Origin of the sequence: Paracoccus niistensis (assembly GCF_042432925.1) — a bacterium.
GTDB lineage: Bacteria > Pseudomonadota > Alphaproteobacteria > Rhodobacterales > Rhodobacteraceae > Paracoccus > Paracoccus niistensis.
This window is the reverse complement of record NZ_JBHLWE010000002.1, coordinates 108,909-164,962: the sequence shown is the minus strand read 5'-3', so window position 1 is coordinate 164,962 and position 56,054 is coordinate 108,909. Positions and strand designations below refer to the sequence as shown.

At 68.1% G+C, this 56,054-nt stretch carries 52 protein-coding genes and 1 pseudogene (1 of these 53 only partly in view); 39 read left to right on the top strand and 14 right to left on the bottom strand.

All coding sequences use genetic code 11. The features are described 5' to 3' along the window. The first annotated feature begins 143 nt into the window (after window positions 1-143). The 7 genes from ACFFII_RS00895 to lexA all read left to right on the top strand — a co-directional run bounded on the left by ACFFII_RS00895 (window position 144) and on the right by lexA (window position 5,830). The gene (locus ACFFII_RS00895) at window positions 144-728 is read left to right on the top strand and encodes an anthranilate synthase component II (RefSeq protein WP_377696995.1); all 585 of its coding nucleotides are present in this window, start codon (window positions 144-146) and stop codon (window positions 726-728) included. Continuing rightward, a complete protein-coding gene (gene trpD / locus ACFFII_RS00890) occupies window positions 725-1,753 on the top strand; it encodes an anthranilate phosphoribosyltransferase (protein ID WP_377696994.1) in 1,029 nt (342 codons plus the stop codon). Before ACFFII_RS00895 ends, trpD begins: the two co-directional genes overlap by 4 nt. Before the next feature lie 48 nt (window positions 1,754-1,801). Continuing rightward, on the top strand, window positions 1,802-2,455 hold the full coding sequence (locus ACFFII_RS00885; RefSeq protein ID WP_377696993.1) for a uracil-DNA glycosylase: 654 nt from the start codon (window positions 1,802-1,804) through the stop codon (window positions 2,453-2,455). Between the two features lie 122 nt (window positions 2,456-2,577). After that, entirely contained in the window at window positions 2,578-3,366 is a 789-nt protein-coding gene (gene trpC / locus ACFFII_RS00880; protein ID WP_377696992.1) for an indole-3-glycerol phosphate synthase TrpC, read from the top strand. After that, window positions 3,363-3,836: a cyclic pyranopterin monophosphate synthase MoaC gene (gene moaC / locus ACFFII_RS00875; RefSeq protein WP_377696991.1), complete on the top strand. Its 474-nt coding sequence runs from the start codon at window positions 3,363-3,365 to the stop codon at window positions 3,834-3,836. The genes trpC and moaC overlap by 4 nt, the downstream gene beginning before the upstream one ends. Then, window positions 3,833-5,020 carry a molybdopterin molybdotransferase MoeA gene (locus ACFFII_RS00870; protein WP_377696990.1) on the top strand — a complete coding sequence of 396 codons (1,188 nt, stop codon included), beginning with the start codon at window positions 3,833-3,835 and terminating at the stop codon, window positions 5,018-5,020. Before moaC ends, ACFFII_RS00870 begins: the two co-directional genes overlap by 4 nt. Window positions 5,021-5,119: 99 nt before the next feature. Then, on the top strand, window positions 5,120-5,830 hold the full coding sequence (gene lexA / locus ACFFII_RS00865; protein ID WP_377696989.1) for a transcriptional repressor LexA: 711 nt from the start codon (window positions 5,120-5,122) through the stop codon (window positions 5,828-5,830). A gap of 154 nt (window positions 5,831-5,984) precedes the next feature. On the opposite strand, the gene ACFFII_RS00860 is transcribed toward lexA, so the two are convergent. Then, window positions 5,985-6,296, bottom strand: coding sequence for a hypothetical protein (locus tag ACFFII_RS00860; protein WP_377696988.1), 312 nt, complete (start codon window positions 6,294-6,296; stop codon window positions 5,985-5,987). 531 nt (window positions 6,297-6,827) lie between these two features. Between ACFFII_RS00860 and ACFFII_RS00855 the strand changes: the two are divergent. After that, window positions 6,828-7,438: pseudogene (locus ACFFII_RS00855) on the top strand (IS5 family transposase); the annotation flags it as partial. Window positions 7,439-7,494: 56 nt separating this feature from the next. Here ACFFII_RS00855 and recG read toward each other — a convergent pair. Continuing rightward, complete coding sequence (gene recG, locus ACFFII_RS00850) at window positions 7,495-9,810, bottom strand: ATP-dependent DNA helicase RecG (RefSeq protein ID WP_377696987.1); 2,316 nt, start codon at window positions 9,808-9,810, stop codon at window positions 7,495-7,497. Beyond that, window positions 9,786-12,023 carry an NAD-dependent DNA ligase LigA gene (gene ligA / locus ACFFII_RS00845; RefSeq protein ID WP_377696986.1) on the bottom strand — a complete coding sequence of 746 codons (2,238 nt, stop codon included), beginning with the start codon at window positions 12,021-12,023 and terminating at the stop codon, window positions 9,786-9,788. Before ligA ends, recG begins: the two co-directional genes overlap by 25 nt. Before the next feature lie 163 nt (window positions 12,024-12,186). Here ligA and ACFFII_RS00840 point away from each other — a divergent pair, with 163 nt between their 5' ends. The 5 genes from ACFFII_RS00840 (at window position 12,187) to ACFFII_RS00820 (ending at window position 16,646) form a co-directional block, all read left to right on the top strand. Then, a complete protein-coding gene (locus tag ACFFII_RS00840; RefSeq protein WP_377696985.1) occupies window positions 12,187-13,185 on the top strand; it encodes a serine hydrolase domain-containing protein in 999 nt (332 codons plus the stop codon). 32 nt (window positions 13,186-13,217) lie between these two features. Beyond that, window positions 13,218-15,032 (top strand): ABC-F family ATP-binding cassette domain-containing protein, encoded by a 1,815-nt coding sequence (locus ACFFII_RS00835; protein ID WP_377696984.1) that lies wholly within the window; start codon window positions 13,218-13,220, stop codon window positions 15,030-15,032. Window positions 15,033-15,291: 259 nt separating this feature from the next. Beyond that, window positions 15,292-15,678, top strand: coding sequence for a 50S ribosomal protein L21 (gene rplU, locus ACFFII_RS00830; RefSeq protein WP_377696983.1), 387 nt, complete (start codon window positions 15,292-15,294; stop codon window positions 15,676-15,678). 3 nt (window positions 15,679-15,681) lie between these two features. After that, on the top strand, window positions 15,682-15,951 hold the full coding sequence (gene rpmA / locus ACFFII_RS00825) for a 50S ribosomal protein L27 (RefSeq protein ID WP_377696982.1): 270 nt from the start codon (window positions 15,682-15,684) through the stop codon (window positions 15,949-15,951). 104 nt (window positions 15,952-16,055) lie between these two features. Next, entirely contained in the window at window positions 16,056-16,646 is a 591-nt protein-coding gene (locus ACFFII_RS00820; RefSeq protein WP_377696981.1) for a GNAT family N-acetyltransferase, read from the top strand. 3 nt (window positions 16,647-16,649) lie between these two features. On the opposite strand, the gene ACFFII_RS00815 is transcribed toward ACFFII_RS00820, so the two are convergent. Then, window positions 16,650-17,144, bottom strand: coding sequence for a hypothetical protein (locus tag ACFFII_RS00815; protein ID WP_377696980.1), 495 nt, complete (start codon window positions 17,142-17,144; stop codon window positions 16,650-16,652). A gap of 132 nt (window positions 17,145-17,276) precedes the next feature. On the opposite strand from ACFFII_RS00815, the gene ACFFII_RS00810 reads away from it, so the two are divergent. Next, window positions 17,277-17,687 (top strand): SufE family protein, encoded by a 411-nt coding sequence (locus ACFFII_RS00810; RefSeq protein WP_377696979.1) that lies wholly within the window; start codon window positions 17,277-17,279, stop codon window positions 17,685-17,687. A 4-nt stretch (window positions 17,688-17,691) separates the two neighbouring features. Here the strand turns inward: ACFFII_RS00810 and ACFFII_RS00805 are convergent, their stop codons facing one another. Together ACFFII_RS00805 and mnmA are read right to left on the bottom strand one after the other, a co-directional pair. Then, on the bottom strand, window positions 17,692-18,240 hold the full coding sequence (locus ACFFII_RS00805; RefSeq protein WP_377696978.1) for a glutathione peroxidase: 549 nt from the start codon (window positions 18,238-18,240) through the stop codon (window positions 17,692-17,694). Next, window positions 18,237-19,397 carry a tRNA 2-thiouridine(34) synthase MnmA gene (gene mnmA, locus ACFFII_RS00800; protein WP_377697021.1) on the bottom strand — a complete coding sequence of 387 codons (1,161 nt, stop codon included), beginning with the start codon at window positions 19,395-19,397 and terminating at the stop codon, window positions 18,237-18,239. Before mnmA ends, ACFFII_RS00805 begins: the two co-directional genes overlap by 4 nt. Before the next feature lie 150 nt (window positions 19,398-19,547). Here mnmA and sciP point away from each other — a divergent pair, with 150 nt between their 5' ends. The 4 genes from sciP (at window position 19,548) to ACFFII_RS00780 (ending at window position 22,704) form a co-directional block, all read left to right on the top strand. Continuing rightward, window positions 19,548-19,859 (top strand): CtrA inhibitor SciP, encoded by a 312-nt coding sequence (sciP, locus tag ACFFII_RS00795; protein WP_377696977.1) that lies wholly within the window; start codon window positions 19,548-19,550, stop codon window positions 19,857-19,859. Window positions 19,860-19,918: 59 nt separating this feature from the next. After that, window positions 19,919-20,632 (top strand): response regulator transcription factor CtrA, encoded by a 714-nt coding sequence (gene ctrA, locus ACFFII_RS00790; protein ID WP_377696976.1) that lies wholly within the window; start codon window positions 19,919-19,921, stop codon window positions 20,630-20,632. Between the two features lie 182 nt (window positions 20,633-20,814). After that, the gene (locus ACFFII_RS00785; RefSeq protein ID WP_377696975.1) at window positions 20,815-21,771 is read left to right on the top strand and encodes a nucleoside hydrolase; all 957 of its coding nucleotides are present in this window, start codon (window positions 20,815-20,817) and stop codon (window positions 21,769-21,771) included. A 324-nt stretch (window positions 21,772-22,095) separates the two neighbouring features. Beyond that, window positions 22,096-22,704, top strand: coding sequence for a YitT family protein (locus ACFFII_RS00780; protein ID WP_377696974.1), 609 nt, complete (start codon window positions 22,096-22,098; stop codon window positions 22,702-22,704). A gap of 4 nt (window positions 22,705-22,708) precedes the next feature. On the opposite strand, the gene ACFFII_RS00775 is transcribed toward ACFFII_RS00780, so the two are convergent. Both ACFFII_RS00775 and ACFFII_RS00770 read right to left on the bottom strand, forming a co-directional pair. After that, window positions 22,709-23,062: an arsenate reductase family protein gene (locus tag ACFFII_RS00775; RefSeq protein ID WP_377696973.1), complete on the bottom strand. Its 354-nt coding sequence runs from the start codon at window positions 23,060-23,062 to the stop codon at window positions 22,709-22,711. Between the two features lie 89 nt (window positions 23,063-23,151). Continuing rightward, window positions 23,152-24,522, bottom strand: a complete 1,371-nt coding sequence (locus tag ACFFII_RS00770) for a DUF3422 family protein (protein ID WP_377696972.1) — start codon at window positions 24,520-24,522, stop codon at window positions 23,152-23,154. Window positions 24,523-24,652: 130 nt separating this feature from the next. Here ACFFII_RS00770 and ACFFII_RS00765 point away from each other — a divergent pair, with 130 nt between their 5' ends. Further along, window positions 24,653-25,162, top strand: coding sequence for a L,D-transpeptidase family protein (locus tag ACFFII_RS00765; RefSeq protein WP_377696971.1), 510 nt, complete (start codon window positions 24,653-24,655; stop codon window positions 25,160-25,162). A 71-nt stretch (window positions 25,163-25,233) separates the two neighbouring features. Here the strand turns inward: ACFFII_RS00765 and ACFFII_RS00760 are convergent, their stop codons facing one another. From ACFFII_RS00760 to ACFFII_RS00750, 3 genes are all read right to left on the bottom strand, one after another. After that, entirely contained in the window at window positions 25,234-26,691 is a 1,458-nt protein-coding gene (locus ACFFII_RS00760; RefSeq protein WP_377697020.1) for an NAD(P)(+) transhydrogenase (Re/Si-specific) subunit beta, read from the bottom strand. A gap of 72 nt (window positions 26,692-26,763) precedes the next feature. Beyond that, on the bottom strand, window positions 26,764-28,338 hold the full coding sequence (locus ACFFII_RS00755; protein WP_377696970.1) for a Re/Si-specific NAD(P)(+) transhydrogenase subunit alpha: 1,575 nt from the start codon (window positions 28,336-28,338) through the stop codon (window positions 26,764-26,766). Between the two features lie 180 nt (window positions 28,339-28,518). Then, window positions 28,519-29,124: a hypothetical protein gene (locus ACFFII_RS00750; RefSeq protein ID WP_377696969.1), complete on the bottom strand. Its 606-nt coding sequence runs from the start codon at window positions 29,122-29,124 to the stop codon at window positions 28,519-28,521. Between the two features lie 163 nt (window positions 29,125-29,287). On the opposite strand from ACFFII_RS00750, the gene pepN reads away from it, so the two are divergent. From pepN to trpB, 14 genes are all read left to right on the top strand, one after another. Continuing rightward, window positions 29,288-31,849, top strand: coding sequence for an aminopeptidase N (gene pepN / locus ACFFII_RS00745; RefSeq protein WP_377696968.1), 2,562 nt, complete (start codon window positions 29,288-29,290; stop codon window positions 31,847-31,849). Between the two features lie 42 nt (window positions 31,850-31,891). Then, window positions 31,892-32,839 (top strand): lysophospholipid acyltransferase family protein, encoded by a 948-nt coding sequence (locus ACFFII_RS00740; protein WP_377696967.1) that lies wholly within the window; start codon window positions 31,892-31,894, stop codon window positions 32,837-32,839. Between the two features lie 191 nt (window positions 32,840-33,030). Beyond that, complete coding sequence (lipB, locus tag ACFFII_RS00735; RefSeq protein WP_377696966.1) at window positions 33,031-33,747, top strand: lipoyl(octanoyl) transferase LipB; 717 nt, start codon at window positions 33,031-33,033, stop codon at window positions 33,745-33,747. A 95-nt stretch (window positions 33,748-33,842) separates the two neighbouring features. Next, window positions 33,843-34,364: a c-type cytochrome gene (locus tag ACFFII_RS00730; protein WP_377696965.1), complete on the top strand. Its 522-nt coding sequence runs from the start codon at window positions 33,843-33,845 to the stop codon at window positions 34,362-34,364. A 188-nt stretch (window positions 34,365-34,552) separates the two neighbouring features. Continuing rightward, entirely contained in the window at window positions 34,553-36,232 is a 1,680-nt protein-coding gene (locus ACFFII_RS00725) for a cytochrome c oxidase subunit I (RefSeq protein ID WP_377696964.1), read from the top strand. A gap of 75 nt (window positions 36,233-36,307) precedes the next feature. Then, window positions 36,308-36,820 (top strand): DUF2244 domain-containing protein, encoded by a 513-nt coding sequence (locus ACFFII_RS00720; RefSeq protein WP_377696963.1) that lies wholly within the window; start codon window positions 36,308-36,310, stop codon window positions 36,818-36,820. Between the two features lie 67 nt (window positions 36,821-36,887). Continuing rightward, window positions 36,888-38,171, top strand: a complete 1,284-nt coding sequence (locus ACFFII_RS00715; protein ID WP_090755839.1) for a TCR/Tet family MFS transporter — start codon at window positions 36,888-36,890, stop codon at window positions 38,169-38,171. A gap of 28 nt (window positions 38,172-38,199) precedes the next feature. Then, window positions 38,200-39,099, top strand: coding sequence for an alpha/beta hydrolase fold domain-containing protein (locus ACFFII_RS00710; protein WP_377696961.1), 900 nt, complete (start codon window positions 38,200-38,202; stop codon window positions 39,097-39,099). Window positions 39,100-39,243: 144 nt separating this feature from the next. Further along, window positions 39,244-40,959, top strand: coding sequence for a 30S ribosomal protein S1 (gene rpsA, locus ACFFII_RS00705; RefSeq protein ID WP_090756116.1), 1,716 nt, complete (start codon window positions 39,244-39,246; stop codon window positions 40,957-40,959). Window positions 40,960-41,127: 168 nt separating this feature from the next. Continuing rightward, entirely contained in the window at window positions 41,128-41,424 is a 297-nt protein-coding gene (gene ihfB / locus ACFFII_RS00700) for an integration host factor subunit beta (RefSeq protein ID WP_377696960.1), read from the top strand. A 100-nt stretch (window positions 41,425-41,524) separates the two neighbouring features. Further along, window positions 41,525-41,965, top strand: coding sequence for a LapA family protein (locus ACFFII_RS00695; protein WP_377696959.1), 441 nt, complete (start codon window positions 41,525-41,527; stop codon window positions 41,963-41,965). Window positions 41,966-41,968: 3 nt separating this feature from the next. Continuing rightward, window positions 41,969-42,604: a phosphoribosylanthranilate isomerase gene (locus ACFFII_RS00690; protein WP_377696958.1), complete on the top strand. Its 636-nt coding sequence runs from the start codon at window positions 41,969-41,971 to the stop codon at window positions 42,602-42,604. After that, window positions 42,601-43,053, top strand: coding sequence for a GNAT family N-acetyltransferase (locus tag ACFFII_RS00685; protein ID WP_377696957.1), 453 nt, complete (start codon window positions 42,601-42,603; stop codon window positions 43,051-43,053). The genes ACFFII_RS00690 and ACFFII_RS00685 overlap by 4 nt, the downstream gene beginning before the upstream one ends. 15 nt (window positions 43,054-43,068) lie before the next feature. Beyond that, complete coding sequence (trpB, locus tag ACFFII_RS00680; RefSeq protein WP_090755822.1) at window positions 43,069-44,295, top strand: tryptophan synthase subunit beta; 1,227 nt, start codon at window positions 43,069-43,071, stop codon at window positions 44,293-44,295. A 242-nt stretch (window positions 44,296-44,537) separates the two neighbouring features. Here trpB and ACFFII_RS00675 read toward each other — a convergent pair whose 3' ends face one another. Together ACFFII_RS00675 and pth are read right to left on the bottom strand one after the other, a co-directional pair. After that, window positions 44,538-44,912: a DUF2237 family protein gene (locus ACFFII_RS00675; protein ID WP_377696956.1), complete on the bottom strand. Its 375-nt coding sequence runs from the start codon at window positions 44,910-44,912 to the stop codon at window positions 44,538-44,540. A 68-nt stretch (window positions 44,913-44,980) separates the two neighbouring features. Next, window positions 44,981-45,661, bottom strand: coding sequence for an aminoacyl-tRNA hydrolase (gene pth, locus ACFFII_RS00670; protein ID WP_377696955.1), 681 nt, complete (start codon window positions 45,659-45,661; stop codon window positions 44,981-44,983). A 138-nt stretch (window positions 45,662-45,799) separates the two neighbouring features. Here pth and ACFFII_RS00665 point away from each other — a divergent pair, with 138 nt between their 5' ends. Beyond that, complete coding sequence (locus ACFFII_RS00665) at window positions 45,800-46,429, top strand: ATP-dependent Clp protease proteolytic subunit (RefSeq protein ID WP_377696954.1); 630 nt, start codon at window positions 45,800-45,802, stop codon at window positions 46,427-46,429. A 159-nt stretch (window positions 46,430-46,588) separates the two neighbouring features. Continuing rightward, the gene (gene clpX / locus ACFFII_RS00660; protein ID WP_090755811.1) at window positions 46,589-47,854 is read left to right on the top strand and encodes an ATP-dependent Clp protease ATP-binding subunit ClpX; all 1,266 of its coding nucleotides are present in this window, start codon (window positions 46,589-46,591) and stop codon (window positions 47,852-47,854) included. 312 nt (window positions 47,855-48,166) lie between these two features. On the opposite strand, the gene ACFFII_RS00655 is transcribed toward clpX, so the two are convergent. Further along, window positions 48,167-48,931, bottom strand: a complete 765-nt coding sequence (locus ACFFII_RS00655; protein ID WP_377696953.1) for a Crp/Fnr family transcriptional regulator — start codon at window positions 48,929-48,931, stop codon at window positions 48,167-48,169. Between the two features lie 596 nt (window positions 48,932-49,527). Between ACFFII_RS00655 and glf the strand changes: the two genes are divergently transcribed. The 4 genes in view from glf to ACFFII_RS00635 are tightly spaced (at most 3 nt apart) and all read left to right on the top strand, a layout consistent with a single transcriptional unit that may run on beyond the window. Further along, complete coding sequence (glf, locus tag ACFFII_RS00650; protein WP_377696952.1) at window positions 49,528-51,762, top strand: UDP-galactopyranose mutase; 2,235 nt, start codon at window positions 49,528-49,530, stop codon at window positions 51,760-51,762. A gap of 3 nt (window positions 51,763-51,765) precedes the next feature. After that, window positions 51,766-53,847, top strand: a complete 2,082-nt coding sequence (locus tag ACFFII_RS00645; protein WP_377696951.1) for a glycosyltransferase — start codon at window positions 51,766-51,768, stop codon at window positions 53,845-53,847. 1 nt (window position 53,848) lies between these two features. Beyond that, window positions 53,849-54,958: a zinc-dependent alcohol dehydrogenase gene (locus tag ACFFII_RS00640; RefSeq protein WP_377696949.1), complete on the top strand. Its 1,110-nt coding sequence runs from the start codon at window positions 53,849-53,851 to the stop codon at window positions 54,956-54,958. Beyond that, on the top strand, window positions 54,955-56,054 hold the beginning of the coding sequence (locus ACFFII_RS00635) for a glycosyltransferase (RefSeq protein ID WP_377696948.1). It continues 1,267 nt past the right edge of the window; 1,100 of the gene's 2,367 nt are visible here — the first part of the coding sequence; the start codon lies at window positions 54,955-54,957; its stop codon lies off the right edge, out of view. The genes ACFFII_RS00640 and ACFFII_RS00635 overlap by 4 nt, the downstream gene beginning before the upstream one ends.

Here is a 56,054-nt window from a genome sequence, read left to right as displayed (position 1 = left end):
CTACCGCCGCCGGCGGGCCAGCCCCTTCCGGCGGCGCCCGGCGATCCCGTTCCTGCCCCCTTTCCTGCGAGGCGCCGATGACCCCCACGGCTATTGTCCGGCCCCATCTTCCGCCGTCCCCGGGCATCCGGCCCTCGATCCTGATGATCGACAATTACGACAGCTTCACCTGGAACCTCGTCCATTACCTGGGCGAGGCCGGGGCCGAGGTCGAGGTCATCCGCAACGACGCCTTGACGGTGGACGAGGCGCTGGCCCGCCGCCCGGCCGGCATCCTCGTGTCGCCCGGCCCCTGCGCGCCCGCGCAGGCCGGGATCATCGTGCCCCTGATCCGCGCCGCGGCCGAGACGGGCGTGCCGCTGATGGGCGTGTGCCTTGGCCACCAGGCGATCGGCGAGGCCTTCGGCGGCCGCGTTGTCCGCGCAACCCGCATCGTCCACGGCAAGACCGACGAGATCGCGCATGACGGCACCGGCGTCTTCGCAGGCCTGCCCTCGCCCCTGCGCGCCACGCGCTATCACTCGCTGACGGTTGAACCCGAGAGCCTGCCCGACTGCCTGCGTGTCACGGCGACCGCGGCCGACGGGACAATCATGGGACTGGCGCATCGCAGCCTGCCCATCGAGGGCGTGCAGTTCCACCCCGAAAGCATCCGGTCCGAGCACGGGCACGAGATGATCGGCAACTTCCTGCGCCGCTGCTCGAACGCGGCGGGGGTGGCCGCATGAGCGCCGTCACCGACATCCGCCCTCTGATCGGCGTCGCCGCCAGCCGCCCCCTGACCGGCGAGGAGGCCGAGGCGGCATTCGGCGCGCTGTTTGACGGCAAGGCCACGCCGGCGCAGATCGGCGGGCTTCTGATGGCCATGCGCGTGCGCGGCGAGACGGTGGACGAGATCGCCGCCGCCGTCCGCGCCATGCGCGCCCGCATGAACCGCATCACCGCGCCCGAAGGCGCCATCGACATCGTCGGCACCGGGGGCGACGGCAAGGGGACGCTGAACATCTCGACCGCGACGGCCTTTGTCGTGGCGGGCGCGGGCGTGCCGGTCGCCAAGCACGGCAACCGCAACCTGTCGTCGAAATCGGGCTCGGCCGACGCGCTGACGCACCTGGGGCTGGACGTGATGGGCGGACCGGCGCTGGCGCAGCGCTCGCTGGACGACTGCGGCATCTGCTTCATGATGGCGCCGACCTACCACCCGGCGATGCGCCATGTCGGCCCCGCGCGGCATGAACTGGGAACGCGCACGATCTTCAACCTGCTGGGACCGATGACGAACCCGGCGGGCGTCAGGGCACAACTGACCGGCGCCTATTCCGCCGACTGGCTGCGTCCCATGGCGGAAACGCTGCGGGAACTCGGGTCCACCTCGGCCTGGCTGGTCCACGGCGGCGACGGCACGGACGAGTTGTCCATCGTCGAGCCCAGCCGCGTGGCGCAGCTGAAGGACGGCGAGGTGACCGAGTTCGAGGTCTCGCCCGAGGACGCGGGCCTGCCGGTCCACCCTTTCGACGAGATCGTGGGCGGCGAGCCTGCCCAGAACGCCGCCGCCCTGCGCGCGCTGCTGGACGGAGCGGCGGGGGCCTATCGCGACGCCGTCCTGCTGAACGCGGCGGGCGCGCTGGTGGTGGCGGGTCGCGCCGCCGACCTGCGCGAGGGTGTCGAGATCGCGCGCGAGTCGATCGACTCGGGCAAGGCCAGGGAACGCCTGGCGCGCCTGGCCGCCATCACCGGCGCACCCCCGGCGTAAGCGCATGTTCTCTTCTGTCCCCCAGTATCCCCGCCGGAGGCTCCGGCCGTGACGGACCCGGTCCCTCCGCAAGCCTGGGCGCATCTGCCCTTCTTCGCCGAGGCCTGGCCCGCCATCCGCGAGCGTCTGCGGGACCGCGACTGGCTGCCCGGCCCTCAGCGGGTCTTCGCCGCGCTCGAAGCGCTGGCACCGCCCGAGGTGCGCATCGTGATCCTGGGTCAGGACCCCTATCCGACGCCGGGCCATGCCAACGGACTCGCCTTCTCGGTCAACCCCGGCGTGCCGCTGCCGCGATCCCTGGCCAACATCTTCAGGGAACTCCAGGCCGACACCGGCGCGCGCCCGTCTTCTGGCGACCTGACCCCCTGGGCGCGGCAGGGTGTGCTCCTGCTGAACACCGCGCTGTCGGTCGAGCCCGGCCAGGCCGGCGCGCACGCCCGTTGGGGGTGGGAGCGGCTGGCCCGCGAAGCCATCGCCGAGGCGCAGCGCCACCACCCGCTGGCCTTCGTCCTCTGGGGCGCCCATGCGGCGAAGGTCGCCGAAGGACTGCCGCGGCCCGAGGACCTTGTGGTGCAAAGCGCCCATCCCTCGCCACTTTCGGCCAAGCGAGGGTTCTTCGGCTCGCGCCCCTTCAGCCGGGTGAATGGCTGGCTGGAGGAACGGGGTGAGCCCCCGATCGACTGGTCGGGCGAAACGGCCTGAGCCGCAGCGGGGGTCTCGCGCCCTCGCAGCACCGCGGATTTCCAGGCAAAGAGAAAGTCCATTCGCCCGGGCCTTGAGGTTGTCCCGTTGCCTCCACGGCCTGTCAGGGGCTAACTGCCCGCATGGACATTCTGGAACGCATCAAGAGCTACAAGCTCGAGGAAATCGCCGCCGCCAAGGCCGCCCGTCCCCTTTCGGACGTCGAGACCACTGCGCGCAGCGCCCCGCCCATCCGGGGCTTCGCCCGCGCCCTGACCGGGAAAGCCGCCACCGGCCCCGCACTGATCGCCGAGATCAAGAAGGCCAGCCCTTCGAAGGGCCTGATCCGGCCCGACTTCGACCCGCCTGCGCTGGCCCGCGCCTATCAGGCGGGCGGCGCAGCTTGCCTGTCGGTGCTGACCGATGCGCCCTCCTTCCAGGGCGCGCCCGAGTTCCTGATGGCGGCGCGCGAGGCCTGCGAGCTGCCGGTGCTGCGCAAGGACTTCCTGCACGACCCCTATCAGGTCGCCGAGGCCCGCGCCTGGGGCGCCGACTGCATCCTGATCATCATGGCCTCGGTGGACGACACCCTCGCTGCCGAGCTTGAGGACGCCGCCCTCCACTGGGGCATGGACGCGCTGCTCGAGGTGCATGACGCGGATGAACTCGACCGCGCCCTGCGTCTGAAATCGCCGCTGATCGGGATCAACAACCGCAACCTCAAGACCTTCGACGTCGATCTTGAGACGACGCTGAAGCTCGCACCGCGCATTCCGGCAAACCGGGACGTTGTCTGCGAAAGCGGGCTGTTCACCGCCGACGACCTCGGCCGGATGATGAAGGCAGGCGTGCGCCGCTTCCTGATCGGCGAAAGCCTGATGCGGCAGGCGGATGTCACCGCCGCCACCCGTCAGATCCTGGGGGCCGCATGACGCTGACCCATTTCGACGCCGCCGGTCAGGCGCATATGGTGGATGTGTCCGGCAAGGAACCCACCGCCCGCGAAGCCGTGGCCGAGGCACTGGTTCTCATGTCCCCCGAGACGCTGGCGCTGGCCCAGGGTGGCGCGGCCAAGGGCGACGTGCTGGGCGTGGCGCGGTTGGCGGGCATCATGGGTGCCAAGCGGACGGCGGACCTGATCCCGCTCTGCCACCCCCTGCCGCTGGACAAGGTAGCGCTGGACCTGGTGGCCGAACCGGCCCTGCCCGGCATCCGCATCACGGCAACCGCCCGCACCACCGGCCGGACGGGCGTCGAGATGGAGGCGCTGACGGCCGCCACAGTCGCCGCGCTGACGGTTTACGACATGCTCAAGGCCGCGCAGAAGGATATGCGGATCGAAGGCGTGCGCCTGCTGAAGAAGACCGGCGGCAAGTCCGGCATCTTCGAGGCCGCGCCATGAGCCTTCTGTCCGTCGATCAGGCGCTGGAGATGGTCCTCGGCCTCGCGCGCCCACCCTGCCCCGAGGACGTGGACATTCAGGATGCACTGGGCCGGGTTCTGATGCGGGACGCGGTGTCCACGATCACGCAGCCGCCCTTCGACGCGGCGGCGATGGACGGCTATGCGCTTCGCAGCGCGGACCTGCCCGGGCCCCTGCGCGTCGTGGGAGAATCCGCGGCGGGCCGCCCCTGGCCGGGCACCTTGGGCCTAGGCGAGGCGCTGCGCATCTTCACCGGCGCGCCGGTGCCCGCAGGCGCCGACCGCGTCGTGATGCAGGAGGACACCGCCCGCGACGGCGACGGCGTCACGGTGACAGGAAAGGTCGGGCGCACCCATATCCGGCCACGCGGCAACGACTTCGCCGAAGGCGAGGCGGTGCCGGCCGGGCGCAGGCTCTCGGCCGTCGATCTCGCGCTGCTGGCGGCGATGAACGTGCCGCGCGTGACCGTGGCACGGGCGCCGCGCGTGGCCGTGCTGGCGGGCGGGGACGAACTGGTGCGTCCGGGCGAGGTCCCGGGGCCCGGCCAGATCATCAGCTCGAACGACATCGCCGTGGCGGCCCTGGCGCGCGCCGCAGGTGCCGAGGCGCGTATCCTGTCGCTCGCCCGCGACAGCGAGGAAAGCCTGCGCGCCGCCTTCGAGGACGCCCGGGGCGCGGACCTGGTCGTGACGATTGGCGGGGCCTCGGTCGGTGACCACGACCTGATCGGCCGTGTCGCGGCAGGGTTGGGGATGGATCGCGCCTTCCACCGCATCGCCATGCGACCGGGCAAGCCGCTGATGGCGGGGCGGCTCGGAGACTCGGCCATGCTGGGACTGCCCGGCAATCCGGTCTCGGCCATCGTGACGGCGGTGCTGTTCATGCAGCCGCTGATCCGGCGGATGCAGGGCCAGGCCGAGGCGGCGGCGCTCCTGCGGCACGGCATTCTGGGCCGCAGCCTTCCGCCCGAGGGTGACCGGCAGCATTACCTGCGCGCGCAACTGGGCGAGGACGAGCGTGGAACGGTGGTCGAGCCTTTTCAGGATCAGGACTCCGCCCGGCTGAAGCTGATGGCCGAGGCCGACGCCCTGCTGGTCCGCCCCGCAGGCGATCCCGCGCGCGAGATCGGCAGCCGAGTGTGCTACATTCCCCTGAGCCGTTAACCGAATCTTCACCCGAATCAGGTTAGTCGTTGACCTGAAAGGTGAACGTGTCTAGAACAATCAATGAACTAGGCCCGTCATTCGAGGGGACGACACGCCGTGCTGACCAAGAAGCAGATCCAGTTGCTGGAATTCATCCAGGCCCGCATGGCCCGCGATGGCGTTCCGCCGTCCTTCGACGAGATGAAGATGGCGCTGGACCTGCGCTCGAAATCGGGAATTCACCGGCTGGTGACGGCGCTCGAGGAACGCGGTTTCATCCGCCGCCTGCCCCATCGCGCGCGTGCCTTGGAAATCCTGCGCCTTCCCGACGCGTTGATGCGGGGCGAGGGCGAGGAAGGGACCTTCAGGCCTCGGGTGATCTCGAATGACCGTCCTCTGCCCGCACCACGTCCGCGTGGCGCGATGCCGATCGTGGACAGCCCGGCGGTCGAGCTTCCCGTGATGGGTCGCATCGCCGCGGGCGTGCCGATCGAGGCGATCTCGGAGGTGTCGCATCACATCGCGGTGCCCGGCTCGATGCTGTCGGGGCGCGAGCATCACTATGCGCTCGAGGTCAAGGGCGACTCGATGATCGAGGCGGGGATCAACGACGGCGACGTGGTGGTGATCCGCGAACAGGACACGGCCGAGAACGGCGACATCATCGTTGCGCTGGTCGATGGCGCCGAAGCGACGCTGAAGCGCTACCGCCGTCGTGGCGGCATGATCGCGCTTGAGGCTGCGAACTCGGCTTATGAAACGCGCGTCCTGCCCGAGGACAAGGTCCGCATCCAGGGGCGTCTGGTCGGGCTGATCCGCAGCTACTGAGACCGTTTGCGGTTCGTCTGACTGTCCTGTCGCGCGGTGACAGGCTGCAAGCATCCTTGTCGGAAGAACAAGGATCCCGTTCACTGCTGCGCGCGTGCTTGCCGGTTTGACAGCATAACGCTCAAGTGCGTGAACCATCGGTTGTCGCCTTGGGCTAAGTGTTCATCCGGCAACCACTGCATCTGCCGGCAGACTGGCGTGCCGCAAGCTGCACCTGCGTGCACATCGTGGCAAAGGGCATAACCGCCCTTTGACCAAGCCCTTCCTGCGGGCGCAATTGCATCTTTCGCTCGCAGGTCTGGAAAGCTACCGAGTGCTCCATGTGAAGAACAATCCCTGCTTGGCGCTGCCAAGCTGCATGAATTGAACAGGTCTCACCTTTCAGGCTCAACTGTTCCAGTTCGGCAAGTTCTACCTTTACAGATGTTTGCAGAGCGCTTTCCTGTGCGCCTTGATGCTCCTGCATTGCTCTCCCACCCGATTTCTGAAGGCACAGAACTGTATCAGAAGCGATGTCCTGAACGACGACCCCCGAGAGCAATCAGACCAATGCAGGCAGCCATAACACCGCGATCATTGCGACCGAGATAGCCGCGGCACCGATCATGTCGGCAAGAACATCAGGCAGATCAAACATGCGTTTCATGGAAAGCCTCCAGTGATGTTAACGCTTTGTTCTCATCTTGGAGTGAGTCTGTAAAGAACTTTTAGAGAACATTTGGGGCTTGTTGCTTGCTTCCCCTCACCTGATGGCCACGGAAGGCAGTCCGCTGCGCCTTTTGGCATGACTTTGTGATCAGATCGGCAGCGCAATCTTGGCTTCACTCGGGGCAAGAGGGATGGTGCTGCACGTGCATGGGCGGCTTGGGGCAGCCAGAGAAACGGTTTACAGCCTCCCATACACCAAGTCGCACCGCGGCAAGGATCATGCAGCGCCCTGCTTCGGCTTGTCACGAGGCGGCGTTTCCTTCGCAGGCGACCGGCGAACTCATGCAGCTCAGGCATGACCTGCTGGCGCAGGCTGCGTGATTGGCAGGCGGTGGGCGTTTGGCCAGGCTCCATCGCGTGCTGCTCGAGCAGTTGCCGGAGCCGGGCATCCGGACTGGAGCCGGGCCTCCCTCGACAGCGCCGCCGCTGCCGCGAAAAAAGCGAGGTGGCGAAACAGGCCCGAACCCGACGGATCGTGGGCCAGGCCGGGCACGAAGCGCCACCTTGTGGTCGACCGGCAGGGCACCCTCGGGGTGTGGCTAAGCCCGGCCAACCGGCACGACCGCCAGATGCTGGTGCCTACCCTCGAGGCTGTGCCAAGCGTACGCCACGGCCGCACCCGTGCCCGCAAGCGACCGACAAGCTTCGCGCTGACAAGGCCTACGATCACCGCCGCCGCCGGATCGAACGCCGGAAGCGTGCCATCTAGCCCTGCATTACCCCGCGCGGCATGGACAGCAGCAAAAGGCGGGGCATCGCTGGATCATCGAGCCAACACTGGCGTGGCTCAGCCGCTTTCGCCGCCTCGCCGTCCGCTGTGAGCGGCGCGCCGATATCCACGAGGCTTTCGTGATCCTCGGCTGCGCCCTCATCTGCCTCAACCAGATCAGACGGTCTTGTCAGGTGCTCTTGGTCAGACCCAAGCGGCACCCTCTGCCTGCAGAGGCCAAGGACCGTCATCCCGCCGCCATCAGCCCGATCGCGCGGTCCTGTTCCATCAGCCACAAGAGCAGGCGGATGGCCTGGCCGCGCTCGCCCGAAAGCTCCGGGTCCTGGTCCAGCAGCAGGCGGGCGTCCTGGCGCGCAGTGGCCAGAAGCTCGGCCTGGCGTTCGAGGTCCGCGACGCGGAAGCGCGGCAGGCCGGACTGGGCCGTGCCGATCACGTCGCCCGCGCCGCGCATCGCCAAGTCTTCTTCGGCAATGCGGAAGCCGTCCTCGGTTTCACGCAAGATCTGCAATCGGCGGCGCGCGGTTTCGGAGAGCGGCTCGTGGTAGAGCAGCAGGCAACTGGAGGCGCCCTCGCCCCGCCCGACCCGACCGCGAAGCTGGTGCAACTGCGCAAGGCCGAAGCTTTCGGCGCGCTCAATCACCATGATCGTGGCCTCGGGAACGTTCACCCCGACCTCGATCACCGTGGTTGCGACCAGCAGTTGCGCGCGCCCCGCGGCGAAGTCGGCCATCGCGGCGTCCCGCGCCTCGGGCGGCATCTGGCCGTGGACCAGCCGGACGCGCTCACCGAAACGCGCCCGCAGCATCTGGAAGCGGTCCTCGGCGGCAGTCAGGTCCACGACCTCGCTTTCCTCGACCAACGGGCAGACCCAGTAGGCCCGCGCGCCCCGGTCCATGGCGGCCTGGAGGCGGGCCGCGACATCCTCAATGCGCGTGTCGGGCAGGACAGTGGTGACCACCGGCTTGCGACCGGGCGGCTTCTCGTCCAGCACCGACAGGTCCATGTCGCCGTATTGCGCCAGCGCAAGGCTGCGCGGGATCGGCGTCGCGGTCATCACCAGCATGTCCGGGCGCAGGCCCTTGGACGCGAGTTCCAGCCGCTGGGCCACGCCGAAGCGGTGCTGTTCGTCGATCACGGCCAGCCGCAGGTCATGGAAGATGACGCCCGGCTGAAAGACGGCGTGCGTCCCGACCAGCACCCCGATCCGGCCCGCGGCAAGATCGGACAGCACGGTTTCCCGCGCCTCGCCCTTGTCGCGGCCGGTGAGCAGGGCGATGCGGACTCCGGCGGCCTCGGCCAGCGGGGCAAGGGCGGAAAGATGCTGGCGGGCAAGGATCTCGGTCGGCGCCATCAGGACGCCCTGCCCGCCCGCCTCGACTGCGGCGAACAGTGCCAGCGCGGCGACCAGCGTCTTGCCCGAGCCGACGTCACCCTGCAGCAGGCGGTTCATGCGCTGGGGACTGGCCATGTCGGCGGTGATCTCGGCCACGGCGCGGGTCTGTGCGCCTGTGGGTGGCCAAGGGAGCGCCTTCAGCACCCGGTCCTGCAGGCGGCCCTGGGCCTGCGTCACGCGGCCCGCCGTGCGGCGACGGTCGCGGCGGACCAGCGCCAGCGTCATCTGGTGCGCGAGCAACTCGTCATAAGCCAGCCGCTCGCGGGCGGGGGACAGGGGCGACAGGTCGTCCATTCCCTTGGGATCATGCGCGGCCCGTATCGCGGTGGACCAGTCGGGCCAGCCACGTGCGGCGCGGACCGAAGGCTCGATCCATTCCGGCAAGGATGGAGCACGGTCAATGGCTCCGGCGACCGCGCGGGCAACTACGCGCTGCGTCAGGGTGCCCGCAAGCGGATAGACCGGCTCGAAGCCCGAGGGCGGAGGGTCCGAGGGCGACAGGATGTGGTCGGGGTGGACCATCTGGGCGAGGCCGTCGAACAGTTCCACCTTGCCCGAGACGACGCGGGTGGCGCCGATGGGAAGCTGCGACTCGATCCAGGGCGCGCGGGCGTGGAAGAAGACCAGCGTGAGGTCGCCCGAGTCGTGCGCGCAGATCACCCGCCACGGGCGGCCCCGGCTTGCGGGCTGGTGATGGCGGAGGACCCGCACCGTGACGGTGGCGATCTCGGGCGGGCGCAGGTCGGCCAGACGCGCGACCGTGCGGCGCGCGATGCCTGCGACCGGCAGGTGGAACAGCAGGTCGCGCGGGCGGATGACGTTCAGCGCGGCGAAGGCCTCGGCCGCCTTGGGTCCAACGCCGGGCAGCGTCTCGACACCCGCGAAGAGGGGGAACAGGATCGGGGGGCGGCCCTTTGGTGCGGTGGGGCGGCTCGGCGGGGTATTGGTGGACGCCGGGTTGCGCGGCGCGGCAGGTCCCGTGTTCGCATCGGCGGCCGAGGGCGTGGTTGCCGGACGCACGAACAGGTCGTCCTGCCCTGCCCCGCCCTGCGCCTTGCCCATGCCGCGCTCGGGCGGTTTGGGTCCGCTGCGTCCACCCGGGTCGTCCGGCGGCTCGGCCCCGGTCAACCGCGAGCGATCGCCAGCCATTGGTCCTCGTCGATCACGCGGATGCCCAGTTCCGCTGCCTTCGCCGCCTTCGACCCCGCCCCCGGCCCGGCCACCAGCAGGTCGGTGCGCGAGGAGACCGAGCCCGCGACCTTGGCGCCCAGCGCCTCGGCCCGCGCCTTGGCCTCGGCGCGGGTCATCTTCTCCAGCGAGCCGGTGAAGACCACGGTCAGGCCCGCGATGGCGCTGTCGGCCTTTGCCACAGGGGTTGCGGGCTCGATGGTCAGGTGGGCTGTCAGCCGGTCGATCACGGCGCGCTCGGCGGGTTGGGCGAAGCTGGCGGTGAGCGACTCGGCCAGGACGGCCCCGATGCCCTCGATGCCGGTCAGGTCTTCCCAGGCGGCACGGGACTCTGACGGCACCGGCGGATCGGCGGCCCAGATGGCGGCGCGCACGGCGGACACCGCGGCGCGGCGGCCTTGAGCGGCTGCGGCGGCGCGTTCGGCGGCGACCGCCTCGTCGGCGGCGCGGTGACGGGCGGCGGCGGGGGCGGCGGTGTCGAGGGCGGCGACCAGCGCCTCCCATGTGCCGTAGTGGCGGGCGAGCGTAGCGGCGGCGACCTCGCCCACGTGGCGGATGCCCAGCGCATAGATCAGGCGGGCGAGCGGGATCGTCCGGCGTTCCTCGATGGCGCGGAACAGGTTCTCGGCGGACCGCTCGCCCCAACCCTCGCGGTTCTTCAGCCGCGCGAGGCCTTTCGCGTCGCGGGCGGCGAGGGTGAAGATGTCGGCGGGCTCGCGGATCGGCAGGGTCGGGTCGGCGAAGAAGGCCTCGACCTGCTTTGCGCCCAGGCCCTCGATGTCAAAGGCGGCGCGGGACACGAAGTGGCGCAGCCGTTCGATTGCCTGCGCGGGGCAGCCCAGCCCTCCCGAGCAGCGGCGCACGGAGTCGCCCGGCTCGCGGATCGCCTCGCTGCCGCAGGCGGGGCAGGTCGTGGGGAAGGCGTAAGGCGCAGGGTTGGTGCGGCGGGACAGGTCCACGTCGGCGATCTTGGGGATCACGTCGCCCGCGCGATAGACCTGCACCCAGTCGCCCTCGCGGATGTCGCGGCCCTCGCGGATGGGCTGCCCGCGCGAATCGTGGCCGGCGATGTAGTCCTCGTTGTGGAGCGTCGCGTTCGAGACGACGACCCCGCCGACGGTGACCGGCGTCAGGCGGGCGATGGGGGACAGCGCGCCGGTGCGGCCGACCTGGATTTCGATCCGGTCAAGGCGCGTCCAGGCGAGTTCGGCCGGGAACTTGTGCGCCAGCGCCCAACGCGGCGTGGTGGCCCGGAAGCCGAGCCGGTCCTGCAGGGCGATGTCATCGACCTTGTAGACCACCCCGTCGATGTCGAAGCCCAGCGTGGCGCGGCGCTGTTCGAGGTCGGACCAGACCGCCATCAGATCATCAACCGTGTGGCAGATGCGCGGGTCCGTGGTCCGGAAGCCAAGCTCGGCCAGACGTGCGATGGCGCCGGACTGGGTCGGCGCGAGCGGCGCGCTGACCTCGCCCCAGCCATAGGCGAAGAAGCGCAGCGGGCGGCGGGCGGTGATCGCTGGATCAAGCTGGCGCAGCGATCCCGCCGCCGCGTTCCGGGGGTTGGCGAAGGTGCGGTCGGCGCCGCTCTCGTTCAGGCAGGCGAAATCGGCATGGGTCATGTAGACCTCGCCGCGCACCTCCAGCACCTCGGGGGCGCCGGTCAGGGTCTGGGGAATGTCGGCGATGGTGCGGGCGTTGGCAGTGACGTTCTCGCCCACCGTCCCGTCACCGCGCGTGGCGGCCTGCACGAGTTGCCCGTCCTCGTAGCGCAGGGACAGGGACAGCCCGTCGATCTTGGGTTCGGCCGTCATGGGCACGGGCGCGTCGGCGGGCAGGTTCAGGAAGCTGCGGACGCGGGCGGCGAACTCGGCCACCTCCTCGCGCGAGAAGGCATTGCCCAGCGACATCATGCGCTGCGCGTGACGGACCTTGGCGAAGCGTTCGGAGGGGGCCGCGCCGACGCTCTGGGTGGGGCTGTCGGGCGCGGCAAGCTCGGGATGCTCGGCCTCCAGCGCGGCGAGACGGCGCTTGAGCGCGTCGTATTCCGCGTCCGAGATGATCGGCGCGTCGTCGCGGTGATAGGCAAGGTCGGCCTCGGCCACGCGCGCCCGCAGCGCCTCGATGGCAGCGGCGGGGTCCTGCGAGTGCTCCAACGTGCTGTCCAGCCCTGCCATGTCGTCCCGCCTGCGATGGGGTCCCCATGCGCGGGGACGCCCGCCGGGTTTACCGAGCCGCGGGCGCGCTTGTCCAGCCGCGCGCACCCGTGGGCAGGCCCTTCCCTTCACCGTGGCGCGAGCGAAACTTGCGCGACGCCCGGGCGCACCCGACATGGCAGGCATGACATTGTCCCGCCGCAGCCTGCTCGCCCTCGGCCTTGCCGTCCCTGCCCTTTCGCTGCCCTCGGCCGGCAGGGCGCAGGAGCGGCTGGAGGCGATCCTCGACACCGCCCGCGAACATGACCAATTGCGCGCCATCGCCATCTGGCGTGACGGCGGCGAGATCGCGGCGCGGGGTTATGGCGGCTTCACTCCGGACCGTCCGACGAACATAAAATCCGCCTCGAAGTCGGTCGTCTCGGCGCTGGCCGGTATCGCCATCGAGCGCGGGGTCCTGAACGGCGCCGACCAGCCCGTTGCGGACGTGTTGCGCGATGACTTCCCCGCTGACCCCGACCCGAGGCTGTTCCGCCTGACGCTGGGCAACCTCCTGTCCATGCAGGCGGGGCTGGAACGCCAGTCAGGCCGGAATTACGGCGCCTGGGTCAGCAGCCGGAACTGGGTCCGCGCCGCGCTAGCCGCGCCCTTCGTGGCGGAACCGGGCGGACGGATGCTTTATTCCACGGCGTCGAGCCACCTCGTCTCGGCCATGCTGACCCGCGCGTCGGGCCGGTCGACGCTGGCACTTGCGCGCGAATGGCTGGACATTCCCGGCTTTGACATCGGCGGGTGGGAGCGCGACCCGCAGGGCGTCTATCTGGGCGGCAACCAGATGGCGATGAGCACGCGCTCGCTGCTGGCCTTCGGCACGGCTTACGCGCAAGGCGGCGCGGGGGTGATCCCGCCGCCTTGGATCGCGGAAAGCTGGCGCCCGCGCACGCAGTCGATGTTCACCGGCTCGGGCTATGGCTACGGCTGGTTCCTGGCGCGGATGGCCGGGCGGCCGGTCAACTATGGCTGGGGCTATGGCGGGCAGATGATCTATGTCGCGCCCGGCGTGCGGGGGCGTCCCCCGGTGGCGATTGCCATGACCTCGGACCCCGACCAGCCCTCGGGACGCACGGGCTACCGAGACGAGTTGCATATGCTTGCCGCAAGGCTGCTGACGGCGCTTGGTTGACGGGCTGACGGCACACGGATAGTCGCCCTCGCATGGCGCGCGCACCCCTTCTGCAACTCACCGACATTTCCCTGACCTTCGGCGGCAACCCCGTCTTTGACGGCCTGTCCCTGACGGTCCAGCCCGGCGACCGGGTGGCGCTGGTCGGCCGCAACGGCTCGGGCAAGTCCACGCTGATGAAGGTCATGGCCGGGCTGGTCGAGCCCGACCGGGGCGAGGTCATCGTCCCCACCGGCACCACCGTCGGCTACATGGAGCAGGACCCGGACCTGTCGGGTTTCGCCACGCTGGGCGACTTCGCCGCCGCAAGCCTGCCGCCAGGCGAGGGCTACCGCGTCGAGATGGCGGCCGAGGGGCTGAAGTTCGACCCCCATCGCCCCGTCGCCACGGCGAGCGGCGGCGAGCGGCGGCGGGCGGCGCTGGCGCGGCTGCTGGCCGAGGCGCCGGAACTGATGCTGCTGGACGAACCGACAAACCACCTCGACATCGAGGCGATCGGCTGGCTGGAACAGCAGCTGTCCGAGACGCGGGCGGCCTTTGTCCTGATCAGCCACGACCGCGCGTTTCTGCGGCGGCTGACGCGGGCGACGCTGTGGATCGACCGGGGCGAGGTGCGCCGTCAGGAACGCGGCTTCGACGCCTTCGAGGAATGGCGCGAGGAAACCTGGGCCGCCGAGGACGAGGCGCGCCACAAGCTCGACCGCAAGATCAAGGCCGAGGCGCGCTGGGCCGTCGAGGGCATCAGCGCCCGACGCAAGCGCAACATGGGCCGGGTGCGCGCGCTGCAGGCGATGCGGGCAGAGCGTGCGGCGCAGATCCGGCGGCAGGGCACTGCGGCGATGGCATTGGAGTCGGGGCAGCAGTCCGGCAAGCGGGTGATCGAGGCCAAGGGGATCTCGAAGACCTTCGGGGACCGTGTGATCCTGCGGCCCTTCGACCTGCGGGTCCAGCGGGGCGACCGCGTCGCTTTCGTGGGCCCGAACGGCGCGGGCAAGACCACGCTGATCAAGATGCTGACGGGAGAGATGGCGCCGGATACCGGCACGGTGACGCACGGCACCAATCTGGAGATCGCGGTCTTCGATCAGGCGCGCGCCTTGATCGACGACAGCGCGACCCTGTGGGAGGCGCTGACGAACGACCCGGCGATGCGGGTGTCGGGGCGATCGGACCAGGTGATGGTGCGGGGGCAGCCGAAGCACGTCGTGGCCTATCTCAAGGACTTCCTGTTCGACGACGCGCAGGCCCGCGCTCCGGTCGGCAGCCTGTCGGGCGGCGAGAAGGCGCGGCTGCTGCTGGCGCGGATCATGGCGCGGCCCTCGAACCTGCTGGTGCTGGACGAACCGACCAACGATCTGGACATCGAGACGCTGGACCTGCTGCAGGACATCCTGGGCGAATACGACGGCACCGTGCTGCTGGTCAGCCACGACCGCGACTTCATCGACCGCGTGGCGGATACCACCGTGGCGATGGAAGGCGATGGCCGCGCCGTGATCTATGCGGGCGGCTGGAGCGACTATCGCGCCCAGCGCGGCGAGGATATGCCCGAAGCCGCAGCAGCCCCTCCTGCCCGGCCTGCAAAGGCAGAGGCGGTCAGGGCCGAGGCCCCGCGCAGGAATGGTCTCAGCTTCACCGAGAAGCACCGGCTGGACTCGCTGCCCGCCATCATGGAGCGACTTGAGGCCGAGATCGCGAAGCTGAACGAGTTTCTGGCTCAGCCGGACCTGTTCCAGACCGCGCCCGCCAAGTTCGCCAAGGCATCCGAAGGGCTGGCCGAGCGGCAGGCGGCGCTGGCGGCGGCGGAAGAGGAATGGCTCGACCTGGCCGAGCGGGCCGAGGGTTGAAGCGCCGCAACTGGGGCGCTGCCCCGGACCCCGGGATATTTTCACGAAGAAGAACATGCAGGCGGCCGGGCGGCGGAAATCGTTGACTTGGGCGGCCAGATGCGCCATATACCCGCGACCGGCCGGGCTTGCGCCCTTGGCCGGCTGTTCATTTTAACACCACCCCGCAAGGGTGCGCTGTCCGAAGGCTGGGGCCACAGGGTCCGACGAACGCCGGGAAACCGGGGCCACAGGGCGCGGCAAGGAAAGAGACGAGACGATGTTCGCAGTCCTGAAGACGGGCGGCAAGCAGTACCGGGTCCAGCCCGGTGACGTGCTGCGCGTCGAGAAACTGGCCGCCGAAGCCGGCGACAAGGTCCAGTTCAACGAAATCCTGATGATCGGCTCGACCATCGGCGCGCCCCTGGTCGGCGGCGCGGGCGTGGTGGCCGAGGTCATCGACACCATCAAGGCCGACAAGGTCATCACCTTCCACAAGCGCCGCCGCAAGCACTCGTCGCAGCGCACCCGTGGCCACCGCCAGCAGTTGACCCTGCTGCGCGTGACCGAGCTGCTGGAAACTGGCGCCGACGCCTCGGACGTCAAGGCCGCCATCGGCGCCCGTGCCGCGGGCCGCGCGGCTGCCACCACCGCTCAGGAGATCTGATCCATGGCACACAAGAAAGCAGGCGGCTCGTCCCGGAACGGCCGCGACTCCGCTGGTCGCCGCCTTGGCGTCAAGCTGTTCGGCGGCCAGTCGGCCTTGGCCGGCAACATCATCGTTCGCCAGCGCGGCACCCAGTGGTGGCCGGGCCAGAACGTCGGCATGGGCCGCGACCACACCCTGTTCGCCCTGACCGAAGGCACCGTGACCTTCCGCAAGGGCCTGAAGGGCCGAACCTTTATTTCGATCCAGCCCGCGGCCGCTGCGGCCGAGTAAGCCGACCGGCGCACAAGCATCGCAACGGGGATCGGCGCAGCCGGTCCCCGTTGTCGTTTCAGAATGCCGCCGCCCGGGAACGCGGCGGCCACAGGGAAGCACTGATGGACCAGTCCAATCTTCTGGCTGACGACAAGACCGAGGCGCTCCGGACCGTGGGCGCAACCCAGTTCGACGTCGACGCCCCGATCCCTGCCGGACGCTTCGTGCTGCGACCGCTGCGCGCCTCGGATGCGGGGCTGATCCGGCACTACACCTCGGACCGCCGCGTGGCCGAGGGGACGCGGGCCATCCCCCATCCCCTGCCTCCCGGCGCGGCCGAGCAGTACGTGGCGCGTGCGATGGCCCCGAACCGGACCGAGGATGTCTGGGCGATCGACGCCAGCGGCTCGGGGCTGGGAGAGCTGCTGGGCGTGGTTTCGCTGACCCGGATCGAGCCCGAGCAGTCGGAACTGGGCTTCTGGATCGGGTCGGGCTTCTGGAACACGGGCCTTGCGACGGAAGCCGTGCAGGCGCTGGTCAAGGCCAACCCGCACAACTCGCGCACGCTGTTCGCCGAAGCGTTCCAGGACAATCCCGGTTCGGCCAAGGTACTGACGAACGCGGGTTTCGCCTACCTTGGCGACGCGGAAAGCTGGTCGGTGGCCCGCGACGCACGCGTGCCGACCTGGACCTACCTGCGCAAGATGACCTGAGGGTCAGACCCCCAGCGAGACCGCGTTCGTGCCGCCGGTGACGACCACGGTGCCGATGTCACGCAGCGCGGTCGAGCTGAGCGGGAAAGCCACTGTCAGCGTGTCCACGCCCGGCTGTGCAGGTATCTGCGCGGTGGTGCTGTCGGCCGGCGGCGGCGCGCCCACCAGTCGCAGCCGCAGCACCCCGTTGGCATCCGGACGGATCCGGTCCGCAGGCTGCGGGGTTTCGGGCACAAGGGCGACGTCCCACCACCCCTTGGTCGGCGCAATGGCGGTCACGACCAGCAACCTGCCCTCCACCGTCTGCTCCCACTTGGCGGAAAGCACCTGCGCGACGGGCAGGCGGGTGTCGGGTTTTTCCTGATAGCCCTTGGGCGGCGCGAGGGTCTCGACGCGCGGCGCGCGCTCGCCCCCGAACCAGCGGGTCGGGTTGAAGCGGCTGTCGCCGCAGGCCGACAGGACCAGACAGGCGGCGATCGGCCAGAGTGCACGGTTCATTGATCGCCTCTTCCCAAGCTTGCGTCGGGCACTTGATAGGCCATTGCCCGCGGTCCCGGAAGAGGGCGCTTTGACCTGCGCGCCCCAAGGCGCTATCCAGACCCGCCGCACCAGCCTGCAGGACCTTTCACCATGGCAACCCCCGCCTTCGAAGACATCGCCGAGTCCTTCGACTTCCTCGACAACTGGGAGGATCGCTATCGCCACGTGATCGAACTGGGCCGCGCCATGCCGCCGATGGACCCGGCGCTGCAGGTGCCGGCAACCAAGGTCGAGGGCTGCGCCAGCCAGGTCTGGATCATGCCGCAGATCGAGAACGGGCGCTTCGATTTCCAAGGCGACAGCGACGCGCTGATCGTGCGCGGACTGATCGCGGTGCTGCATGCGCTTTATTCCGGCCTGCCGGTCGGCGAGGTGCCCAAGGTGGACGCCCCCGCCGAGCTGGGGCGCCTGGGACTGGACGCGCATCTGTCTGCGCAGCGCTCGAACGGCTTGCGCGCGATGATCAAGCGCATCCGCGACACGGCAGAAGCCGCGGCCTGATCCCTCAGGCCGGCTGCGCCAGCGCCCGGTCGATGGCCGCGAGCAGCCGCGGGTCGTCCGCCGCCACGTCGGGCGCGAAGCGGCCCACCACGGTCCCGTCGCGGCCGATCAGGAACTTTTCGAAGTTCCACTGGACCTCAGGTGCGGGATTCAGGTTGATTCCGAAGCCTTCCAGCCGCGCCCGCCAGGGGCCGTCACCATCAGCCTGCGGCGCATCGGCGATCAGGCGGGCGTAAAGCGCGTGCTTTCCGGCCCCCACGACCGAGGTCTTCGAGGCCAGCGGAAAGCTCACGTCATAGCGCGTCTGGCAGAAGTCCAGGATCTCGGCGTCGGTGCCGGGCTCCTGCTGCTTGAAGTCGTTGGCGGGGACGCCCAGGACCACGAGACCCTCGTCCTTGCGGGCGCGGTACAGCGCCTCGAGCCCCTCGTACTGCCCCGTCAGCCCGCATTTCGAAGCGACGTTCACGATCAGCACGACCTTGCCGCGCCAGTCGGCAAGACGGGCCGGGCCGCCGTCGTTCATCATGATCTCGATGCCTGAAAGCTCGGTCATCTGCGGGTTTCCCTTTTGGTGATCCAGCCGCCGCCCAGAACGCGGGTCGAGCCGGCTTCGTAGAAGACACAGGCCTGGCCGGGGCTGACACCCTCCTCGGCCTGGGCCAGGACAACCTCGGCCGTGGTCGGCCCGGTTGGACGCAGGATCGCGGGCGCGGGCGGACGGGTCGAACGGATGCGCACCGCAATCTCACGCTCGGCCATGTCGGTGAAACGGCCGTCCCCCAGCCAGTTGACCTCGGCCAGGGGCACGATCTGGGTCGCCAGCGCATCGCGCGGGCCCACCACGACGTGACGCGCCTCGGGGTCCAGCCGGACAACATAAAGGGGGTCGCCCAGACCACCGATGCCCAAGCCGCGGCGCTGGCCGATGGTGTAGTGGATCACGCCGCGGTGGCGGCCCAGCACGTTGCCCTGCAGGTCGACGATGTCGCCCGGATCGGCGGCACCGGGGCGCAGCTTCTCGATCACGGCGGCATAGTTGCCTTCGGGGACGAAGCAGATGTCCTGGCTGTCCGGCTTGTCGGCCACAACCAGCCCGTGCTGCGCGGCCAGCGCACGCGTTTCGGCCTTGCTGGCCAGTCCGCCCAAGGGGAAGCGCAGGAATTCAAGCTGCTCGGAGGTGGTCGAGAACAGGAAATAGCTCTGGTCGCGGTTGGGGTCGGCAGCCATGTGCAGCTCGGCCCCGTTCGGCCCTTCCATCCGGCGGATATAGTGCCCCGTCGCCATGCAGTCGGCGTCGAGTTCCCGCGCGGTTTCCAGCAGGTCGCGGAACTTCACCCGCTCGTTGCAGCGGATGCAGGGGACCGGCGTCGCACCGGCCAGATAGGCATCCGCGAATTCCTCGATCACCGACTCGCGGAACCTGTTCTCGTAATCCAGCACGTAATGCGGGATGCCGATGCGTTCGGCCACGCGGCGTGCGTCGTGGATGTCCTGGCCCGCGCAGCAGGCGCCCTTCTTCTTCAGCGCCGCGCCATGGTCGTAAAGCTGCAGGGTGACGCCGATCACGTCATAGCCCTCGGCCTTCAGCAGTGCGGCGACCACCGAACTGTCCACTCCGCCCGACATGGCGACGACCACCCGCGTGTCGGCGGGGGGGCGGGCAAAGCCAAGGCTGTTCAGGGCGCGCGTGGTGGGGCGCGGGTCGTGCATTGTCACGGGAGAAAACCGTCCGGGGCGGAGCAGTGGGAAAGACGTGCGGAACATAATGAAAATCCGAAATGTTTCAACCCGGCCATTCACCGCGCCTTAAGGCAGGTCATGGCAAGCAAGGCAGGTCATGAACGTCCAGGGGGATCCGACATGTTTGTCCGAAAGTCCGCGCGCCCGCGCACCGTGATGCTGGAGGACGGCTCGGTGCTGACGCTGGCCGACCTGCCCTCGGGAACGGAACGCTGGGTCGCGCGCCGCAAGGCCATCGTGGTCGAGGCGATCGGCCACGGATTGCTGACTCGCGACGAGGCGATCGAACGCTATCGCCTGACCGAGGAAGAACTGGACGGCTGGATTTCAAGCGCCTCGCGCCTGGGCTTGGCGGGGCTGAAGATCAAGGCGATCAAAAAAAATCGCCTTGAGGCAACTGCAAGTGGATTAAGCCATGGCTCGCTAACCTGATGTTAACTTATATGTCCCATTCGTAGGGCATCACGGGCGGCGAATAGGGAGATCAAGCCATGCGGATCCTGCTGATCGAGGACGATCCGACCACGGCGCGCAGCATCGAGCTGATGCTCAACCACGCGAATTTCAACGTTTATCTGACCGACATGGGCGAAGAAGGCGTGGACTTGGCGAAGCTGTATGACTACGACCTGATCCTTCTGGACCTGGACCTGCCCGACATGAACGGGATGGAGGTTCTGCGTCAGATCCGCCTGTCGCGCGTGGACACCCCGATCCTGATCCTGACCGGCTCGGACGATACCGAGGTCAAGCTGCGGGGCTTCGGCTTCGGCGCCGACGACTACATGACCAAGCCCTTCCACAGGGAAGAACTGGTCGCCCGCATCCAGGCCATCATCCGTAGGTCCAAGGGCCACAGTCAGGCCGTGATCCGCACGGGCCGCATGGTGGTCAACATCGACGCCCGCTCGGTCGAGGTCGATGGCCGCACGGTGAACCTGACCGGCAAGGAATACCAGATCCTCGAACTGCTCAGCCTGCGCAAGGGCACGACGCTGACCAAGGAGATGTTCCTCAACCACCTGTATGGTGGGCTGGACGAGCCGGAACTGAAGATCATCGACGTCTTCATCTGCAAGCTGCGCAAGAAGCTTTCCGAGGCGCTGGGAGGAGAGAATCACATCGAGACGGTCTGGGGCCGCGGCTATGTCCTGCGCGATCCCCAGGAGTCCTCCAGCGCGGAACGCATCGCCGTGGGGATGTAGGCTCCCGCGCCGGGACACGACCTTCGGTTTGCCGACAAGGCGCCCCTGCTGTGCAAGGCCACCGGGCAAGGCGGGCCCCTGCCCCTTTCCTGCCGTCGCCACATCGGTCAGGGTGGCCTGCATGAAAGGCGCCTTTCGTGCGATCACAGGCGCCCGGGCAAGACCAGAGGAAAGGCCGCGCGATGCCGCAGAAGATCATCATCGACACGGACCCGGGGCAGGACGATGCCGTCGCGATCCTGCTGGCCCTGGGTGCGCCCGAGCTGGAGGTCTTGGGCCTGACCGTCGTGGCCGGGAACGTGCCCCTGGACCTTACCCTGCGCAACGCCCTGCGCATCTGCGAGCTGGCGGGCCGGACCGATCTTCCCGTCCATGCGGGCTGCGGGGGCCCGCTTGAAGGCGAGTTGGTCACGGCCGAGCATGTCCATGGCGCCTCCGGCCTCGACGGCGCGGACCTGCCAGAGCCCACGATGCAAGCCGCCCCCGGCCATGCTGCCGACTTCATCGTTGAAACGCTCCGGCGCGAGCCGCCGGGCAGCGTGACGCTTGTGCCGATCGGGCCGCTGACGAACATCGCCGAGGCCTTCCGCCGCGCCCCCGACATCGTGCCGCGCATCGGGCGGGTCGTGCTGATGGGCGGCGGCACCTTCGGCAACGTCACTCCTGCGGCCGAATTCAACATCCATGTCGATCCGATCGCCGCCGCCGAGGTCTTCGCCTCGGGCGCGGACATCGTCGTCTTGCCGCTAGATGCGACGCACAAGGCGCTGACCAGCCCCGACTGGATCGAGACGATGCGTGCAAGCGGCCCGGTCGGGCAGGCGGTCGCGGGCTGGACCTCTTCCTACGTACGCTTCGACCGTGAGAAATACGGCGCCGAGGGCGCCCCGCTGCACGATCCCTGCGCGGTGGCATGGGTGATCGATCCCGGGCTCTTCTCGGGCCGCCACGTCAATGTCGAGATCGAGACCGAGGGACGCTGGACCCGCGGCATGACCGTCGCGGACTGGTGGGGCGCGCTGGAGCGCGCGCCGAACGCGCTGTTCATCCGCGACCTCGACCGGGACGCGCTGTTCCGGCTGATGACGGACCGCATCGGCCGCCTGGACAGACAGGGACAAGCCGCTGCAGCAAGTTGATGAGCTAAGCGCTACCCGCGGACCGGCTTCGGCTTATCGCGTGCCAAGGAGTGCTTGGTCGCAACCCTGAAGGGACAGGCGGCCTGGGCACAAACACGCGGTCTCGGAGAGTCATCTCTGCACGGCAGGCTCAGCCTTCGTGCTTGGTTCTAGCGGGCCGTCCGATGACGTCCGCTCTTTGCCGGGACTTCACCACGGCATGGCGGCACTCGACCGCCCACGGGTTCGTCGCGCATGGACGCCTCCTCTGGACAGCGCCGCCGCCCTTGGGCATGTGCACCGGGCGCTATCCGCGCCACCGCTCTTTCAGCAAGCCGAGATGACATGCAGACCTCGTCGGGCATCCACCCCCACAGCCGGCTTGAGGATGCGCAGGGCGTCCTGTTCGGATCGGTCATGGCCGCCTTCGGGGCGATGCTGCTGGGCAGCGCAGGGCTGATCACCGGGCAGCTGGCCGGACTTGCGCTGCTGGTCGCGCAGGCGACGGGATACGGCTTCGGGCTGGTCTACCTTGTCCTCAGCCTGCCCTTCTACGGCTTCGGCTACCGGCGGATGGGCGCGGGTTTCCTGCGCCGCACGATCGCGGCGGTGCTGCTGATGGTGGGAACCTCGATGCTGCTGCCCCGCCTGATCGGCTTCGACACGCTGCACCCGGCCGCCGCGGCGGTGCTGGCGGGCTTCGTCTCGGGCGCGGGGCTGCTGGCGCTGTTCCGTCACCGCACCAGCCTTGGCGGGATCGGCGCCGTCGCGCTGGACCTTCAGGACCGGCTGGGCATCAAGGCGGGCTGGGCCCAGATGGGCTTCGACGCCGTGCTGTTCGCGGCCGCGCTGGCGGTTCTTCCGCTGGACCGGGTGCTGTGGTCGGCCCTGGGCGCGGCGGTGCTGAACCTCGTGATTGCCATCAACCACCGCCGCGACCGCTATATCGTCTGAGGCCTCAGGCGGGCAGGCCCAGCCCCCGCTTGACGTTGGCTGTCCATCCCAGCAGCCGCTGGTCCCCCGCGACGATGGCCGGGCGCTTCATCACCGAAGGGCGCGCGCCCATCATCGCCACGGGATCCTCGGCACGCTCGGCCTCGGACATGGCGCGCCAGGTCAGGCTGGCCCGGTTGATCAGCTTGTCGCCGAAATCGGCCAGCAGGGTCTCGCGCTCGGCCTGCGAGAGAGGCGCGTCCTTGACGTCGCGGAACTCCACCGTCCAGCCCGCGTCTTCCAGCGCGGCCTGCGCCTTCTGGCAGGTCGAGCAATGCGAAAGGCCGTACATGGCGAGTCGCCGGTCCTGCCCGGCCATCAGATCACCGGCACGAAGGGAACGTTGCAGGCGGCAAGTGCAAGCAGGGCGGACAGGGCAAGAAGGGTCTTCATCGTCGTTTCTCCGTATCAAAGATCGCCGTGGCCGGCGTGGCTGCCTGCGGCATCATGCAGCCGCGCGCGCACCCGGCGCATCGCCAGCCACACCAGAAGAATAACCAAGGGCGTCAGGGCCGCGATCACGATGCCGCGCTCGATCCCCGCCGCCTCGGCCAAGGGATAGACAGCATAACCCAGAAGACCCACGGCGTAATAGCTGATCGCCACGACCGATAGCCCCTCGACCGTGTGCTGCAGGCGCAGTTGCAGGTCGGCGCGGCGGTCCATGCGTTCCAGCAGCGCCTGGTTCTGGCCCTTGCGCTGGACATCGACGCGGGTGCGCAGCAACTCGCCCGCACGGGCGGCGCGGTCCACCATGGCGTCCAGCCGCCGTTCGGCCGACTGGACGGTGCGCATGGCAGGCTGGAAGCGGCGGACCATGAACTCCGTCAGGGTCTGGCGGCCTTCGAACCGCGTCTCGCGCAAGGACGCGATGCGGTCATGGACGATCGCCTCGTAGGCGCGGGTCGCGCCGAAGCGGAAGCCGTGCTGCGTGGCTTCGGATTCGAGCCGCAGCGACAGGCTGAGAAGCTCGTCCAGCATCGGCTCGGCCGGGCCTTTCTCGTCCCCCAGACGCTCGACCAGGGCGGTCAGGCGGGTTTCCAGCGCGTTCATGGCGGCATTCAGCGCCCGCACGCGAGGCAAGCCCAGCATGGACATCGCGCGGTAGGTTTCCAGTTCCAGCAGGCGCTGGGCGATGCGGCCCAACCGGCCCGAACCCGTGTCCGGCGCGGCAAAGACGGCAAAGCGCATCCAGCCCGAGGGATCGATGCGGAAGTCGGTGGCAACCACCGCCGCGCCGTCCAGCACCTGCACCGCGACCAGCCCGTCGGCGGCAAACCACGAGGCGAGCAGCGGCGCGATCGTCGCCGGATCGTCAGGCATGGGGACAAGATGGACCATCGCCGCGGCCACCCGGCGGCCCGGCGCGCGCGCCTGCCAGTGGGCCGGGAAGACCTCGGCCAGCGCGGGGTCGAAGGGCCGGTCGGGGGCACCGGGCGTGAAGCCCGCGTAGCTGACGAACTCGGTATGGCTTTCCCAGCGCAGTTCATGCCGCCCCAGCTGCGCGGCGTAATGTCCCGCGCCTGCCGGCGGCGCGGGTGCCCCGTGGCGCGTGACCAGCTCGGCCAGATGAGCGAGGTCCAGGCTGCGGTCGCGGTTCGCGGCGTCGCGCGGCTCCTTGAAGGCGATGTAGACGGCCGTGCAGGGCACAGCCAGCCGAGGCGAGGGCCGAGCGTGAAGTTCGTTCACCATCTCGTAGCGCAGCGGGTGGTCCAGCGCTGTCGGCGCGAGGTCCGGCTGGTGACGGGGCTGAGAAGGATGGGAAAGCGGCTGGGTCATGGCGCGACGAAAGCCGCAAACGGGGTCTGCGCGCAAGCCGTCCCTTCCGATGAGGCGTTCGTGATCGGCCCCGCCGTTGCGCGGCAGGGACGGTTTCGGCAGAGTCAGCCGAAAACGGCGGGACAGGATAATGAAACGCAGCCTGAAACTGACGATAGCCGCGGCTCTGGTGGCACTGGCAGCCTCTTGCGCGCCCAGCAAGTTCAAGAGCTACAACGGCCCGCCGGTCACGCAGATCGTGGTCAACAAGTCGGCCCGGCAGATGCTGTTCCTCAGCGGGTCCAGCATCATCGGCGCCTACAACATCGGCCTGGGGAACGAGCCCATCGGACACAAGCAGTTCTCGGGGGACGGCAAGACGCCCGAGGGGCTGTACTACATCGACCGGCGCAACCCCGACAGCCGCTATCACCTGTCGATCGGGGTGTCCTATCCGAACCCGCAGGACGTGGCCTTCGCGCTGGCGCAGGGCAAGCATCCCGGCAACGATATCTTCATCCATGGTCAGGGTCCCGAGGGGCGCGCACTGGCGCCGCTGAAGCGGGACTGGACGGCGGGCTGCATCGCCGTGTCGGACGACGAGATGGAGGACATCTACGCCATGGTGCGCGACGGCACGCCGATCCTGATCAATCCCTGAGACCCTGATACGGGGCCAAAAGAAGAACCCCCGCACGGTGGCGGGGGTTCTTTTCGTCTCGAGTGCCTGCCTCAGTCGATCATCGGCAGCAGGGCGTCGATGGACTTCTTGGCGTCGCCATAGAACATCCGCGTGTTCTCCTTGTAGAACAGCGGGTTCTCGATGCCCGAATAACCGGTGCCCTGCCCGCGCTTGCTGACAAAGACATGCTTGGCCTTCCAGACCTCCAGCACCGGCATCCCGGCGATGGGGCTGTTGGGATCGTCCTGCGCGGCCGGGTTCACGATGTCGTTCGAGCCGATGACGATCACCACGTCGGTGTTCGGGAAGTCCTCGTTGATCTCGTCCATCTCGAGGACGATGTCATAGGGGACCTTGGCCTCGGCCAGCAGCACGTTCATGTGGCCCGGAAGACGGCCCGCGACGGGGTGGATGGCGAAGCGCACCTCCTTGCCCGCCGCGCGCAGCTTGCGGGTCAGTTCCGACACCGACTGCTGCGCCTGCGCCACGGCCATGCCGTAGCCCGGGACGATGATGACGCTGTCGGCCTCGTTCAGGGCCGCCGCCACGCTCTCGGCGTCGATGGCGACCTGCTCGCCCTCGATCTCCATCGCCGGGCCCGTCTCGCCGCCGAAGCCGCCGAGGATGACCGAGACGAACGAGCGGTTCATCGCCTTGCACATGATGTAGGACAGGATCGCACCCGAGGAACCCACCAGCGCGCCCACCACGATCAGCAGGTCGTTCGACAGTGTGAAGCCGATCATCGCCGCGGCCCAGCCCGAGTAGCTGTTCAGCATCGAGACCACGACCGGCATGTCGGCGCCGCCGATCCCCATGATGAGGTGCCAGCCGATGAAGCCCGCAACCAGCGTCAGCAGGATCAGCCACAGCATCGCCGGGCCCCAGCCCGCGACGTAAAGGATGACCAGCAGCAGCGACAGGATCGCGGCACCGAGGTTCAGCATGTGACCGCCGGGCAGCTTCTTCGGCTTGCCGTCGATCTTGCCGGCCAGCTTGCCATAGGCCACGACCGAGCCGGTGAAGGTCACGGCGCCGATGAAGATGCCCAGGCCGACCTCGACCTTGAGCATGGCGATCTCGGCCGGGGACTTGTGCGCCAGAACGGCGGCAAAGCCCTGGAACAGGTCGGTCGCCTCGTTCAGGCGGGCGCGGATCACGCGGCCCAGCTCGATCTGCGCGTTCAGACCGATGAAGACGGCGGCAAGGCCCACAAGGCTGTGCATCGCCGCGACGAGCTGCGGCATCTCGGTCATCTGGACGCGGGTGGCCAGCAGCCAGCCGCCGACGCCGCCCAGCGCGATCATCAGGATCGACAGCCACCAGTTGCCCCAGCCAGGGCCGAACAGGGTCGCCAGAACCGCCAGCGCCATGCCGACGATGCCATACCAGATGGCGCGCTTGGCGCTTTCCTGGCCCGACAGCCCGCCCAGCGACAGGATGAACAGGACGGCGGCAACAACATAGACCGCGCTGGTGAAGCCATAGGCCGGCAATGCCTCGACCATGGAAGCAGGTGCCACGACCGGGTCCATGCCGGCGGGCGAGGTGGTGATTACGGTGGTCTCCATCGACGCCCCTTACGACTTCTGGAACATGGCAAGCATCCGGCGCGTGACCAGGAAGCCGCCGAAGATGTTGACGGCCGTCATCAGCACGGCCAGCGCGCCCAGGATGACGATCAGCGCCGAACCCGAGCCGATCTGCAGCAGCGCGCCCAGGATCACGATCGACGAGATCGCGTTGGTGATCGCCATCAACGGCGTGTGCAGCGAATGGCTGACGTTCCAGATCACCTGGAAGCCGATGAAGACCGACAGCACGAAGACGATGAAATGCTGCAGGAACGAGGCCGGGGCAAAGAGCCCGACCAGCAGCATCAGCACGCCGCCCGTGACCAGCATGCCGACCTGGCTGCGGGTCTGGCGGCGGAAGGCCAGCGCCTCGGCGGCGCGGCGTTCTTCGGGCGTGGGGTCCTTGACCTTGGGCTTGGGCTTCTGCGCGGCGATGGCCTGCACCTTGGGCGGCGGCGGCGGCCAGGTGATGTCATGCTCGCGCGTGACCGTGGCCCCGCGGATGACGTCATCCTCCATGTTGTGGACCAGCGTGCCGTCCTTGGCGGGCGTCAGGTCGGCCAGCATGTGGCGGATGTTGTTGCCGTAAAGCTCGGAGGACTGCGCCCCCATGCGAGAGGGGAAGTCGGTGTAGCCGATGATCGTGACGCCGTTCTCGGTCACGATCTTGGCGTCGGGCACGGTCAGGTCGCAGTTGCCGCCGCGCTCGGCCGCAAGGTCCACGATGACCGAGCCCGGCTTCATCATGCGGACCATGTCCTCGGTCCACAGCTTGGGCGCAGGGCGGCCGGGGATCAGCGCCGTGGTGACGACGATGTCCATGTCCGGCGCAAGCTCGCGGAACTTTTCCAGTTGCTTGGCAAGGAACTCGGGGCTCGAGGGCGCGGCATAGCCGCCGGTCGCCGCGCCGTCCTGCACCTGGTCGGTGAAGTCGAGGAAGACGAACTCGGCCCCCATCGACTCGATCTGCTCGGCCACTTCGGGGCGGACGTCGAAGGCATAGACCTGCGCGCCCAGGCTTGTGGCAGCACCGATGGCCGCAAGGCCTGCCACGCCCGCGCCGACGACCAGCACCTTGGCCGGGGGCACCTTGCCCGCCGCCGTCACCTGGCCCGTGAAGAAGCGTCCGAAGTTGTTGGCGGCCTCGATCACCGCGCGGTAGCCGGCGATGTTGGCCATGGACGACAGCGCGTCCATCTTCTGCGCGCGGCTGATCCGCGGGACCATGTCCATGGCGATGGCGTTCACGCCCAGGTCGCGCGCGCGTTCCAGAAGTTCCGCATTCTGGCCGGGATAGAAGAACGAGATGAGCGTCTGCCCTTCCCGCATCCGGCCCAGTTCCTCCTCGGTCGGCGGGCGGACCTTGACCACGACATCCACCGCCTCGGTCAGCGCGGCGGCGTTCGGATGAACGGTCACCCCGGCCCCTTCATAGGCCGCATCCGAAAAGCCCGCGCGGGCGCCCGCGCCCGATTCGACGTGAACCTCATGCCCGAGCTTCTGCAGATGCCCGGCCGAGGACGGTGTGACGGCGACCCGCGCCTCACCGTCGAAAGTTTCCTTCAACGCGCCAATTCTCACCGAGCCGGCCCCCTCTCGTCTTGTGCTGCAACCGCATTATCATTGCGCAACAATCTTTCACAAGCGGGTGAGGCGCAGGACAAGGTCGGCAAACGGAAGGGGTCCGGACGAGAAAAAAAGAACCGCCGCGCAAAGGCGCGGCGGTTCCATTTTCCGGCCGGGAAGGCCGTCGAAGGAAGATCAGTTGGTCGAAGGCGTGGTGACAGGAACCGTCGTCGTGGTCGAGGCGGCGGCATCGGCCGCGTCGCTGGCAGCTTCGGCAGCCGTGTCGGCGGCAGCGTCAGCCGCAGCGCCGGTCGCAGTGGCGGCGTCCTGGGCAGCCTCGCCGGCGGCTTCGGCAGCTTCACCCGCGGCGGTAGCGGCATCCGCCCCGGTGGTCGCGGCGCCAGTCGTGGCCGTGCCGGTGGTGGCGGTGTCGGTCGCGGCGCCGGTCGTGGCGGTGTCGGTCGTCGCGGTGTCGGTGCCCGTCGTCGCAGCCGGAGCGGTCGTGGTCGCCGTGTCGGTCGTCGTGGTGCCGGTCGCCGTGTCGGCAACAGGAGCGGTGGTCGTGGTGGTCGAGGTTTCGGTATCGACCGCCTCGTCATTGCCCATGAAGCTGGACAGCAGCCACCAGGCAAGCGCCAGGGCCAGCAGGATACCGATGATCAGCGGCAGCGGCGAGGCCTTTTTCTCGACCGGCTCGACGTAGGTCTCGGTCACGACGGTGTTGCGACCGCTGGGATCGACGGGGCGATGCGGATCGGTGGCGTCGGTGCGGCGCGGATCGTTCGGGTCGTAGTTGGCCATGACTGGTCTCCTTGAAGCTGCATGATCTGGCGGGTTCGCCTTGCCCTCAATCCTCTGCACGCGCAACTGAGGCCTTGGCTTGCGACCCGGTAATCAGGCGCTTAACACTCGGCTTTGACACAAGTTCCGCGCGTGCAGGACTTTTTCTGGAACGAGGGATATCATGGCGGAAACCCGCTTTCTTCGCGATTACAGCCCCTATCCGTTCCGGGTCCGGGAAACCCGTCTCGATGTGACATTGGCGCCACAAGGCACGGTTGTCTCGTCGCGGATCGAGTTCGAGCGGACCGGCGCGGGTTCCCTGGTTCTGGACGGCGGCACGGGGCTGCGGACGCGGTCCGTGACCATCGACGGCGCCCCCGTAGACGCCGCGCATCTGGCGATGACGGGCGAGACGCTGACCATAGCCGAGGCCGCGCTGCCCGACCGCCCCTTCACCTTTGCCGCGCAGGTCGAGATCGACCCCGAGGCGAACACCGCACTGGAGGGGCTGTATCTCTCGGGCGGCATCTTCTGCACCCAGTGCGAGGCCGAGGGCTTCCGTCACATCACCTGGTATCCCGACCGGCCCGACGTGATGGCGCCCTTCCGGGTGACGGTCCGGTCCAACCTGCCGGTGCTGCTGTCGAACGGCAACCCCGTGGCGCAGGGCGAGGGCTGGGCCGAATGGCACGACCCTTGGCCCAAGCCCGCCTATCTCTTCGCGCTGGTCGCGGGCGACCTGAAGGCCGTCAGCGACAGCTTCACCACCATGTCGGGGCGCAAGGTGGCGCTGAACGTCTGGGTGCGTCCGGCCGATCTGGACCGCGCGGACTTTGCGATGGAAGCGCTGAAGAAGTCGATGCGCTGGGACGAGACGGCTTACGGGCGCGAATACGACCTGGACGTGTTCAACATCGTCGCCGTGGACGACTTCAACATGGGGGCCATGGAAAACAAGGGGTTGAACATCTTCAACTCGAAACTGGTGCTGGCCTCCCCCGAGACCGCGACCGACGCCGACTACGAGCGGATCGAGGCGGTGATCGCGCATGAGTATTTCCACAACTGGACCGGCAACCGCATCACCTGCCGCGACTGGTTCCAGCTGTGCCTCAAGGAAGGGCTGACGGTCTTCCGCGACCAGCAGTTCACGTCGGACGTGCGCTCGGCCGCGGTGAAGCGGATCGAGGATGTGGTGATGCTGCGCGGGCGCCAGTTCCGCGAGGACGCGGGACCGCTGGCGCATCCGCCCCGGCCCGACCGTTATGAAGAGATCAACAACTTCTACACCGCCACCGTTTACGAAAAGGGCGCCGAGGTCATCGGGATGCTCAGGCGGCTGGTGGGGGATGACGGCTACCGCAAGTCGCTGGACCTGTATTTCGACCGCCACGACGGGCAGGCCTGCACCATCGAGGACTGGCTTAAGGTCTTCGAGGACGCCACCGGCCGCGATCTTGCGCAGTTCAAGCGCTGGTACACCGACGCGGGCACGCCGAAGCTGACGCTGGCCGAGGACTGGGATGACGAGGCGGGCCGCCTGACCCTGCGCTTTTCGCAGGCAACCGCGCCCACGCCGGGCCAGCCCGACAAGCCGGCGCGCGTGATCCCCATCGCGGTCGGCCTGATCTCGCAGAATGGCGACGAGGTGCTGCCGACCCGTGTGCTGGAGATGACGGAAGCCCGGCAGGACTTTGGCTTCGAGGGCCTGGGCTCACGCCCCGTGGTGTCGCTGCTGCGCGGTTTTTCCGCCCCCGTGACGGTGGACCGGAAGATGACCACGGTTGAGCGGGCGATCCTGCTGGCGCATGACACGGATTCCTTCGCCCGCTGGCAGGCGGGGCACGACCTGGCGATGGACTCGCTGGTCGCGATGGCGCGGGGCGGCAGCGTCGATCCGGTCTTCACCCATGCGCTGGGCGGCGCGCTGGACGATGAAAGCCTCGATCCGGCCTTTGTGGCACTGGTCCTGCGCCTGCCCGGCGAGGACGAGATCGCGGCCGAGATCGCCGCGCGCGGGGCGACCCCCGATCCTGACGCCATTCACCAGGCACGCGATGCGCTGGCGGCCGGGCTCGCGGCCGAGCACGAGCGCGGCCTGTCCACCCTTTACGACCGGATGGAAGTGCCCGGCCCCTACTCGCCCGAGGCCGGGCCTGCGGGACGCCGCTCGCTGCGGCTGGCGGCGCTGGGCCTGCTGTCGCGGCTCGACGGCGGCGTGCGGGCGCAGGCCCTGTGGGACTCGGCTTCGAACATGACCGAGAAGATGGGCGCGCTGGCGGCGCTGGTCCGGTTGGACCGCGCCGGCCCCGCCCTGGCCCAGATGGAGGCGCGCTTCGGCGACAACCGGCTGGTGATGGACAAGTTCTTCAGCGTCCAGCCCATGGCCGCCCCGCCTGCCCGCGCGGTGCCCGTGGCGAAGGAGTTGGCAGAGCGTCCCGACTTCGACTGGAAGAACCCGAACCGCTTCCGCTCGCTGATCGGCGGGCTTGCGGCGAACCATGCGGCTTTTCACGCAGGCGACGGATCGGGCTATGATTTCGTCGCGGACTGGCTGATGCGGCTGGACCCGGTGAACCCCCAGACGGCGGCGCGCATGACCACGGTCTTCGAGACCTGGCCGCGCTATGACGCGGATCGCCGGGCAAGGGCGCGGGAGGCGCTGGAACGGCTGGCCGCCCTGCCGTCGCTGTCGGGCAACACCGGCGAAATGGTGCGGCGCATTCTTGCCGCGGGAACCTGATGGCGCTTGCGGGCGTCAAGTCTCAGGGGATAGGTGCACGTCATGAGCCACGCGCCCACGAACACGCCTGATCCGGGCCGCCTGCCCGCCCGGGTCGAGATGCAGGAACGGCTGGACCCGCTGATCGCCGAACGGGCGCCCTGGCTTTATTCCGGCAAGCCGCATCACACGCTGGCCAAGCGGCTGATGATGCGGCTCTTGCGCTATCCCCGTTCCATCGATCTTGCGGCCGAGTTCCGCGACCTGCCGACCGAGGAGATCATGCGCCGCATCTCGGCGCTGATCGTGCGCGACCTGCGGGTGGACGGCCTGGAAAACATCCCCGCGACCGGCCCCGCGCTGATCGTGGCGAACCACCCGACCGGGATCGCCGACGGGATCGTTCTGCACGCGGTCGTCTCGGCCGTGCGCGACGACCTGTTCATCTACGCCAACCACGACATGATCCGCGTCCTGCCCCAGACCGAGGAGCTGATCGCCCCGGTTGAATGGCGGATGGAGAAGCGCAGCCACGCCAAGACGAAATACACGATGGACTACACCCGCGCCGCGCTGGGCCAGGGGCGGATCGGGCTGATCTTCCCCTCGGGGCGGCTGGCCAAGCGGCACGGGCTGAAGCTGCACGAGCGGCCCTGGATGGCCAGCGCGGTGATGATCGCGCGCAAGTTCGGCGCACCCGTCATCCCGCTGCACATCCGGGCGAGGAACTCGGCCCTGTTCTACCTGCTGGACGCGATCCACCCGACTCTGCGGGACGTGACGCTGTTCAACGAGGTGCTGAACAAGGCGGGCCACACCTACCGCATCACCGTTGGAAAGCCGATCGACCCGGCAAGCCTGCCCGCAAAGTCCGAGGAAGGCATCGAGGCACTGCGCCGCGCCGTCCTGGACCTGCCCCCGCCCGGCCCCAACGCCGCGCACATGTCGCATCTGCGCGAGGTGCGCCGGCGCCGCGCGCAGATCCGGCAGCCGATGAGCGAGAAGCTCTAGTCTTTCCTTCGCTTGACCGTCGGACGGGGGGCTGCCCGATCAGGCTTCGCCCCTTCCTCGCCCAAGACAGTCCATCGGACTGTTTTCAGGCGCTCGGAAGACCGGGATATCGGGCAAGGAAGAAAAGGCTGCCGCAGCCTGGGGAGACCACGCTTGCTTATCGGAATGGCTGGCGTCATCTGTGGCGCGTCATGACCGAGCTTCCCACTTCTGACACGCAGCGACTGCCCTTTCCGCACGCCGGCCCCGAGTGGCTGCTGACCCCCGGCCTGATCCCCCATCCCGAGGCAGTGGCATGGATGGAGGCGCGCGTTGCCGCCATCCATGCGGGCGAAGCGCCTGAGGCAATCTGGCTTGTCGAGCATCCGCCGCTTTACACGGCGGGCACCTCGGCCCGCCCCGAGGACCTGACCGATCCCGGCCGCTTCCCCGTCTTTCCCACCGGGCGCGGCGGGCAATACACCTATCACGGCCCCGGACAGCGCGTGGCCTATGTCATGCTGGACCTCAATCGCCGCGGCCGTGACATCCGCGCCTTTGTCCAATCGCTGGAGGCATGGGTGATCTCTGCCCTGGCCGAGTTCGGGCTGCGCGGCGAGATCCGTGAAGGCCGGGTGGGTGTCTGGATCGCGCGGCCCGACAAGGCCCCGCTGGCGGACGGTTCGATGCGCGAGGACAAGATCGCCGCCATCGGCATCAAGCTGCGCCGCTGGGTCAGCTTCCACGGCATCTCGATCAACGTGGAACCCGACCTGTCCCATTATGGCGGCATCGTTCCCTGCGGGATCAGCGGCCACGGCGTCACCAGCCTGGTCGATCTCGGCCTGCCGGTGACGATGGCCGATCTGGATCACGCGCTGATGACCAGCTTTTGCAAGGTTCTTGGTGAACCAAATGCAGGTCTATGACCTTTGTTCTCTTGCGAAAGCGCGCGCGATGATATGCCCTGTGCCCGAGAGAGACCGCTCTCGTCACGAATGATCCGTTGAGGAAGGACGATCCGATGAAGACCAGCCTGTTTGCCACTCTCGCGACCTTCGCCCTTGCCATGCCCGCCCTGGCCCAGGATGCGGCCGGCGACCCGGCCAAGGGCGAGGCGGAGTTCAAGAAATGCAAGGCCTGCCACATGATCCAGGCGCCGGACGGCACGGACATCGTGAAGGGCGGCAAGACCGGCCCCAACCTGTATGGCGTGGTCGGCCGCCCCTATGCCGCCGAGGAGGGCTATAAGTACGGCGAGGGTCTGATCGAGCTGGCCGAGAAGAACCCCGACCAGGTCTGGGACACGGCCCACCTGGTCGAGTACATCACCGACCCGACCGCTTACGTGAAGGAACACACCGGCGACACCGCCGCGAAGTCGAAGATGACCTTCAAGCTGGCCAAGAACCAGGCCGACGTGGTCGCCTTCCTGGCGCAGCACTCGCCGGATGCCGGCGCGGCTGCTGGCGGCGATGCGGCGGCCCCAGCAGCGCCTGCAGCCGGGGGCGATGCGGCAGCGGCGGCGCCTGCGGCCACGAACTGACGCACCTGCCTTCCCGCAAGGGGAACGGCACCTGAATCCACCCCCGTCCGCGCCCGCGGGCGGGGGATTTTTTGTCGCACCGCCCCCCGCGCGACGCATTGCCGCAAGGGGATTCCTGTTCTAGAACGAGCCTCAGCCAGTCCGCCCGGCCAGCCGCCGCGACGGCACGATTCTGAGGAGAGCTTCGCATGGCAGATGCCGCCGTTCACGGCCAAGGTGCGCAGCATGACACCCGCGGGTTCTTTACCCGCTGGTTCATGTCCACCAACCACAAGGACATCGGTGTCCTTTACCTCTTCACCGCAGGCCTGGTGGGGCTGATCTCGGTCAGCTTCACCGTCTACATGCGGATGGAGCTGCAGCATCCCGGCGTGCAGTACATGTGCCTTGAAGGCGCGCGCTTCCTTGCGGCCGGCGCGGACGAGGTCTGCACCCCGAACGGCCACCTGTGGAACGTGATGATCACCTACCACGGCGTCCTGATGATGTTCTTCGTCGTCATTCCGGCGCTGTTCGGTGGCTTTGGCAACTACTTCATGCCGCTGCACATCGGTGCGCCGGACATGGCCTTCCCGCGGCTGAACAACCTGTCCTACTGGCTGTTCGTCGCCGGCGTGTCGATGGGCGTCGCCTCGCTACTGTCGCCGGGCGGCAACGACCAGCTCGGCTCGGGCGTGGGCTGGGTGCTGTATCCGCCGCTGTCCACCACCGAGGGCGGCTATTCGATGGACCTGGCGATCTTCGCCGTCCACCTGTCGGGCGTCTCGTCGATCCTGGGCGCGATCAACATCATCACCACCTTCCTGAACATGCGCGCCCCCGGCATGACGATGTTCAAGGTGCCGCTGTTCGCCTGGTCCGTCTTCATCACCGCCTGGATGATCCTGCTGGCCCTGCCGGTGCTGGCCGGCGCCATCACCATGCTGCTGATGGACCGCAACTTCGGCACCAACTTCTTCAACCCGGCCGGCGGCGGCGACCCGGTGCTGTACCAGCACATCCTGTGGTTCTTCGGCCACCCCGAGGTCTACATCATCATCGTGCCGGGCTTCGGCATCATCAGCCACGTGATCTCGACCTTCTCGCGCAAGCCCATCTTCGGCTACCTGCCGATGGTTCTGGCCATGGCCGCGATCGCCATCCTGGGCTTCGTCGTCTGGGCCCACCACATGTACACCGTCGGGATGTCACTGACCCAGCAGGCCTATTTCATGCTGGCGACCATGACGATCGCGGTGCCGACCGGCATCAAGGTCTTCTCGTGGATCGCCACGATGTGGGGCGGCTCGATCGAGTTCAAGACGCCCATGCTCTGGGCCTTCGGCTTCCTGTTCCTGTTCACCGTGGGCGGCGTCACCGGCGTCGTGCTGTCCCAGGCTCCGCTGGACCGCGTGTATCACGACACCTACTATGTCGTGGCGCACTTCCACTACGTGATGTCGCTGGGCGCCGTCTTCGCCATCTTCGCCGGCGTCTACTACTGGATCGGCAAGATGAGCGGGCGCCAGTACCCGGAATGGGCGGGCAAGGTCCACTTCTTCGCCATGTTCATCGGCTCGAACCTGATCTTCTTCCCCCAGCACTTCCTGGGCCAGCAGGGGATGCCGCGCCGCTACATCGACTATCCGGATGCCTTCGCCTACTGGAACAACATCTCGTCGCTCGGCGCCTATCTCGCCTTCGCCTCGTTCCTGTGGTTCATCGGCGTGGTGTTCTACACGCTGTTCGCCGGCCAGCGCGTGACCGAGAACAACTACTGGAACGAGTTCGCCGACACGCTGGAATGGACCCTGCCCTCGCCGCCGCCCGAGCATACCTTCGAGCAGCTTCCCAAGCGCGAGGACTGGGACCACGCCCGCGGGCACTGATCCCTTCAACCTGAATCCTGCGGCCCCGGAGCGATCCGGGGCCGTTTTCCGTGGAAGACCCTGGATGCGGATCCCATGCCCTATGCCTGGCAGCCCGACGACCCCGACGGCACCCGCCGCCTGCTGATCTGGCGCCACCGCTCGCTGACACCCGAGGGATTTGCCTGGGTGATCGGGATTTCGGCGGCGACGCTGGCGCTGCCCCTGCTGGCGGTCATCGGCTCGGCCGTCATGTGGGGGCTGCTGCCCTTTGCCCTGGCGGCGCTGGCGGGGCTGTGGTGGGCGGTCCAGCGCGGCTGGAAGGGCGGCGGCGCGTTCGAGGAAGTCGCGCTGAGCCCGGCCGAGATGTCGGTCACCCGCCACGACCCGGGCCGCCCGGCCCGCCGCTGGCAGGGCAATCCCTACTGGGTGCGGCTGACGCTGCGGCGCGACGGGCCGGTCGAGGATTACCTGACCCTTTCCGACGGCCGGCGCGAGATCGAGCTTGGCGCCTTTCTCAGCCCCGAGGAGCGGCGCAGCCTGCGCGCCGACCTCGCCGCCGCCTTGTCCGAGCTTGTGCGCCCGGCAGAAAGCCGCCTGCAACCCTGAGGGTGGGGCCGCTTCCGCTCGCACACCGTTCATGGCAGAGAGGCGCCAGCGTCCCTGCGAGTGCCAGATGTCCCAGATTTCCGTCAGAACACGCGCAGACCGGCGCCGCGCGGCCTTCCGCCGCAAGGCCGGACGGGCGGCGCGCATCTTCGTGCTGCTGACGGTGCTGATCGACGCGACCGGCATGGGGCTGATCTTTCCCGTCATGCCCGACCTGCTCGAGGAACTGACCGGCCAGAACCTGTCGGGCGCCGCCGTCTGGGGCGGCATTCTGGGCACGGCCTACGCGGCGATGCAGTTCCTGTTCGGTCCCGTCGTCGGCAACCTGTCGGATGCCTATGGCCGCCGCCCGGTCATGCTGACGGCGCTGTTCGTGATGACGCTGGACTATGTGCTGCTGGCGGTCGCCCATACCGTCACGCTGATCCTGATCGGCCGCATCATCGGCGGCATCATGGCCGCGACCCACGCGACGGCCGCCGCCTACATGGCCGACATCTCGACGCCCGAGGAAAAGGGCCGCAACTTCGGCCTGATCGGCGCGGCCTTTGGCGTAGGCTTCGTGCTGGGGCCGGTGCTGGGCAGCCTGGCATCGACCATCGACCTGAGGGCACCCTTCTGGATCGCGGGCGGGCTTGCCTTCGCCAACATGGTTTTCGGCTATTTCGTGCTGCCGGAAACCGTCACGCGGTCGATCCGCCGTCCCTTCAGCTGGCGGCGGGCCAACCCGCTTTCCTCGTTCTCGGCCGTGGGCAAGCTGCCGGGGATCGCGCCGCTTCTGGCGGTCTTCGCGCTGTTCAACCTTGCGGGCTATGTCTATCCGGCGGTCTGGAGCTTCTTCGGCAAGGCCCGCTTCGGCTGGGACCCGCTGCATATCGGCCTGTCGCTGGCAGCCTTCGGCATCGCCATCGCCTTCGTGCAGGGGGTGCTGGTCGGCCCCGCGATCCGGCGTTTCGGGCCGGGCCGCACGGTGGTCCTGGGCTTCGTGCTCGAGATCGCGGCCTTTGTCTTCTACGGCTTCGTCACCAGCCCGCTGTGGGCCCTGGCCCTGACGCCACTGGCCGCCATCGCCGGGCTGGGCGGGCCCGCGCTTCAGCAGATCATGTCGAACCTCGCCCGCGACGACCAGCAGGGAGAGTTGCAGGGCGTCCTCTCCTCGGTTGCGGCCATCGCCATGGGCGTGTCGCCGCTGATCATGACCGCGATCTTTGCGTTTTTCACGCGTGAGAATACGCTGGTCTATGCGCCGGGGATGCCGTTCCTGGCCGCCGCCGCCATGATGCTTGTGGCGCTGGCGATCTTTGTCCAGGCGCGGAGGTCCCGGCACCGGACAGGTGAAAGGAGCAGCTGATGACGCGTTTCACCAAGGCCCTCATCCGATGACCGCCGCCGGGTCGCGCAAGATGCGGCGGCTGGGCCAGATGGCCCGGCTCACCATCCAGCCCTTCGCCCGCCGCCCTCGCGTGATCCGGGCACTCATGGCGACGGGGCTTCTGTCCCGCGACTTCCCCCTGCCCCGAAGGACGCGGCGGGAGCTGGACACGGTCCGGCGCAAGCTTCAGGGCCGCCCCGTCTGGACGCTTTCACCCAAGAACGTGGCGCAGGACGCGCCGCTGGTCCTTTATCTGCATGGCGGGGCCTATGTCTGCGGCATCGCCCCGCCTCACTGGCAGTTTCTGACCACGCTGGCCCGAGGCAGCGCGGTGATCGAGGTGCCGCTTTACGGGCTCGCGCCGCAATACGACGTCCGCCACGCATTCGCATTGCTGGACGCCCTGTGGGCCGAGATCGCCCTTCGCCATCCTGGCCGCCCCGTCACGCTGATGGGCGATTCCGCCGGGGGCGGACTGGCGCTGGCCTTCGCCATGCACCTGCGCGACAAGGGAGAGATGCTGCCGGGAAAGCTGGTCCTGCTCGCACCCTGGTCCGACATCACCTGCAGCGACCCCGCCGTGGACGAGCGCCGGCAGGACGACCCCATGCTGGCCCGTGCGGGCGCGCTGCTGGCAGGCGAGGTCTGGGCCGATGGCGCGGACCCGCGTGACCCGCGCCTCAGCCCGATGAATGGCGAGATGGCGGGCCTGCCGCCCACCGACATCTACCAGGGCACGCGCGACATGCTGCGCCCGCAGGTCGAAGCGCTGGCGGACCGGATGCGCGCGGCAGGGGTGCAGGTGGACCTGACGCTCTGCCCCGGCGGGCTGCATGTCTACCCGATCTTCGACGCGCCCGAAAGCAACGCCGCCACGGCCCGGATCTCGGCGCGGCTGCGGGGCTGAACCCTTGCCAGATGCGGGAATTTGCGCTATAGGCGCGCCCAAGTCTTGTGAACGACATGGCCAGAACAGGCCGCTTTGGAATGGGTCGGGCCTTATGCTGCGACCCTTTCGCGTTACGCAAGGCAGACCGGCGGAGCCAACCGCATGGCCAGCAACCCGACCAAAGGACACACCTGCCGCATGGCGAAACAAACATCCATGGAGGAATTCGAAGCCCTCCTCAACGAAAGCTTCGAGATTGACACCCCGGACGAAGGTTCGGTCGTCAAGGGCCGCGTCATCGCCATCGAGGCGGGGCAGGCCATCATCGACGTCGGCTACAAGATGGAAGGCCGCGTCGATCTGAAGGAATTCGCCAATCCGGGCGAAGAAGCCAACCTGTCGGTCGGCGACGAGGTCGAGGTCTATCTGGACCGCGTGGAAAACGCCCGCGGCGAAGCCTCGATCAGCCGTGAAAAGGCTCGCCGCGAGGAAGCTTGGGACCGTCTGGAGCAGGCCTACGCCAAGGAAGAGCGCGTCGAAGGCGCCATCTTCGGCCGCGTCAAGGGTGGCTTCACCGTCGATCTGGGCGGCGCCGTGGCCTTCCTGCCCGGTTCGCAGGTCGATGTGCGCCCCGTGCGCGACGCCGGCCCGCTGATGGGTCTGAAGCAGCCCTTCCAGATCCTGAAAATGGATCGCCGCCGCGGCAACATCGTCGTGTCGCGCCGCGCCATCCTGGAAGAAAGCCGCGCCGAACAGCGCGCCGAAGTCATCTCGAACCTGCACGAAGGTCAGGTCGTTGACGGCGTCGTCAAGAACATCACTGAATACGGCGCCTTCGTCGATCTGGGCGGCGTTGACGGCCTGCTGCATGTCACCGACATGGCGTGGCGCCGCGTGAACCACCCGTCCGAGATCCTGTCGATCGGCGAGACCGTCAAGGTCCAGGTCGTCAAGATCAACAAGGAAACCCACCGCATCAGCCTGGGCATGAAGCAGCTCCAGTCCGATCCGTGGGACACGGTGGCCGACAAGTTCCCGATCGGCTCGGTCCACAAGGGCCGCGTGACCAACATCACCGACTACGGCGCCTTCGTGGAACTGGAAGCCGGCGTCGAGGGTCTGGTCCACGTGTCGGAAATGTCCTGGACCAAGAAGAACGTCCATCCCGGGAAGATCGTCTCCACCTCGCAGGAAGTGGACGTCATGGTGCTGGAGATCGACGAGCAGAAGCGCCGCGTCAGCCTGGGCCTCAAGCAGACCCAGCGCAACCCGTGGGAAGTCTTCGCCGAAACCCACCCGGCCGGCACCCCGATCGAGGGCGAGGTCAAGAACATCACCGAGTTCGGTCTGTTCGTGGGCCTGGAAGGCGACATCGACGGCATGGTCCACCTGTCCGACCTGTCGTGGGACCAGCGTGGCGAAGATGCGATCCAGAACTACCGCAAGGGCGACGTCGTCCGCGCGGTCGTGCAGGAAGTCGACATCGACAAGGAACGCATCAGCCTGTCGATCAAGGCCATGGAAAACGACACCATGTCCGAGGCCGTTGACGGCGTGAAGCGGGGCGATGTCGTCACCGCGGAAGTCACCGCGATCGAGGATGGCGGGATCGAGGTGGAATACAACGGCGTCAAGTCGTTCATCCGCCGCTCGGACCTGGCACGCGACCGTCAGGACCAGCGCCCCGAGCGTTTCTCGGTCGGCGACAAGGTCGATGTCCGCGTGACCAACATCGACACCAAGACCCGCCGTCTTGGCCTGTCGATCAAGGCCCGCGAGATCGCCGAGGAAAAGGAAGCGATCGACCAGTACGGCTCGTCCGATTCGGGCGCCTCGCTGGGCGACATCCTGGGCGCGGCGCTGAACCGCCGCGGCTGAGGACCCCCTCTGTCGGCATCCCTGGGCCGTCCCCTTCGGGGGGCGGCCTTTCTCATGCGGTAAGGGCTGGAATTGCAGCAGAAAACCTGCAACCTTATCAGTTCGGTCGCGTTGGGAACCCATGCCATTGCCGCGCGCGGACCAAGCCATAGCTAGAACAGGGCGACCATGATCCGTTCCGAATTGATCCAGAAGATCGCCGAGGAAAATCCCCACCTCTTCCAGCGCGATGTCGAACGGATCGTCGCCACCGTCTTTGACGAGATCATCTCGGCCATGTCGCGAGGCGAGCGGGTCGAGTTGCGAGGCTTCGGCGCCTTTTCGGTCAAGCAGCGCCAGTCCCGCCAGGGCCGCAATCCCCGCACGGGGGAAACCGTGCAGGTGGATGAAAAGCACGTTCCTTTCTTCAAGACGGGCAAGCTGCTGCGTGACCGCCTGAACGGGCTGGACCGGTCCGACGAGTGACGCGTCCGGTCGCGCGAGGCGGTTGCACCCGACGCCGCGATGAGTGAGATTGAGGCCGCTCAATCGACCCTGTGCGGGTCTGCAGGAAAAGGTCGTTCCGATGCGCTATGTCCGGATGCTGCTTGTCGCGCTGCTGGCCATCATCCTGGTCGGGGTGGCACTGGCCAACCGGCAGCTGGTCACGGTCGGCCTGTTTCCGGGGCGGCTGGACCGCTACATGGGCGGCGACTGGCAGGTGCAGATGCCGCTGTTCCTGGTCATCATCCTGGCGCTGCTCGTGGGCATGATCCTGGGGCTGGTCTGGGAATGGGTGCGCGAGACCACCGTACGTCAGGAGTCCGCCCGGCGTGCGCATGAGCTGCAGTTGCTGGAACGCGAGGTGCGCGGCCTGCGCGTGACGCATCATGCGCCGCGCGACGAGGTGCTGGCGATCCTCGACGCCCCCAAGCCCGCGCCTGCCCCGGCAGGGGTCCCTGCCGCCACGGTTCCGGCCAACACCCCCCTGCCCGCCACGCCTTCCGCGCTGCCCGCGCGCCGCTGAGTGATGGCCCAGGTCAAGATCTGCGGCATCACGCGCCCGGAGGACCTTTCCGCCGTGGCCGAAGCGGGTGCGCGGTATGCAGGCTTCGTCTTCTTCCCCAAATCGCCCCGCAATCTCTCGGTCGAGGACGCCGCCGCTCTGGCCACCGAAGCGCCGTCGGGAGTGGCCCGCGTCGGGCTGTTCGTGAACCCCGACGACGCGACGCTGGACGCGGTGCTGGACCGGGTGCCTCTGGACATCATCCAGCTTCACGGCAGCGAAACGCCCGCACGCGTGGCCGAGGTCAAGGCGCGCACCGGTCTTCCTGTGATGAAGGCTGTTGGTATTTCCATGCCTTCGGACCTGGACGCGCTGTGGGACTACGGACTTGTCGCGGACCTGCTGCTGGTGGACGCCAAGGCCCCGCCGGACGCGGCGCTGCCCGGCGGCAACGGGCTGTCCTTCGACTGGCGGTTGCTTGCGGGACGGCGGATGCTCAAGCCCTGGATGCTGGCCGGGGGGCTCACGCCTGTCAACGTGGCCGAGGCCGTGCGGCTGACCGGCGCGCCGATGGTGGACGTCTCATCGGGGGTCGAGGCCGCGCCGGGACAGAAGGACCCCGCCCTGATCCGCGGCTTCGTGACCGCCGCGCAGGGATGACCGCCCCACCCGTCTTCCGCGAGGCGACCCGCGAGGATGTCCCGGCGGTCGTGGACCTTCTGTCTGACGACGTGCTGGGCCGCACGCGCGAGGGCGCGGGCCTTAGCGTCTATCTTGCCGCCTTCGACGCCATGCAGGCCGAGGGTCACAATCACCTGATCGTCGCCGAGCAGGAAGGCCGTGTCGTCGCCTGCTATCAACTGGTCATCATGTCGGGCCTGTCCCTGTCCGCCAGCCGCCGGGCCGAGATCGAGGGCGTGCGCGTCGCGTCCGACCTGCGCGGCCAGGGACTTGGCGCCCTCCTGGTGGCAGACGCCGAGGCGCGGGCGCGCGCGGCGGGCTGCACGCTGATCCAGCTGACCAGCAACGCCACAAGGACCGAGGCCCTGCGCTTCTACGAGGGGCTCGGCTTTACCGGATCGCATATCGGCTTTAAGAAGCCCATCTGACCGCGGGGGACCATCATGGCCGAAGACCTCATCAACAGCTTCATGACCGGGCCGGACGAACAGGGCCGCTTCGGCATCTTCGGCGGCCGCTTCGTCAGCGAGACGCTGATGCCGCTGATCCTCGACCTTCAGGCGGAATACGAGAAGGCCAAGACCGACCCCGCTTTCAAGGCCGAGATGGACGAGCTCTGGACACATTACGTCGGCCGCCCCTCGCCGCTGTATAAGGCCGAGCGGCTGACGGAACGCCTAGGCGGCGCCACCATCTACATGAAGCGCGAAGAGCTGAACCACACGGGCAGCCACAAGATCAACAACGTGCTGGGCCAGATCCTTCTGGCGCGCCGCATGGGCAAGACGCGGATCATCGCCGAAACCGGCGCGGGCCAGCATGGCGTGGCGACCGCGACCGTCTGCGCCCGCTTCGGACTGAAATGCGTGGTCTACATGGGCGCCGAGGACGTGCGCCGCCAGCAGCCCAACGTCTTCCGCATGAAGCTGCTGGGGGCCGAGGTCGTGGCCGTCCAGTCGGGCCGGGGCACGCTGAAGGACGCGATGAACGACGCCCTGCGCGACTGGGTGACGAACGTGCGCGACACATTCTACTGCATCGGCACGGTTGCGGGGCCGCATCCCTATCCGGCCATGGTCCGCGACTTCCAACGCATCATCGGCGAGGAAACGAAGGCTCAGATCCTCGAACGCGAGGGGCGCCTGCCCGACACCGTCATCGCGGCCATCGGCGGCGGGTCCAATGCCATGGGCATCTTCCATCCCTTCCTCGACGACCGCTCGGTGCGGATCATCGGGGTTGAAGCCGGCGGCAAGGGCGTGGACGAGACGATGCAGCATTGCGCCTCGCTGACGGGGGGCCGTCCGGGCGTCCTGCACGGCAACCGCACCTACCTGCTGCAGGACGACGAGGGGCAGATCCTCGAAGGCCATTCGATCAGCGCGGGTCTGGACTATCCCGGCATCGGGCCGGAACACGCCTGGCTGCGCGACATCGGCCGCGCCGAATATGTCAGCGTGACGGATGACGAGGCGCTGGCGGCCTTCACCCTCTGCTGCGAGACGGAAGGGATCATCCCGGCGCTCGAGCCCAGCCATGCGCTGGCCCATATCGCCAAGATCGCGCCCGAACTGCCGCCCGAGCACCTGATCGTGATGAATCTCAGCGGCCGCGGCGACAAGGACATCTTCACCGTCGCCCGCCATCTGGGTGTGCAGGTCGAGGCATAAGCCTCAGCGCGTCAGCAGCACGTTCAGAGCCGGCGCGCGGCAGGGCAGCGGCAGGACCAGCCGCGCCAGACCTTTGACGGCAGGTTCCAACGGGCCCGTGACGGGCAGCATCTCAAGGGCCGATGTGTCGGTCCTGGCCGGGAAATCCTTACGGCTGCGGGGCCCACTTCCTGCACCAAGGACTGGCCCAAACGGACCCTGCACCGGACCGAGCCGCCGATCCGCTGCGGGCCCCTGCCGCCTTATTTCGCCGCATCCACCGCATGGGCGTGCAGCAGTTCCAGCGGCACGATCTCGGTCGCCCGCAGGTGGGTCGATGCGAGGACCACCTGCGGGGCCGCGAATTCCTGCGCGGCCTGAAGGAAGCGGCCCGCGCAGATGCACCAGCGGTCGCCCGCCTTCAGCCCTGCAAAGCCGTATTCGGGACGCGGCGTGGACAGGTCGTTGCCCAGGTATTTCGAGAAGGCCAGGAATTCCTCGGTGGCGATCACGCAGACCGTGTGGCTGCCCCGGTCCTCGGGCCCCGTGTCGCAGCAGCCGTTGCGGTAGAAGCCCGTCAGCGGTCGCGTCGAGCAGGGCTGAAGCGGCTCTCCCAGAACGTTCAAAGAGGGTTCCATGGCGGGCTCCTTCCTCAAGACCGGGGCTCTGCCCCGGACCCCGGGATATTTGAACGAAGAAGAACCGGCTAGCGAAAACGGTCGCCCAGCGCGCGGAGGCGGTCGGTCATGCTGAGCGGCTCGGGCTCGGAGGTTTTCTCGGCCGCAGGAGGCTTCTCGGAGACGCGCGGTTTCTTGGGTGCGGGCGCCACCCGGGCTGCCAGCGCCGTGCCGAAGGCAGCGCCGTCACCCCGCGCCAGCGCCGCGGCTCCATCCGAGACGCCGCGCAGCAGGTCGTCCACCATGCCCTCCTCAGCCTTGGCGAAGTCGGACAGGACATAGCCGCTGACGCGATCCTTGTGGCCGGGATGGCCGATCCCGATCCGAAGGCGCCGGTAATCCTCGCCGATATGCTGGTGGATGGACCGCAGCCCGTTGTGGCCCGCGTGCCCGCCCCCGGTCTTCAGCCGGCAGGTGCCGGGCGCAAGGTCGAGTTCGTCATGCAGCACCACGACCTCGGCGGGCGTGAGCTTGAGATAGCGCATCGCCTCGCCCACCGACTGGCCTGACAGGTTCATGAAGGTCTGCGGCTTCAGCGCCGTCACTCGCAGGTCTCCCAGCCGCCCTTCGGCCACCAACCCTTGGAAACGCGATTTCCACGGCGAGAAGCCGTGGTCGGCCGCGATCCGGTCCAGGGCCATGAAACCGATGTTGTGCCGGTTGCCGGCGTATTTCGCACCGGGGTTGCCCAGTCCCACCATCAACAGCATCGGCAACTCTTTCGCATTCGACCCATCCCTTGCGGTGGACCTCGCCCGTAACTAAGACTCTGTCAAGTTTTCGCCCCTATGACGGGTTCGATCGGGGATGGTCGGCGGCGAATCGAAATCAGCAAGTGACGGGGCGAGATGCAGGATCCGGCAGAATACTACATGAACACGCTTGTCCCCATGGTCGTCGAACAGACCAGCCGGGGCGAACGGGCCTATGACATCTTCTCGCGGCTGCTGAAGGAGCGGATCATCTTCCTGTCAGGGCCGGTGCATGACGGGATGGCCACGCTGGTCTGCGCCCAGCTTCTGTTCCTCGAGGCGGAGAACCCGTCCAAGGACATCAGCATGTACATCAACAGCCCCGGTGGCATCGTGACCTCGGGCCTGTCGATCTACGACACCATGCAGTACATCCGCCCGCGCATCTCGACCCTTGTGATCGGCCAGGCGGCCTCGATGGGCTCGCTGCTGCTGGCAGCGGGGGAAAAGGGCGCGCGCTACTCGCTGCCGAACAGCCGGATCATGGTTCACCAGCCCTCGGGCGGGTTCCAGGGCACGGCCTCGGACATCCTGATCCACGCGCAGGAAACCGAAAAGCTGAAGCGCCGCCTGAACGAGATCTATGTCAAGCACACCGGCCGGACGCTGGACGAGGTGGAGCAGGCGCTGGAACGCGACCGCTTCATGTCGCCGGACGAGGCGAAGAACTGGGGACTCATCGACGAGATCCTCGAGGCGCGCGGCAAGGCCGTCCCCGAGGGCTGACCGCCGCATCTCGCTTTTTTTGTGAGGAAAGCGGGATTGTGACCGACGACCGCCCTATCTAACATGGGCGGACAGAACAAAAGGCGCCTGTCCGGCGCAGGCCGAACCGTGCGGGGTCCGTTTCGACCGCGCGGTCCCTGAAAGGCAAGGATGACGACGATGGCGAACCAGCCCGGCGGCGACAGCAAGAACACGCTCTACTGCAGCTTCTGCGGGAAGAGCCAGCACGAGGTCCGCAAGCTGATTGCGGGTCCGACCGTGTTCATCTGCGATGAATGCGTCGAGCTGTGCATGGACATCATCCGCGAGGAAACGAAAAGCGCCGGCCTCAAGACAGGCGACGGCGTTCCCTCGCCGCGCGAGATCATGGCGGTGCTGGACGACTACGTGATCGGTCAGGAACACGCCAAGCGCGTGCTGTCGGTCGCGGTCCACAACCACTACAAGCGGCTGAACCACAGCTCGAAGTCCGACATCGAACTGGCGAAGTCGAACATCCTGCTGATTGGCCCGACCGGCTGCGGCAAGACCCTGCTGGCGCAGACGCTGGCGCGCATCCTGGACGTGCCCTTCACCATGGCGGATGCCACGACGCTGACCGAGGCCGGCTATGTTGGCGAGGATGTCGAGAACATCATCCTCAAGCTGCTGCAGGCGTCGGAATACAACGTGGAGCGCGCCCAGCGCGGCATCGTCTACATCGACGAGGTCGACAAGATCACGCGCAAGTCCGACAACCCCTCGATCACCCGCGACGTGTCGGGCGAGGGCGTCCAGCAGGCGCTGCTGAAGATCATGGAAGGCACCGTCGCCAGCGTTCCGCCGCAGGGCGGGCGCAAGCATCCGCAGCAGGAATTCCTGCAGGTGGACACGACCAACATCCTGTTCATCTGCGGCGGCGCCTTTGCGGGGCTGGACCGGATCATCGCCCAGCGCAACAAGGGCACGGCGATGGGCTTTGGCGCTTCGGTCAAGGAAAACGACGACCGCGGCGTAGGCGAGGTCTTCAAGGACCTGGAACCCGAGGATCTGCTGAAGTTCGGCCTGATCCCCGAATTCGTCGGCCGCCTGCCGGTGATCGCCACGCTGACCGACCTGGACGAGGACGCGCTGATCGCCATCCTGACCAAGCCCAAGAACGCGCTGGTCAAGCAGTACCAGCGGCTGTTCGACCTCGAGGACGTCAAGCTGACCTTTACCGAGGATGCACTGAAGGCCATCGCCCGCCGCGCGATCAAGCGCAAGACCGGCGCCCGGGGCCTGCGGTCCATCATGGAGGACATCTTGCTCGACAGCATGTTCGAACTGCCGGGCCTGACCAGCGTGACCGAGATCGTGGTGAACGAGGAGGCCGTGGACAACCCCTCGGCCCGGCCCCTGCAGATCCACGCCGATTCCAAGAAGGAGCCGGCCGCCGCAGGCTGAGCCTTGCCCCGGATGAGCCTCATGGGACGGTCTGCACGGGGTGCAGGCCGTCTTTTCATGTTCATGCGCGACGTCCGACCGGTGGTCTGAGCAGGCCACATGCAACCAGAAGCGGCAGCGGCACCGATCTCCGGCCAGGTTTGCGCAGGGACATGCTCCGACAGCGGCTCAGCCCGCAAACTCCATCTCGGCATTCGCGCGGCCGCCTGGTCCTCGACTGATACGCCGCGCAGGGCCGAAGCCCTGCGGTGCAGACATGGGCACAGGCACAGCCGTCCGCCAGCCTCTCCTTCCCTGCCCCACCTGCTGCGGTTACTCCGCCAGCCGCTCTGCCGCAGCCGCCCTCAGTCCGAGAAGGCCGCGCACCTCGGCAGAGATATGGGGGGCAAGATACAGATACTCGGGCGAATAATGCCCCACCCGCGCCAGCCCGGCCAGACTGCCCAGGCGCACGATCCCGTCGGCCAGGGTGCACAGCCCGTCCAGCCGCAGTTCTCCCAGCAGCCGGTTGATATGGACCGAGGTCATCCCGTTGATCTCTGCCAAGTCGTTCTGCGACAGCGGCAGCTCGTAATGCGTGGTGCTGCAAAGGCCGCGGGCGTAAAGGCGCACGAACATCTCGGTCAGGAAGTTGGCGACCCGCGCCTTTCCGGCCAGACGCCCTAGGCGGAAGATCCAGTAGCGGTCGATCGAGGCATCGATCAGCGAGATCTTCCAGAGCTTGTTGTACAGGTCGGGCCTTTCCAGCGCGATGCGGTCAAGCTCTCCATGAGAGGTCGGGCGCATCTCGCATGGGGACAGCGCGTCGATGTCATGGTCCAGGTACTTCAGCACGTAGGCCGCGATGTCGAAATAGTCGCCCGGGATCTGGATGCCCACGAACTGCCGCCGCCCATGGCGATCCATGCTGTAGCGGCCCACCATGCCTCGGGTCAGATAAAGGCTTTCGTCCAGGACCACGTCGGCGCGGATGATCCTTGTGCGGCTGCGGGCAGTGACCGGCGGCCCCAGCAGGCTCGCGAGAAGCTGAGCCTCGGGTTCCGAGAAGATGTCCGGATAGGCACGGTTCAGCAGCATGAGGATCCCTTGCGTTCAGAAGGCACCTAGCGGCGATCCCGGGCCTGGGACCAGCCGGGAACCACCGGCTCTTAACTATGTTATCACTTTTGGATGATGTAAAACCTGCCACCCCCTGTTCTAGTCCTTGGTTATGAGTACTCGCAAGTTGCACGGCAGCACCGCTCCACTCGGTTGCACCTTATCGGCCAGCTCCGGGTTCATCGGGCTTTGATCGTGACGGATCGGGCCTTGTCTCGGGCAGTTCGGGGAGAGGCTTCGGACTTCGCGGCTAGGATACTGATTTTTCAAAAAAGGCGTGATCTCGGGTCCAAGGGCCCTTGGACGAGGTGGCGCCAATTTACAACACTCGGCACGACCCCCGCCGTTGTCGATCAACCGTCAGGAACCCTTCATCACCGATCCGGCTTGTCCGGATCGCCAGCCGCTCAGCGGGCCCTCGCCGCTGCGCCCGTAAAGGATAGATGATGCACGACGCCTCCCCGATCGCTCCCGTCCTGTCGCCAGCCTTTGCCGACGATCACGGCGCGCATGTTCCCCTGATCTGCTTCTCGCATCTGCGATGGGATTTCGTCCTGCAACGACCGCAGCATCTGATGAGCCGTTTTGCACGGACACGGCGCGTGCTGATGTGGGAAGAGGCGATCCCGACGAACCACCACCTGCCCTATCTGGAATTCCATGCCTTCGAGGGCACGACCGTCCAGTCCATCCGCCCCCGCGTTCCCGACCGCTGGAGCCGCGAGGAGCAGGAGGCGGCGTTGTCGCGGCTGCTGGACCAGATGCTGGCGCTGACGGGCATCCACAAGCCGGTGCTGTGGTTCTACACGCCGATGATGTGGCCGATCGCGCGCCATGTGGACCCTTCGGCTGTCGTTTATGACTGCATGGACGAACTGTCGTCCTTCCGCTTCGCGCCCCCCGAACTGCGGCAGCGCGAGGATGAGTTGATCGCCGCCTCGGACGTGGTCTTCACCGGCGGCTGGTCGATCTGGGAAGCCAAGCGCAACCGCCACGACAACATCCATCCGTTCCCCTCCTCGGTGGACACGGCGCATTTCGCCTCGGCCCGCCGTCCGCAGGGGTCCGAGCCGCATGACATGGCCTCCATCCCCCGTCCGCGCCTGGGCTATTACGGCGTCATCGACGAGCGGCTGGATTTCGGACTGATCGCCGCTGTGGCAAAGGCCCGGCCTGACTGGCAGATCGTGATGGTCGGTCCCCTGGCCAAGGTGTCCGAGGCCGATCTTCCCCGCGCCCACAACATCCACTGGCTGGGCCAGAAGAACTATGCCGAGCTGCCCGCCTACTTGGCCGGCTGGGACGTGGCGCTGATGCCCTTCGCCATCAACGAGGCCACGCGCTTCATCTCGCCCACCAAGACGCCGGAATATCTGGCAGGCGGGCGGCCGGTCGTCTCGACGCCGGTGCGCGACGTGCTGCGCCATTACGGCGACCTTGCGGCGGTGCATGTGGCGAACGGGCCCGAGGCCTTCATCGCGGGATGCGAGGCGGCGATGCAGCAGTCCCGCAAGCCCGGCGCCTGGCGGGACGAGGCGGACCGCACGCTTGCCTCGATGAGCTGGGACGCGAGCTTCGCGGCCATGGCCGCGCAGGTGGCCGCCGCCGCCCGCCGCCGGGTCGAGCCCGCCCCGGTGGACCGCTTCCCCGCCCCCGGCATCCGCCGCGGCGCGCGGGGTTATGACGTGACCATCTGCGGCGCGGGCTTTGCGGGGTCGGTGCTGGCGCGCAAGCTGGCCGAGGACTCGGGCCAGCGCGTGCTGGTGGTGGACAAGCGCGAGCATATCGCCGGCAACGCCTATGACCACCGCGACGCGGCGGGCATCCTCGTCCACCGCTACGGCCCCCACATCTTCCACACCAACAGCGACGAGGTGGTGTCCTTCCTGTCTCGTTTCACCGAGTGGCGCCCCTATGAGCATCGGGTGCTGGCGCAGGTGGGCGGCAAGCAGGTGCCGATGCCCATCAACCGCACCACGCTGAACCAGCTTTACGGGCTGTCGCTGTCCACGGACGAGGAGGCCGCGGCCTTTCTCGCCTCGCGTGCGGAACCCGTGGCGGACATCCGCACCTCGCGCGACGTGGTGGTGAACGCGGTCGGGCGCGAGCTCTACGAGACCTTCTTCCAGGGCTATACGCGCAAGCAGTGGGGGCTGGACCCGAGCCAGCTGGACAAGACCGTGACCTCGCGGGTGCCCACGCGCACGAACACCGACGACCGCTATTTCACCGACAAGTTCCAGGCCATGCCCCGCGAGGGCTTCACCCGGATGTTCGAGCGGATGCTGGACCATCCCCGCATCGACATCGCGCTGTCCACGGACTTCCACGAGTTGAAGGGCGCGGACCGGGGGGCGCTGACGGTCTATACCGGGCCGATCGACGCCTATTTCGGCCACCGCTTCGGGCACCTGCCCTATCGCAGCCTCGCCTTCCGGCACGAGACGCTGCCCATGCGGAAGATGCAGCCGGTCGCCGTGGTGAACTATCCGGCCGAGGACGTGCCTTGGACGCGCATCACCGAATACAAGCACCTGACGGGCCAAGTGCATCCGATGACCTCGGTCACCTACGAATACCCCTCGGCCGAGGGCGAGCCCTATTACCCGATCCCGCGCCCCGAGAACCAGGAACTGTTCCGCCGCTATGACGACCTCGCCCGCGCGGAACGCGGCGTGATCTTCGCAGGCCGCTTGGGCAGCTACCGCTATTACAACATGGACCAGGTGGTCGGGCAGGCTCTGGCGGTTCACCGCCGGATCGCGGCCGAGCTTCGTCCCGCGGCGGCGGCGGCGCTGGGGGCGGAATAAGGCTTGCGCGCACTGCTGGTGACGGACAGCCCCGAGCCCTCGGGGGTGGGTGAACACATGCTGACCTTGGCCGCCGCACTGGCGGCCGAGGGCGTTTCGGCGGAGCTTGCCTTTCCCCATCACCCGGCCGGCCGGCGGCTGGCCGAGCGCGCCCTGGCGCAGGGGATCGCCGCGCGCACGGTCGGCGGCTGCTGGCGCAAGGCCATCGCGGCCACGGGGGCCGATCTTGTCCATGTCCATGCGGGCATCGGCTGGGAAGGCCACGGCCTGACCGCCGCCGCCCGCGCGGCCGGCGCCGCGGTGATCCGCACGGAACACCTGCCCTGGCTGCTGACGGACCCCCGGCAGGTCGCGGAATATGCGGCGGCCTCGGACCACGTGGACGCGGTCATTGCCGTGTCCGCCGCAGCGGGCGAGGGCTGGCGCCGCGCGGCGCGGCGGATGCCCGGCCCCCGCCTGCCGGTCACCGCCGTGGCGAACGGGATCGCGCCCTTGCCCCTGCCCCGCAGCAAGGGCAAGGGCGCCGCCCCCGTGATCCTGTGCGTCGGGCGCTTCACCGCGCAAAAGCTGCATTGCACATTGCTGCTGGCGCTCGCGCGGCTGCACAAGGCCGGGCTGCCCGCGCGGCTGCAGCTTGTCGGCTCGGGCCCCCTGCAGACGCGGCTGGAACGTCTGGCCGGACGGCTGGACCTGACCGGCGCGGTCGAGTTCCTGGGCCGCCGCGACGACGTGCCAAGGCTGATGGCGCAGGCCGACCTGCTGGCCCTGCCCTCGGCCTTCGAGGGGCTGCCGCTGGTGCTTCTGGAAGCCATGGCGGCGGACCTGCCCATTGTCGCTACCCGCATCGGCCCCAGCGTCGAGGCGCTGGGCGCGGACCATCCCTGGCTGGTCCCTCCGCGCCGCTCGCGCGATCTCGCCGAGGCGCTCAGGGACGCCCTCGACAATCCTGAAAGGCGCGCCATAACTGCCCGCAGGCAGGCGTCGCGCTTTGCCGAGCGGTTCACGGCCGGACGCATGGCCGCTGATACAGCTCGCATTTATCGCGCCGCCTTGCGGCACAGAACCGGGGACAGAATGGACAGACTGAGACTGGGTTTCATCGGCGCGGGCGGCATCGCCCATCGCCATTTCGGCGTTCTGGAGACCATGCCGGACGTGGCCGTGGTCGCCGTCACCGACCCCGACGCGGGCCGCGTCGAGGATGCCGCCCGCCGCATGGGCGCGCGCACCTACCCCGATCACGAGTCGATGCTGGCCGAGGAAGAGCTGGACGCCGTCTATATCTGCGTCCCTCCCTTCGCGCACGGCCCCGCCGAACGCGCCTGCATCGCCCGCGGCCTGCCCTTCTTCGTTGAAAAGCCGATCACCCTAGACCTGGACCTGGCCGAGGAGATCGCAGCCGAGGTCGCGGCCGCGGGCCTGATCACCGCCGTCGGCTATCACTGGCGCTATCTCGACACGATGGACGAGGCCCGCGCGCATCTGGCGCAGAACCCCGCCCATCTGATGCAGGGCTTCTGGATCGACCAGACACCGCCCCCCGAATGGTGGTGGCGCGAGGACCGCTCCGGCGGACAGGTCGTGGAACAGGCGACCCACATCATCGACGCCGCGCGCTTCCTTGCGGGCGACGTGACCGATGTCTTCGGTCTGGCCTCGCACCGCGAGCGCGGCGACTTCCCCGGCCTGACTGTCCCGACCGCGACGGCGGCGACGCTGCGCTTTGCCAGCGGGGCCGTGGCGAACCTCGCCTCGACCTGCCTTCTGCGCTGGAATCACCGCGTCGGCCTGCATGTCTTCTCGGACGCCATGGCGCTTGAGATCACCGACCACGACCTGATGGTGGACGTGGGCCAGGGCCGCCCGGTGCGCCGCGCCGAGGGCGATCCCGTCTGGCGCGAGGACCGCGACTTCGTCGAGGCGGTCATGGGCCGCCAGAACCGCATCCGCTGCGATTATGCCGAGGCATTGGAGACCCACCGCGTGGCCCTTGCGATCACCCGTTCTGCCCAGGCGGGCGCCCTTGTGAAGATGGAGGGGCTGCGGGCTGACCCGCAGCCCATCTTTCGTTCATCCGTTGCGTAAGATGCCGACCCTGCCGCATCAGCATCGCACCATTCGCAGCCTCGGGATCGAGCGCCAGGGCGAGCCCTTCTTCTTCCACTATGACGAAGGCCCGGCCGACCACGGCCGCATCCGGCTGGACCTGCTGTACACCGGCCTCAGCGCCGGGACCGAACTGACCTTCATGAAGGGGACGAACCCCTATCTGCACAGCCGCTGGGACGACTGGCAGGGGCTGTTCATCCCCGGCGAGCCCTCGGCCCGCTTCCCGGTCAACTTCCTGGGCTACATGGAGTCGGCGCGGGTGGTGGACGCCCGCGCGCCGGGCTTCGGCCATGGCGACGTGGTCGGAACGACCTTCGGCCACAAGACCGGCCACACCGCCGACCCGGCCCACGACCTGCTGCTGAAACTGCCGCGCGCGATGGACCCGATCCTGGGGATCTTCGTGGCCCAGATGGGCCCCATCGCCGCCAACGGCATCCTGCACGCGGATGCCGAGCAGTTCGGCGCCAATGTCCCCTTCCTCGGCGCAGGAATCGAGGGGCGGCCGGTGCTGGTCTGGGGCGGCGGCACGGTGGGCCTCTTCTGCGCGATGTTCGCGCGCATGGGCGGGGCTTCGGACATCGTGGTCGTGGACCCCTCGCCCTTCCGGCAGGAGATCGCGCGGCGCATGGGCTTCGAGGCGATGGGCGAGGACGACGCCGTGCGCCACGCCAAGATGCTGTGGCACCACAAGATCGGGGGGCGCGGGGCGGAATATGTCTTCCAGACCCGCGCGCGGCCCGACAGCCTCAACCGCTGCCTGCAGGCGCTGCGCCCGCAGGGGACGGTGATCGACCTCGCCTTCTATCAGGGCGGCATGGACGGGCTGCGGCTGGGGGAAGAGTTCCACCACAACGGGCTCTCGATCCGCTGCGCGCAGATCAACCGGATGCCGCGCGCCGTGGCCCAGGCCTGGGACCAGCGCAGGCTGGCGGCGGAAACCATCCGCCTGCTGGAACGCGACGGCGAGGCCATCCGCAACCACATGATCACCCATGTGGTGCCCTATGACGACGCGCCGAACTTTCTGCGCCACCTGGTGCATGAACGGCCCGAGTTCCTCCAGATCGTGTTCAACGCGACATGAGCCTGCGCGAGGAACAGGACGCGGCGCTGCTGACCGACACGCCGGACGCGGGGGCGGAACCCACGCCCCATCACGGCGCCCATGCGCCCGAACCCGTGTGGGGCGGCATTCCGCCCCACCACTTCCCCCAGCCGCACCCGGATGCGAACAAGATCCGCATCCTTTTCGTCTTCGCCTGGCTGGTCGTCGGCGGCGAGGAGACCGAGGTGCGGCTGCTGGCGCGCCACCTGCCGCGCGACCGTTATCGCATCGACGTCGTCGCCTGCTTCCGCAAGGAAGGGATGCCCGATCAGACCCACGACCAGCTGCGGGCCCTGGGCATCCATGTCGACACCGCGCCTTATGACATGGGCTTCGACGACACGGTCGATTACCTGCGGCGCAAGCTGCCGGGCTTCGACGTGGTCGTGTCCTGCCAGGACGTGGCCGACATCTATCCGGCGCTGGAACGCCTGAAGCTGCGCCCCCCGCTGATCGAGCATGGCGGCTTGGTGCGCGAGGCGCTGTCGGGGCCCAAGCACTTCACCTCTCGCTATGTCGGCGTCTGCGACAGCATCCGCGAGGCCGCCGCCTCGAAGATGCCTGACAGACGGCACCATGCGCGGGAAATCCCCTCGATGGTGGACCTGTCCGAGTTCCGCCCCGAGGCGCGAGATCCGATGCGCCACGCGCTGGGCGTCGCGCCTGACGAGGTGCTGCTGGGCTGGGTGGGGCGGCTGGACCGCAAGAAGCGGGTCGAGGATTTCATCGACGCCGCCGCCCGTGTCGCCGCCGTCGAGCCACGGGCGCGTTTCGTCGTCGTGGGCGGGCCGGACGCCTTCATGCCGGAATACGCGCATGAACTGCATGGCCGTGCCCATGCGGCCGGCGTGGCGCACCGGATGATCTTCACCGGCGACCGGCGCGACGTGCCGGACCTGATGGCGGCGATGGACGGGCTCTGCTGGCTGTCGCGTGGCGAGGGGATGCCCCATGTCATCGCCGAGGCCGGGGCCGCGCGGCTGGCCGTGATCGCCACCCCCGACAACGGCGCCTGCGAGCAGATCGTGGACGGCCGGTCGGGGATGTTCGTTCCCTACGAGAACCCCGACGCGGT

What these genes read in the sequence shown, in the direction of transcription:
- ACFFII_RS00895 (WP_377696995.1), top strand. Translation starts at nt 144, where the DNA reads ATGATCGACAATTACGACAGCTTCACCTGGAACCTCGTCCATTACCTG.
- trpD (WP_377696994.1), top strand. Translation starts at nt 725, where the DNA reads ATGAGCGCCGTCACCGACATCCGCCCTCTGATCGGCGTCGCCGCCAGC.
- trpC (WP_377696992.1), top strand. Translation starts at nt 2,578, where the DNA reads ATGGACATTCTGGAACGCATCAAGAGCTACAAGCTCGAGGAAATCGCC.
- moaC (WP_377696991.1), top strand. Translation starts at nt 3,363, where the DNA reads ATGACGCTGACCCATTTCGACGCCGCCGGTCAGGCGCATATGGTGGAT.
- ACFFII_RS00870 (WP_377696990.1), top strand. Translation starts at nt 3,833, where the DNA reads ATGAGCCTTCTGTCCGTCGATCAGGCGCTGGAGATGGTCCTCGGCCTC.
- ACFFII_RS00860 (WP_377696988.1), bottom strand. Translation starts at nt 6,296, where the DNA reads ATGCAGGAGCATCAAGGCGCACAGGAAAGCGCTCTGCAAACATCTGTA.
- recG (WP_377696987.1), bottom strand. Translation starts at nt 9,810, where the DNA reads ATGGCTGGCGATCGCTCGCGGTTGACCGGGGCCGAGCCGCCGGACGAC.
- ligA (WP_377696986.1), bottom strand. Translation starts at nt 12,023, where the DNA reads ATGGCAGGGCTGGACAGCACGTTGGAGCACTCGCAGGACCCCGCCGCT.
- ACFFII_RS00840 (WP_377696985.1), top strand. Translation starts at nt 12,187, where the DNA reads ATGACATTGTCCCGCCGCAGCCTGCTCGCCCTCGGCCTTGCCGTCCCT.
- ACFFII_RS00835 (WP_377696984.1), top strand. Translation starts at nt 13,218, where the DNA reads ATGGCGCGCGCACCCCTTCTGCAACTCACCGACATTTCCCTGACCTTC.
- rplU (WP_377696983.1), top strand. Translation starts at nt 15,292, where the DNA reads ATGTTCGCAGTCCTGAAGACGGGCGGCAAGCAGTACCGGGTCCAGCCC.
- rpmA (WP_377696982.1), top strand. Translation starts at nt 15,682, where the DNA reads ATGGCACACAAGAAAGCAGGCGGCTCGTCCCGGAACGGCCGCGACTCC.
- ACFFII_RS00820 (WP_377696981.1), top strand. Translation starts at nt 16,056, where the DNA reads ATGGACCAGTCCAATCTTCTGGCTGACGACAAGACCGAGGCGCTCCGG.
- ACFFII_RS00815 (WP_377696980.1), bottom strand. Translation starts at nt 17,144, where the DNA reads ATGAACCGTGCACTCTGGCCGATCGCCGCCTGTCTGGTCCTGTCGGCC.
- ACFFII_RS00810 (WP_377696979.1), top strand. Translation starts at nt 17,277, where the DNA reads ATGGCAACCCCCGCCTTCGAAGACATCGCCGAGTCCTTCGACTTCCTC.
- ACFFII_RS00805 (WP_377696978.1), bottom strand. Translation starts at nt 18,240, where the DNA reads ATGACCGAGCTTTCAGGCATCGAGATCATGATGAACGACGGCGGCCCG.
- mnmA (WP_377697021.1), bottom strand. Translation starts at nt 19,397, where the DNA reads ATGCACGACCCGCGCCCCACCACGCGCGCCCTGAACAGCCTTGGCTTT.
- sciP (WP_377696977.1), top strand. Translation starts at nt 19,548, where the DNA reads ATGTTTGTCCGAAAGTCCGCGCGCCCGCGCACCGTGATGCTGGAGGAC.
- ctrA (WP_377696976.1), top strand. Translation starts at nt 19,919, where the DNA reads ATGCGGATCCTGCTGATCGAGGACGATCCGACCACGGCGCGCAGCATC.
- ACFFII_RS00785 (WP_377696975.1), top strand. Translation starts at nt 20,815, where the DNA reads ATGCCGCAGAAGATCATCATCGACACGGACCCGGGGCAGGACGATGCC.
- ACFFII_RS00780 (WP_377696974.1), top strand. Translation starts at nt 22,096, where the DNA reads ATGCAGACCTCGTCGGGCATCCACCCCCACAGCCGGCTTGAGGATGCG.
- ACFFII_RS00775 (WP_377696973.1), bottom strand. Translation starts at nt 23,062, where the DNA reads ATGGCCGGGCAGGACCGGCGACTCGCCATGTACGGCCTTTCGCATTGC.
- ACFFII_RS00770 (WP_377696972.1), bottom strand. Translation starts at nt 24,522, where the DNA reads ATGACCCAGCCGCTTTCCCATCCTTCTCAGCCCCGTCACCAGCCGGAC.
- ACFFII_RS00765 (WP_377696971.1), top strand. Translation starts at nt 24,653, where the DNA reads ATGAAACGCAGCCTGAAACTGACGATAGCCGCGGCTCTGGTGGCACTG.
- ACFFII_RS00760 (WP_377697020.1), bottom strand. Translation starts at nt 26,691, where the DNA reads ATGGTCGAGGCATTGCCGGCCTATGGCTTCACCAGCGCGGTCTATGTT.
- ACFFII_RS00750 (WP_377696969.1), bottom strand. Translation starts at nt 29,124, where the DNA reads ATGGCCAACTACGACCCGAACGATCCGCGCCGCACCGACGCCACCGAT.
- pepN (WP_377696968.1), top strand. Translation starts at nt 29,288, where the DNA reads ATGGCGGAAACCCGCTTTCTTCGCGATTACAGCCCCTATCCGTTCCGG.
- ACFFII_RS00740 (WP_377696967.1), top strand. Translation starts at nt 31,892, where the DNA reads ATGAGCCACGCGCCCACGAACACGCCTGATCCGGGCCGCCTGCCCGCC.
- lipB (WP_377696966.1), top strand. Translation starts at nt 33,031, where the DNA reads ATGACCGAGCTTCCCACTTCTGACACGCAGCGACTGCCCTTTCCGCAC.
- ACFFII_RS00730 (WP_377696965.1), top strand. Translation starts at nt 33,843, where the DNA reads ATGAAGACCAGCCTGTTTGCCACTCTCGCGACCTTCGCCCTTGCCATG.
- ACFFII_RS00725 (WP_377696964.1), top strand. Translation starts at nt 34,553, where the DNA reads ATGGCAGATGCCGCCGTTCACGGCCAAGGTGCGCAGCATGACACCCGC.
- ACFFII_RS00720 (WP_377696963.1), top strand. Translation starts at nt 36,308, where the DNA reads ATGCCCTATGCCTGGCAGCCCGACGACCCCGACGGCACCCGCCGCCTG.
- ACFFII_RS00715 (WP_090755839.1), top strand. Translation starts at nt 36,888, where the DNA reads ATGTCCCAGATTTCCGTCAGAACACGCGCAGACCGGCGCCGCGCGGCC.
- ACFFII_RS00710 (WP_377696961.1), top strand. Translation starts at nt 38,200, where the DNA reads ATGACCGCCGCCGGGTCGCGCAAGATGCGGCGGCTGGGCCAGATGGCC.
- rpsA (WP_090756116.1), top strand. Translation starts at nt 39,244, where the DNA reads ATGGCCAGCAACCCGACCAAAGGACACACCTGCCGCATGGCGAAACAA.
- ihfB (WP_377696960.1), top strand. Translation starts at nt 41,128, where the DNA reads ATGATCCGTTCCGAATTGATCCAGAAGATCGCCGAGGAAAATCCCCAC.
- ACFFII_RS00695 (WP_377696959.1), top strand. Translation starts at nt 41,525, where the DNA reads ATGCGCTATGTCCGGATGCTGCTTGTCGCGCTGCTGGCCATCATCCTG.
- ACFFII_RS00690 (WP_377696958.1), top strand. Translation starts at nt 41,969, where the DNA reads ATGGCCCAGGTCAAGATCTGCGGCATCACGCGCCCGGAGGACCTTTCC.
- ACFFII_RS00685 (WP_377696957.1), top strand. Translation starts at nt 42,601, where the DNA reads ATGACCGCCCCACCCGTCTTCCGCGAGGCGACCCGCGAGGATGTCCCG.
- trpB (WP_090755822.1), top strand. Translation starts at nt 43,069, where the DNA reads ATGGCCGAAGACCTCATCAACAGCTTCATGACCGGGCCGGACGAACAG.
- ACFFII_RS00675 (WP_377696956.1), bottom strand. Translation starts at nt 44,912, where the DNA reads ATGGAACCCTCTTTGAACGTTCTGGGAGAGCCGCTTCAGCCCTGCTCG.
- pth (WP_377696955.1), bottom strand. Translation starts at nt 45,661, where the DNA reads ATGCTGTTGATGGTGGGACTGGGCAACCCCGGTGCGAAATACGCCGGC.
- ACFFII_RS00665 (WP_377696954.1), top strand. Translation starts at nt 45,800, where the DNA reads ATGCAGGATCCGGCAGAATACTACATGAACACGCTTGTCCCCATGGTC.
- clpX (WP_090755811.1), top strand. Translation starts at nt 46,589, where the DNA reads ATGGCGAACCAGCCCGGCGGCGACAGCAAGAACACGCTCTACTGCAGC.
- ACFFII_RS00655 (WP_377696953.1), bottom strand. Translation starts at nt 48,931, where the DNA reads ATGCTGCTGAACCGTGCCTATCCGGACATCTTCTCGGAACCCGAGGCT.
- glf (WP_377696952.1), top strand. Translation starts at nt 49,528, where the DNA reads ATGAGCCGTTTTGCACGGACACGGCGCGTGCTGATGTGGGAAGAGGCG.
- ACFFII_RS00640 (WP_377696949.1), top strand. Translation starts at nt 53,849, where the DNA reads ATGCCGACCCTGCCGCATCAGCATCGCACCATTCGCAGCCTCGGGATC.